The 55,993-nt window shown below is 66.8% G+C and carries 55 protein-coding genes, 1 pseudogene and 1 riboswitch (2 of these 57 only partly in view); of the genes and pseudogenes, 24 read left to right on the forward strand and 32 right to left on the reverse strand.

What is annotated here, in order from left to right:
- Positions 1-56 carry the 3' end of a ribbon-helix-helix domain-containing protein gene (locus tag E3C22_RS10990; protein WP_425364970.1) on the forward strand. The gene continues 202 nt to the left of window position 1, outside the view, so the window shows 56 of its 258 coding nt (coding positions 203-258); its start codon lies off the left edge, out of view; the stop codon is at positions 54-56.
- 96 nt (positions 57-152) lie between these two features.
- Here E3C22_RS10990 and E3C22_RS10995 read toward each other — a convergent pair whose 3' ends face one another.
- Both E3C22_RS10995 and E3C22_RS11000 read right to left on the reverse strand, forming a co-directional pair.
- A complete protein-coding gene (locus E3C22_RS10995) occupies positions 153-4,028 on the reverse strand; it encodes an AsmA family protein (RefSeq protein ID WP_280987701.1) in 3,876 nt (1,291 codons plus the stop codon).
- 215 nt (positions 4,029-4,243) lie between these two features.
- Positions 4,244-5,656 (reverse strand): FAD-binding oxidoreductase, encoded by a 1,413-nt coding sequence (locus tag E3C22_RS11000; protein ID WP_134762071.1) that lies wholly within the window; start codon positions 5,654-5,656, stop codon positions 4,244-4,246.
- 247 nt (positions 5,657-5,903) lie between these two features.
- Between E3C22_RS11000 and E3C22_RS11005 the strand changes: the two genes are divergently transcribed.
- On the forward strand, positions 5,904-6,392 hold the full coding sequence (locus E3C22_RS11005; protein ID WP_134762072.1) for a thioesterase family protein: 489 nt from the start codon (positions 5,904-5,906) through the stop codon (positions 6,390-6,392).
- Positions 6,393-6,430: 38 nt separating this feature from the next.
- Here the strand turns inward: E3C22_RS11005 and E3C22_RS11010 are convergent, their stop codons facing one another.
- The 6 genes from E3C22_RS11010 to E3C22_RS11035 all read right to left on the reverse strand — a co-directional run bounded on the left by E3C22_RS11010 (position 6,431) and on the right by E3C22_RS11035 (position 11,646).
- Positions 6,431-7,156 (reverse strand): amino acid ABC transporter ATP-binding protein, encoded by a 726-nt coding sequence (locus E3C22_RS11010; RefSeq protein WP_134762073.1) that lies wholly within the window; start codon positions 7,154-7,156, stop codon positions 6,431-6,433.
- Positions 7,134-7,793 (reverse strand): amino acid ABC transporter permease, encoded by a 660-nt coding sequence (locus tag E3C22_RS11015; RefSeq protein WP_134762074.1) that lies wholly within the window; start codon positions 7,791-7,793, stop codon positions 7,134-7,136. Before E3C22_RS11015 ends, E3C22_RS11010 begins: the two co-directional genes overlap by 23 nt.
- Positions 7,790-8,461, reverse strand: a complete 672-nt coding sequence (locus tag E3C22_RS11020; RefSeq protein ID WP_134762075.1) for an amino acid ABC transporter permease — start codon at positions 8,459-8,461, stop codon at positions 7,790-7,792. Before E3C22_RS11020 ends, E3C22_RS11015 begins: the two co-directional genes overlap by 4 nt.
- A 73-nt stretch (positions 8,462-8,534) precedes the next feature.
- Positions 8,535-9,332, reverse strand: coding sequence for a transporter substrate-binding domain-containing protein (locus E3C22_RS11025; RefSeq protein WP_206026941.1), 798 nt, complete (start codon positions 9,330-9,332; stop codon positions 8,535-8,537).
- A 216-nt stretch (positions 9,333-9,548) separates the two neighbouring features.
- Entirely contained in the window at positions 9,549-10,469 is a 921-nt protein-coding gene (locus E3C22_RS11030) for a mechanosensitive ion channel family protein (RefSeq protein ID WP_245514921.1), read from the reverse strand.
- 163 nt (positions 10,470-10,632) lie between these two features.
- Entirely contained in the window at positions 10,633-11,646 is a 1,014-nt protein-coding gene (locus E3C22_RS11035; RefSeq protein ID WP_134762077.1) for a M23 family metallopeptidase, read from the reverse strand.
- A 64-nt stretch (positions 11,647-11,710) separates the two neighbouring features.
- On the opposite strand from E3C22_RS11035, the gene leuB reads away from it, so the two are divergent.
- Positions 11,711-12,826, forward strand: coding sequence for a 3-isopropylmalate dehydrogenase (gene leuB / locus E3C22_RS11040; RefSeq protein ID WP_134762078.1), 1,116 nt, complete (start codon positions 11,711-11,713; stop codon positions 12,824-12,826).
- Between the two features lie 214 nt (positions 12,827-13,040).
- Here the strand turns inward: leuB and E3C22_RS11045 are convergent, their stop codons facing one another.
- The 4 genes from E3C22_RS11045 to E3C22_RS11060 form a co-directional block, all read right to left on the reverse strand.
- Positions 13,041-14,717 (reverse strand): BCCT family transporter, encoded by a 1,677-nt coding sequence (locus tag E3C22_RS11045; protein WP_280987632.1) that lies wholly within the window; start codon positions 14,715-14,717, stop codon positions 13,041-13,043.
- A gap of 353 nt (positions 14,718-15,070) precedes the next feature.
- The gene (locus E3C22_RS11050; RefSeq protein WP_134762079.1) at positions 15,071-15,625 is read right to left on the reverse strand and encodes a hypothetical protein; all 555 of its coding nucleotides are present in this window, start codon (positions 15,623-15,625) and stop codon (positions 15,071-15,073) included.
- Between the two features lie 76 nt (positions 15,626-15,701).
- A complete protein-coding gene (locus tag E3C22_RS11055) occupies positions 15,702-16,193 on the reverse strand; it encodes a DUF2214 domain-containing protein (RefSeq protein WP_134762080.1) in 492 nt (163 codons plus the stop codon).
- 21 nt (positions 16,194-16,214) lie between these two features.
- Positions 16,215-16,622, reverse strand: a complete 408-nt coding sequence (locus E3C22_RS11060; protein WP_134762081.1) for a DUF6152 family protein — start codon at positions 16,620-16,622, stop codon at positions 16,215-16,217.
- 383 nt (positions 16,623-17,005) lie between these two features.
- Between E3C22_RS11060 and rpsF the strand changes: the two genes are divergently transcribed.
- The 5 genes from rpsF to E3C22_RS11085 all read left to right on the forward strand — a co-directional run bounded on the left by rpsF (position 17,006) and on the right by E3C22_RS11085 (position 21,177).
- The gene (gene rpsF, locus E3C22_RS11065) at positions 17,006-17,464 is read left to right on the forward strand and encodes a 30S ribosomal protein S6 (protein ID WP_134762082.1); all 459 of its coding nucleotides are present in this window, start codon (positions 17,006-17,008) and stop codon (positions 17,462-17,464) included.
- Positions 17,465-17,470: 6 nt separating this feature from the next.
- Positions 17,471-17,719: a 30S ribosomal protein S18 gene (gene rpsR / locus E3C22_RS11070; RefSeq protein ID WP_134762083.1), complete on the forward strand. Its 249-nt coding sequence runs from the start codon at positions 17,471-17,473 to the stop codon at positions 17,717-17,719.
- 162 nt (positions 17,720-17,881) lie between these two features.
- Positions 17,882-18,856 (forward strand): hypothetical protein, encoded by a 975-nt coding sequence (locus tag E3C22_RS11075; protein WP_134762084.1) that lies wholly within the window; start codon positions 17,882-17,884, stop codon positions 18,854-18,856.
- A 65-nt stretch (positions 18,857-18,921) separates the two neighbouring features.
- On the forward strand, positions 18,922-19,536 hold the full coding sequence (gene rplI / locus E3C22_RS11080) for a 50S ribosomal protein L9 (protein WP_134762085.1): 615 nt from the start codon (positions 18,922-18,924) through the stop codon (positions 19,534-19,536).
- Between the two features lie 357 nt (positions 19,537-19,893).
- Positions 19,894-21,177 (forward strand): cyclopropane fatty acid synthase, encoded by a 1,284-nt coding sequence (locus E3C22_RS11085; RefSeq protein ID WP_134762086.1) that lies wholly within the window; start codon positions 19,894-19,896, stop codon positions 21,175-21,177.
- A 170-nt stretch (positions 21,178-21,347) separates the two neighbouring features.
- Here E3C22_RS11085 and E3C22_RS11090 read toward each other — a convergent pair whose 3' ends face one another.
- The 9 genes from E3C22_RS11090 to E3C22_RS11130 all read right to left on the reverse strand — a co-directional run bounded on the left by E3C22_RS11090 (position 21,348) and on the right by E3C22_RS11130 (position 28,488).
- Positions 21,348-21,695, reverse strand: a complete 348-nt coding sequence (locus E3C22_RS11090; RefSeq protein WP_134762087.1) for a hypothetical protein — start codon at positions 21,693-21,695, stop codon at positions 21,348-21,350.
- 68 nt (positions 21,696-21,763) lie between these two features.
- Positions 21,764-22,303 (reverse strand): chemotaxis protein CheD, encoded by a 540-nt coding sequence (locus E3C22_RS11095; protein ID WP_134762088.1) that lies wholly within the window; start codon positions 22,301-22,303, stop codon positions 21,764-21,766.
- Positions 22,300-22,689, reverse strand: a complete 390-nt coding sequence (locus E3C22_RS11100) for a response regulator (RefSeq protein ID WP_134762089.1) — start codon at positions 22,687-22,689, stop codon at positions 22,300-22,302. Before E3C22_RS11100 ends, E3C22_RS11095 begins: the two co-directional genes overlap by 4 nt.
- Positions 22,690-22,776: 87 nt before the next feature.
- Positions 22,777-23,808 carry a protein-glutamate methylesterase/protein-glutamine glutaminase gene (locus tag E3C22_RS11105; RefSeq protein ID WP_134762090.1) on the reverse strand — a complete coding sequence of 344 codons (1,032 nt, stop codon included), beginning with the start codon at positions 23,806-23,808 and terminating at the stop codon, positions 22,777-22,779.
- A gap of 144 nt (positions 23,809-23,952) precedes the next feature.
- Positions 23,953-24,792 carry a CheR family methyltransferase gene (locus tag E3C22_RS11110; RefSeq protein WP_245514926.1) on the reverse strand — a complete coding sequence of 280 codons (840 nt, stop codon included), beginning with the start codon at positions 24,790-24,792 and terminating at the stop codon, positions 23,953-23,955.
- A 177-nt stretch (positions 24,793-24,969) separates the two neighbouring features.
- Complete coding sequence (locus E3C22_RS11115) at positions 24,970-25,452, reverse strand: chemotaxis protein CheW (protein ID WP_134762092.1); 483 nt, start codon at positions 25,450-25,452, stop codon at positions 24,970-24,972.
- A gap of 5 nt (positions 25,453-25,457) precedes the next feature.
- Positions 25,458-27,725 (reverse strand): chemotaxis protein CheA, encoded by a 2,268-nt coding sequence (locus tag E3C22_RS11120; protein ID WP_134762093.1) that lies wholly within the window; start codon positions 27,723-27,725, stop codon positions 25,458-25,460.
- An 80-nt stretch (positions 27,726-27,805) separates the two neighbouring features.
- Positions 27,806-28,177 (reverse strand): response regulator, encoded by a 372-nt coding sequence (locus E3C22_RS11125; protein WP_134762094.1) that lies wholly within the window; start codon positions 28,175-28,177, stop codon positions 27,806-27,808.
- Positions 28,174-28,488, reverse strand: coding sequence for an STAS domain-containing protein (locus E3C22_RS11130; RefSeq protein WP_134762095.1), 315 nt, complete (start codon positions 28,486-28,488; stop codon positions 28,174-28,176). The genes E3C22_RS11125 and E3C22_RS11130 overlap by 4 nt, the downstream gene beginning before the upstream one ends.
- Positions 28,489-29,141: 653 nt before the next feature.
- Here E3C22_RS11130 and E3C22_RS11135 point away from each other — a divergent pair.
- The 6 genes from E3C22_RS11135 to E3C22_RS11160 are packed head-to-tail and all read left to right on the forward strand — an operon-like array spanning position 29,142 to position 33,753.
- The gene (locus E3C22_RS11135; protein ID WP_134762096.1) at positions 29,142-30,092 is read left to right on the forward strand and encodes a PfkB family carbohydrate kinase; all 951 of its coding nucleotides are present in this window, start codon (positions 29,142-29,144) and stop codon (positions 30,090-30,092) included.
- Positions 30,089-30,496, forward strand: a complete 408-nt coding sequence (locus E3C22_RS11140; RefSeq protein ID WP_134762097.1) for a winged helix-turn-helix domain-containing protein — start codon at positions 30,089-30,091, stop codon at positions 30,494-30,496. The genes E3C22_RS11135 and E3C22_RS11140 overlap by 4 nt, the downstream gene beginning before the upstream one ends.
- A gap of 47 nt (positions 30,497-30,543) precedes the next feature.
- On the forward strand, positions 30,544-31,299 hold the full coding sequence (modA, locus tag E3C22_RS11145) for a molybdate ABC transporter substrate-binding protein (RefSeq protein ID WP_134762098.1): 756 nt from the start codon (positions 30,544-30,546) through the stop codon (positions 31,297-31,299).
- Positions 31,300-31,336: 37 nt separating this feature from the next.
- The gene (modB, locus tag E3C22_RS11150) at positions 31,337-32,011 is read left to right on the forward strand and encodes a molybdate ABC transporter permease subunit (protein ID WP_134762099.1); all 675 of its coding nucleotides are present in this window, start codon (positions 31,337-31,339) and stop codon (positions 32,009-32,011) included.
- Positions 32,008-33,156: a molybdenum ABC transporter ATP-binding protein gene (gene modC, locus E3C22_RS11155; protein ID WP_134762100.1), complete on the forward strand. Its 1,149-nt coding sequence runs from the start codon at positions 32,008-32,010 to the stop codon at positions 33,154-33,156. The genes modB and modC overlap by 4 nt, the downstream gene beginning before the upstream one ends.
- A 54-nt stretch (positions 33,157-33,210) precedes the next feature.
- A complete protein-coding gene (locus E3C22_RS11160) occupies positions 33,211-33,753 on the forward strand; it encodes a cytochrome b (RefSeq protein ID WP_134762101.1) in 543 nt (180 codons plus the stop codon).
- Between the two features lie 348 nt (positions 33,754-34,101).
- On the opposite strand, the gene E3C22_RS11165 is transcribed toward E3C22_RS11160, so the two are convergent.
- Genes E3C22_RS11165 through E3C22_RS11180 form a run of 4 tightly spaced genes read right to left on the reverse strand, consistent with a single transcriptional unit; the run spans position 34,102 to position 37,485 of the window.
- Positions 34,102-34,905, reverse strand: a complete 804-nt coding sequence (locus E3C22_RS11165; protein WP_134762102.1) for a methyltransferase domain-containing protein — start codon at positions 34,903-34,905, stop codon at positions 34,102-34,104.
- On the reverse strand, positions 34,902-36,041 hold the full coding sequence (locus E3C22_RS11170) for a glycosyltransferase family 4 protein (RefSeq protein ID WP_245514928.1): 1,140 nt from the start codon (positions 36,039-36,041) through the stop codon (positions 34,902-34,904). Before E3C22_RS11170 ends, E3C22_RS11165 begins: the two co-directional genes overlap by 4 nt.
- Entirely contained in the window at positions 36,038-36,436 is a 399-nt protein-coding gene (locus E3C22_RS11175) for a 6-pyruvoyl trahydropterin synthase family protein (RefSeq protein WP_134762103.1), read from the reverse strand. Before E3C22_RS11175 ends, E3C22_RS11170 begins: the two co-directional genes overlap by 4 nt.
- Positions 36,437-36,465: 29 nt before the next feature.
- Positions 36,466-37,485: a zinc-dependent alcohol dehydrogenase gene (locus E3C22_RS11180; RefSeq protein ID WP_245514929.1), complete on the reverse strand. Its 1,020-nt coding sequence runs from the start codon at positions 37,483-37,485 to the stop codon at positions 36,466-36,468.
- Positions 37,486-37,809: 324 nt separating this feature from the next.
- Between E3C22_RS11180 and E3C22_RS11185 the strand changes: the two genes are divergently transcribed.
- Positions 37,810-39,342: a YifB family Mg chelatase-like AAA ATPase gene (locus E3C22_RS11185; RefSeq protein ID WP_134762104.1), complete on the forward strand. Its 1,533-nt coding sequence runs from the start codon at positions 37,810-37,812 to the stop codon at positions 39,340-39,342.
- Positions 39,343-39,526: 184 nt separating this feature from the next.
- On the opposite strand, the gene E3C22_RS11190 is transcribed toward E3C22_RS11185, so the two are convergent.
- From E3C22_RS11190 to E3C22_RS11195, 3 genes are all read right to left on the reverse strand, one after another.
- Positions 39,527-39,985, reverse strand: a complete 459-nt coding sequence (locus E3C22_RS11190; protein WP_134762105.1) for a GNAT family N-acetyltransferase — start codon at positions 39,983-39,985, stop codon at positions 39,527-39,529.
- A gap of 134 nt (positions 39,986-40,119) precedes the next feature.
- Positions 40,120-40,257: a hypothetical protein gene (locus tag E3C22_RS24485; RefSeq protein WP_167591736.1), complete on the reverse strand. Its 138-nt coding sequence runs from the start codon at positions 40,255-40,257 to the stop codon at positions 40,120-40,122.
- Positions 40,258-40,465: 208 nt separating this feature from the next.
- Positions 40,466-40,786 (reverse strand): hypothetical protein, encoded by a 321-nt coding sequence (locus E3C22_RS11195; RefSeq protein ID WP_134762106.1) that lies wholly within the window; start codon positions 40,784-40,786, stop codon positions 40,466-40,468.
- A gap of 709 nt (positions 40,787-41,495) precedes the next feature.
- Between E3C22_RS11195 and E3C22_RS11200 the strand changes: the two genes are divergently transcribed.
- Positions 41,496-41,753, forward strand: a complete 258-nt coding sequence (locus E3C22_RS11200; RefSeq protein WP_134762107.1) for a hypothetical protein — start codon at positions 41,496-41,498, stop codon at positions 41,751-41,753.
- A 181-nt stretch (positions 41,754-41,934) separates the two neighbouring features.
- Here E3C22_RS11200 and E3C22_RS11205 read toward each other — a convergent pair whose 3' ends face one another.
- Positions 41,935-42,549, reverse strand: a complete 615-nt coding sequence (locus E3C22_RS11205) for a hypothetical protein (protein WP_134762108.1) — start codon at positions 42,547-42,549, stop codon at positions 41,935-41,937.
- Positions 42,550-43,469: 920 nt separating this feature from the next.
- Here E3C22_RS11205 and E3C22_RS11210 point away from each other — a divergent pair.
- Positions 43,470-44,822: a DUF2252 family protein gene (locus E3C22_RS11210; RefSeq protein ID WP_134762109.1), complete on the forward strand. Its 1,353-nt coding sequence runs from the start codon at positions 43,470-43,472 to the stop codon at positions 44,820-44,822.
- Between the two features lie 114 nt (positions 44,823-44,936).
- Here the strand turns inward: E3C22_RS11210 and E3C22_RS11215 are convergent, their stop codons facing one another.
- The gene (locus tag E3C22_RS11215; protein ID WP_134762110.1) at positions 44,937-45,965 is read right to left on the reverse strand and encodes a glycosyltransferase family 4 protein; all 1,029 of its coding nucleotides are present in this window, start codon (positions 45,963-45,965) and stop codon (positions 44,937-44,939) included.
- On the reverse strand, positions 45,966-46,799 hold the full coding sequence (locus tag E3C22_RS11220; protein ID WP_134762111.1) for a UDP-2,3-diacylglucosamine diphosphatase: 834 nt from the start codon (positions 46,797-46,799) through the stop codon (positions 45,966-45,968).
- Positions 46,800-46,994: 195 nt separating this feature from the next.
- Between E3C22_RS11220 and E3C22_RS11225 the strand changes: the two genes are divergently transcribed.
- Positions 46,995-49,301 (forward strand): NADP-dependent malic enzyme, encoded by a 2,307-nt coding sequence (locus E3C22_RS11225; protein WP_134762112.1) that lies wholly within the window; start codon positions 46,995-46,997, stop codon positions 49,299-49,301.
- Positions 49,302-49,649: 348 nt separating this feature from the next.
- Here E3C22_RS11225 and E3C22_RS11230 read toward each other — a convergent pair whose 3' ends face one another.
- A complete protein-coding gene (locus tag E3C22_RS11230; protein ID WP_134762113.1) occupies positions 49,650-49,961 on the reverse strand; it encodes a GIY-YIG nuclease family protein in 312 nt (103 codons plus the stop codon).
- 431 nt (positions 49,962-50,392) lie between these two features.
- A riboswitch (TPP riboswitch) is annotated at positions 50,393-50,501 on the forward strand.
- 178 nt (positions 50,502-50,679) lie between these two features.
- Here E3C22_RS11230 and thiC point away from each other — a divergent pair.
- The 6 genes and pseudogenes from thiC to thiD form a co-directional block, all read left to right on the forward strand.
- Complete coding sequence (gene thiC / locus E3C22_RS11235; protein WP_134762114.1) at positions 50,680-52,515, forward strand: phosphomethylpyrimidine synthase ThiC; 1,836 nt, start codon at positions 50,680-50,682, stop codon at positions 52,513-52,515.
- 5 nt (positions 52,516-52,520) lie between these two features.
- Complete coding sequence (locus tag E3C22_RS11240; RefSeq protein WP_134762115.1) at positions 52,521-53,498, forward strand: FAD-dependent oxidoreductase; 978 nt, start codon at positions 52,521-52,523, stop codon at positions 53,496-53,498.
- A complete protein-coding gene (thiS, locus tag E3C22_RS11245; RefSeq protein ID WP_134762116.1) occupies positions 53,495-53,692 on the forward strand; it encodes a sulfur carrier protein ThiS in 198 nt (65 codons plus the stop codon). The genes E3C22_RS11240 and thiS overlap by 4 nt, the downstream gene beginning before the upstream one ends.
- Before the next feature lies 1 nt (position 53,693).
- Complete coding sequence (locus E3C22_RS11250) at positions 53,694-54,479, forward strand: thiazole synthase (RefSeq protein ID WP_134762117.1); 786 nt, start codon at positions 53,694-53,696, stop codon at positions 54,477-54,479.
- Positions 54,476-55,069, forward strand: a pseudogene (locus tag E3C22_RS11255) (thiamine phosphate synthase); the annotation flags it as partial. The gene E3C22_RS11250 and the pseudogene E3C22_RS11255, both read left to right, overlap by 4 nt.
- 305 nt (positions 55,070-55,374) lie before the next feature.
- A protein-coding gene (gene thiD / locus E3C22_RS11260; protein ID WP_134762119.1) for a bifunctional hydroxymethylpyrimidine kinase/phosphomethylpyrimidine kinase crosses the window boundary here: on the forward strand, positions 55,375-55,993 show its 5' portion. Its footprint extends 182 nt past the window's final position; the window shows 619 of its 801 coding nt (coding positions 1-619); its start codon is at positions 55,375-55,377; its stop codon lies beyond the right edge, outside the window.

The raw sequence follows: 55,993 nt of genomic DNA on the forward strand, positions 1-55,993 counted from the left end.
TGGCACGCCGTGCCGAAGCGCCGGCTGGCGCGGGCGACACTGACGCCTCGACCTGAACAGCCCTCCGCCCTGCCTTTTTCGCGCTCTTCGTCTCCGTCGAAGTTTCGCAACTCGCGGAGGTCGTCAGTCGGGCCGGAGAACGCCCGACAAGGTCAGAAATCCAGCGGGTTGTTGACGCCGGGCAGCGACTGGAAGCCGGGATCAGGCCTGTCGCCGGCGCTCGGCACCGGCCGGTCGAAGGTGAGCGCCGCGGGTGGCCCGCCGGGTTTTTGGGCCGTCGGCGGCTTCGGCGGCGTCTCGCGCCGCCTGGCGGCTGCCGCCGCGGCGGCATCGCGCCGGGCGGCTTCTTCCTCCGCCGCCTTGTCGCGGGCGGCCTGCGCCTCGGCCGCCTTCTGCCGGGCCTGTTCTTCCTCGATCGCCTTTGCCTGTTCTTCCGCCGCCCGTCGCCGGGCTTCGGCCTCCTCGGCGCGTTTTGCGGCGACGTCCTCGCGCCAGCGATAGAACCGCCCTTCCCGGCGCAGCCTGAGCTTTTCCTCGAGACTTTCCTGCATCGCCTCGACGCGCGCCTGCTCGCGCTCGAGCGCCCGCACCGACAGGTAGTTGGTGAGCGCCGCGGTATCGAGGCCAAGCTTCGGCGCAGCGAGCGTGCCGGAAAGGCCGTAATTCACTGTCGGCTCGGCGCCCTCGACCCGTTCGAGGCCGGGATCGATCGACAGCGTCATGTCGCCGCCGAGGGCGAGATCGGCAAGGTCGAGACTGGCATCGACCGTCAGTGTCGTGTCGCCGCCGGGGATCTCCACCGGCGAGAGCTTCAGCGTCCCGCCGGTGACGGTGAATTCGCTCGTCGCCTTGGCAATGTCGAAGGCGCGGTCGGCGCCGAGCGATGCGAAGGTCGCCGCCGTCTCGGCCTGCGGCTTGAAGTCCGGCTTGTCGGCCGCGGCGAGCAGCGGCGTCAGCACGGCCTCCGGCACGCCGGGGATCCTGGCATTGACGACGGTGATGTCGCCGGCGCCGGAGAGCGCCTGAATCAGCGCCTGATAGGACTGGCCGCTGGCGTCGAGCCGGATCGCGCCGTCGAGCCGCGCCGGCCCTTCGCCGCCGGACAGCGCCGGGAAGAGGGCCGAGAGATCGAGACCCTCGGCAAAGGCGGCCAGCGAAAATCCGGCGAGGCCGTCGGTGTTACGCATCACCAGGCTGCCGGCGATCTCGGCATCGTGGGTCCGTGCCCTGAGATTGGCGAGCGACGCGGAGGTCGGCGACAGGTCGAGACTGGCCGAAGCATCCGACAGTGAAAGGCCTCCGGCAAGATCCAGCCGGTCGGCTTCGAGGGCGATCTTGGCGTTCAGCGGCGGCAGGAGGGCCGGCGTGAAGGCGTCGCGCGACCACGTCACCTCCCCGGCCGGCCCGAGCAGCGGGCGGCCATAGGCAAGATTGGCGAGCCAGGGCAGCGACAGCTGCGACAGCTTCACCTCGCCGCCGAGCGTCTGGCCTGCCGGCTTGTCGAGATCGGCCGCGACGTCGATGCCGGCGATCTTGCCATTGACCCCGGCGATCTGCCAGGCGCCATCCTGAAAGACCACGCCGCCATTGACGGCAACCGGGACGGCGTCGAAGGACTGGCCGAGATCGATGGCGAGGCTGCGCAGCCAAGGGGCGACGTCCTCGCTGTTCACATAGACGGAGAATTCCGCGCCGGTGACGCCTTCGGGCGCCACGTCGACGCTGCCGTCGAGGCTGATCTCGCTGCCAGGGGCGCGCATCGTCGCGCTGGTCACCGCAGGGCCGGTCTCGGCGGTCGAGACCGAGAGCTCGACCTCCAGCGGCGAAGGCGGCGCAAGATCGACCGAGGCGATGCCGAGTTGGCCGAGCAGCACTGTCGGCCGGTCGTTCTCGAGCCGCAGGTCGAGGCCGAACCGACCGCTCTCCGCCGCGGCATAGATGCCGTTCTCGACCGCGGTGCTGAGGTCGATCTTGGTCCCGTCGGCGGTGCCGTCGAGCCGCACCAGAAGCGTCGGCTTCTTGCCGGCCGCGCCCTCGACCGCCTCCACCTCGCCGGAGAGCTTCAGCGGCGCGAGCTTACCCGCGCGCGGCGCGAGCACCTCTATCAGCGGAATGCCAGGACGGACCCGTTCGAGGAAGGCGAAGAAGCGCTGCGGTTCCTTTGAATCGAGCTCGACGTCGAGCTTGCCCTTGGCGTCGCCGCCGGAAAGATCGGTGAGGTTGCCCGAGGCGGTGAGCCGCGCCCCGGCGAGCCCCTCGACGTCGAGATGATCCACCTTCAGGGAATCGCCGTCGAAGCCGAGATCGGCATCGACCTTGCCGGCCGTCGCGCCGGCATAGGTCACCGGTCCGGCCTCAAGCGCGAGGTCAAAGCGCTCGGCATCGGCGATCGAGCGGTCGTGCCCGGTGAACAGCCGCGACAATGCCAGCACGGCGTCGAGATCCACCCGGCCGCCGGTCAGTTTTGCGGTCATGGTGGTGGAGCCGCCCTCCTCCTGCCGGGCGATGCGGCCGGTGATGGTGTCGCCGCCGACATCGACCTCGAGGTCGTCGAACACCTGGCGTGTGGCGGTCAAGGTCGTCTTTGCCGAAAAGCCGGCGCGGGGCAGCGTCCGGACGGCGGGATCGACGCTGCCGGTCAGCCAGTCGGAAAAGCCCGATGGCTGCTGCGAGGCGACGAGGAGATCGCCGGCGAAGGTGAAGCCCTCGTCGACACCGAGATCGCCCGACGCCTCGAGCCGAGTGCGGCCCGGCACTTCGGCGGCGAAACTGTCGAGCTTCCAGCCGGCCGGCCGAGGCTCGGCGACGAAGGCAACGTCGCGGATCGTCGTGTCGCCGGCGGTGACCACCGGCAGGGAGATCTGCAGCTGGCCGTCGATGGTCGGCCGAGGCACTTCGGACAGGACGAGGCGCATGGTCTCGACGCGCCTCGCGAGGCTCTGCTGCGGCGCCTCGGCGTCCTCGTCGCCCGTCTCCTCTTCCGGCGTTGCGGCAGGCTGCCCGGCGGTCTCGCCGCCGCCGAGGGCGTCGACATTCACCTGCTCGCCTTCGAGCTTCAGGGAAAATCGGGTCGCGTCGCCATAGTCGAGATTGCCGCTGCCGGTGAGGACATAGGGCTGCGGGCCGCCGCCTGCCTCGACCCTAAGATCGGTGACGTCGGCCTTTTCCGCCGAAAGGACGATGGCACCGGTCGCCCGGATCGGCGGGACGGCGGGTCCCGCCGGTGCCGCCTGCTTCTCCTCGCCGTCGAGGGTCTCGAAGGGGCTCGCCCCCTCCGCAGTCTCCGCCTGTTTCGGCGCCGGGCGCACGAGGCTGAGGCTGCCGGAAAACTGCGGCACGTCGCCGGTCGCCGTCGCCCGTCCGTCGAGGACGATCTCGCCGTCGAGGTCGCGGTTGCTGGCGGTGACGCGCAGCGGCATCGAGCCGTCATCCTGGGGGATACCGGCCGACAGGTCGAAGTCGACCGCCTTGCCGTCGACATTGAACGAGCCGCTGCCGTCGACCGGGCCGGCGAGCGAGCCGGCCGAAAGGGTGGCGTTGAGGTCGAGGAGGGTCTGGGTGCGGCCGCGCGCCTCGTCCTCGATGATCACCGTGCCGTCGTTGATCGCGACGTTCTGCAGAACGACCCTCGCCCCGGTCGGGATCTTCGGATCGTCGACCACCCAGCGGACGCTGTGGTCCTTGCGCAGCGGCAGCCGGACCGTCGGCCGGTCGAGGGTCATCGAATAGATGTAGATCTCGCCGGAGAGATAGGGCGCGAGTTCCGCGTCCATGCGGAACCGGCCGACGCTCATCAGCGACGAGCCGTCGTCGTCCTCGACCTCGACGTCGTTGAAGGTGACGGAGGGAAACGGCAGGAGCCGCGCCGCGGCGTCGCCCTTGACGATCACCTTGCGGCCGAGAATGTTCGACGCCTCGCGCTCGAAATCGGCGCGATAGGCGGTCCAGTCGATGAAATAAGGCGCCACCAGCGCCGCCAGGAGCGCCAGCACGAGCAGTCCACCGACGAGGACGAACGCTCTGACCAGCTTCTTGTCTCCCTCTACTTCAACGCATCGTCCGGCGAAGCTACGACGGCAATCCCGCTTCGGCCTTGCGGCTCCCCCGAACCGCCGGCCCGATCCGCGACCGGCGGACCGCCACGAAGCCTGCCGCCCGTCACATGACGGTCATCCCGCGGCGGCCCGGCCCCCCTGCAGGATAGGCCAGAACAGACCCGGAATGTCGAGGGGCAAATATTGCATCACAGCACGAAGATCTTGCCGGGGTTGAGGATCCCTTTCGGATCGAGCGCCCGCTTGATGGTGCGCATGAAATCGACGGTGTCGCCGAGTTCCGCCTCGAGATAGCCGCGCTTGCCCTGTCCGACGCCGTGCTCGCCGGTGCAGGTGCCGTCCATCTCGACCGCGCGCCGGGCGAGCCGCGCCATGAAGCCCTCGGCCGCATCGATCTCGCGGGCGTCCTCCATGTCGAGAAGCAGCGTGACGTGGAAGTTGCCGTCGCCGACATGGCCGATGATCGGGCCGATGAGGCCGTTCTCGTCGAGATCGGCCTGGGTCTCGCCGATGCAGTCGGCCAGCCGCGAGACCGGCACGCAGACGTCGGTGGCGATCGCCCGGCAGCCGGGCCTCAGCGCGATCGACGCCCAGTACATGTCGTGGCGGGCCTTCCACAGCCGCGAGCGCTCCTCCGGCCGCGACGAGGTCTCCAGCGGGCCGCCGGCATTTTCCGCGGCGAGCATGCCGAACATCTCGGCCTGTTCGGCGACCGAGGACGGCGAGCCGTGGAACTCGACGAAGAGCGAGGGCTGCGGCTTCATGTCGAGCCCGGCATAGGCGTTGGCCGCCTGCATCGACTGGGCGTCGAGAAGCTCGATCCGCGCGACGGGAATGCCGGTCTGCACCGTCTGGATCACCGTGTTGACGGCATCGCGCACCCTGGCGAAGGGGCAGACGCCGGAGAGCACCGCCTCGGGGATGCCGTAGAGCCTGAGGTTGAGCTTTGTGATGATGCCGAGCGTGCCTTCGGAGCCGACCAGGAGTCGCGTCATGTCGTAGCCGGCGGAGGTCTTCTTCGCCCGGCGGGCGGTGCGGATGATCCGCCCGTCGGCCATCACCGCGGTCAGCGAGACGACGTTGTCGCGCATCGTGCCGTATCGGACCGCATTGGTGCCGGAGGCCCGGGTCGCCGCCATGCCGCCGAGGCTGGCATTGGCGCCGGGGTCGATCGGGAAGAACAGGCCGGTGTCGCGCAGATGGGCGTTCAGCGACTCGCGGGTCACGCCCGGCTCGACGACGCAGTCGAGATCCTCGGCATTGACGGCGAGCACCCTGTCCATGCGCGACAGATCGAGGGAGATGCCGCCCTGGGGCGCGTTGATGTGGCCCTCCAGCGAGGAGCCGACGCCGAAGGGGACGATGGGCGTCCCGGTCTCGCCGCAGATCCCGACGATGCGCTGCACCTCCGCTTCCGATTCGGCGAAGACCACCGCGTCCGGCGCCTGGTTGGGAATGTAGGTGGTCGTGTGGGCATGGGCTCTGCGCACGTCCTCGCCGGTGACGACGCGCTCGCCGAAGGCGTCCTTCAGTCCGGCGACGGCGGCCGGAATGCCGGGCCGGCGCGCCGGGGTCTCGGCCAGAATGTCTCGCAGCGCCATGAAAGCTCTCCTCTTGCCTGTGGCAGCCCGCAGCGACGGCCGCGCCGCCGCCACCATGCCCACCGCCGATCAGGGTAATCAATGCCTTGCCGAGGTGGCCGCGCGGCATCGTTCCTGCCGGTCTGCCACAATGCGCCGGCAAGGAGAAGCCCGGCGGCCCGGCCTCGGCCCGAAAGGGTGAACAGCGCGGTTGACTTTGCCCTCATGCAACGCGAACTGGAGGCCTCGAAGCGACGCAAGGCCCGCCATGACCGAGCCCTTCCCAACGCCGTTCCGCTCACAGGAACTCGCCGTCGAGCCGGCCTGGATCGACTATAACGGCCATCTGAACCTTGCCTATTATCACGTACTCTTCGACCGCGGCATGGACGAGATCTTCGACGCCATCGGCCTTGGCGAGCGCTACCGGGAGCGCACCGGCTTCACCACCTACACGGCGGAGGCCCATGTGCGCTATCTGAGGGAAGTGCCGCCGGGCTCGCGGGTGATCGTCTCCTCGCAGATCGTCGGCCTCGACGAAAAGCGGCTGCATCTCTTCATGGAGATGCATCACACCGAGGGTTGGCTGGCGGCGACGCTGGAGGATCTGACGCTGTCGGTCGACCAGCGCGGCGAGAAGCCGAAGGTCGCGCCCTTCCCGCCGGAGACCTTCGCCAGCGTCCATGCCGCCGCGAAGGCGCATGCGGACATGCCGCGGCCGGCCGATCTCTGCCGGGCGATCCGCCCGCTCGGCTGAGCCGGCCGCCGACCTCCGCGCGCAGTTTGCCCGTAACGTCAGTTCACGCCGAGGAACTGCCGCAGCTCCGGCGTCTTCGGCGCACCGAACACCTCCGCAGGCGGGCCGATCTCGTGCACCCGGCCGAGATGCATGAAGACGACGCGCGAGCAGACCTCGCGGGCGAAGTTCATCTCGTGGGTGACGGTGATCAGCGTCATGCCGTCCTCGGCGAGGCGGCGCACGACCTGCAGCACCTCGGCGACGAGTTCGGGATCGAGCGCCGAGGTGATCTCGTCGCAGAGCAGCGCCGCCGGCTTCATCGCGAGGGCGCGGGCGATGGCGACGCGCTGCTGCTGGCCGCCGGAGAGTTCGTCCGGAAGCGCGTCGAAGCGGTGGGCGAGACCGACCTTGTCGAGCATCTCCTCGGCGATCTTCCGCGCCTCGGCCTTCGGCGTCTTCTTGACCACCGTCTGAGCCAGCATGACGTTCCGACCGGCCGACAGATGCGGAAACAGATTGAACTGCTGGAAGATCATCCCGACCTTCTGGCGAAGGTCCCGCAGCTGCTTTTCCTCGCTCGAGAGCTGGACGCCGCCGACGAGGATCGATCCGGAATCGATCGTCTCAAGCCCGTTGATACAGCGCAGCAGCGTCGATTTGCCCGAGCCGCTCTTGCCAATGATGGCGATCACCTCGCCCTTGGCGATGTCGAGGTCGATGCCTTTCAGCACCTCGTTCTCGCCGAAACGCTTGTGAACGTCAGTAATGGCTATGAGAGACATTCAGCTTTCTTTCGAGGGCCTGGCTGGTCAAGGACAGCGGCCAGCAAAGCGCGAAATAGAACAGCGCGACGAGGCCGTAGACGGTGAAGGGCTGGAAGGTCGCGTTGGTGACGATGGTGCCGGCCTTGGTCAGTTCGACGAAGCCGATGATGGATGTCAGCGCCGTGCCCTTCACCACCTGCACCGAAAAGCCGACGGTGGGCGGCACGGCGATCTTCAGCGCCTGGGGCAGGATGACGTGGCGCATCTGTTCGAACCGGCTCATGCCGAGGCTTGCCGAAGCCTCCCACTGGCCCCTGGCGATCGCCTCGACGCAGCCGCGCCAGATCTCGCCGAGGAACGCCGCCGCCCAGAGGATCAGCGCGATGCCTGCCGCAAGCCACGCCGGCACCGAGACGCCGAACAGGCCGAAGCCGAAAAAGGCGAGAAACAGCTGCATCAGCAGCGGCGTCCCCTGGAAAAGCTCGATATAGAGCTTCGCCGCCACCCGCAGCGCACGAGGCCTGGCGATCCTGGCAAACAGGATCAGGAGGCCGACGAGGCCGCCGCCGACGAAGGAGACCAGCGACAGAAGCACCGTCCAGCGCAAGGCGAGCAGCAGGTTCCGGGCGATGTCCCACAGCGTGAAGTCGGTCATCGCGAGGACCGCCGCGGGAAGATCAGGACGCCGAGGCCGGCCATCGCCTGGCGCAGGACGATCGCCAGAACGAGATAGATCAGCGTCGAGACGAAATAGGCCTCGAAGGCGCGGAAGGTCCGGGACTGGATGAAGTTCGCCGCATAGGTCAGGTCCTCGGCGGCGATCTGCGAGACCACCGCCGAGCCGAGCATGACGATCACCAGCTGCGAGGAGAGCGCCGGCCAGATCCGCTGCAGCGATGGCACCAGCACGACGTGGCGGAAGGTCTCGAGCCTGGTCATGGCGAGGGAAACGCCGGCCTCGAACTGGCCCTTCGGAGTCGCCTGGATGCCGGCGCGGATGATCTCACAGGCATAGGCGCCGAGATTGACCACCATTGCGATGTTGGCCGCCTCGAGTTCCCCCAGCCGGACGCCGAGGGCCGGCAGGCCGAAGAAGATGAAGAACAGCTGGACGAGGAAGGGCGTGTTGCGGATCAGCTCGACATAGGCGCCGACGACGAAGCGCAGCGGCGCCGCGCCGTACAGCTTCACGAAGGCGCAGAGGATGCCGAGGAGAATGCCGACGACGCCGCCGACGAAGGTCAGCTCCAGCGTGATCAGGATGCCCTTGACGATGACCGGCCAGTACTGGGCGATCCAGTCGAAGTTGAAGGTGTAGGTCACGTCCGGGCCAAGGCTCGCTGCGATGGTCGAAGGCGCGGCCGGCGCCCTCTAGCGCCGGCCGCCATTGCGCCGATCAGATGTCTTCCGGCAGCTTCACGCCGAGCCACTTCTCGCTGATTGCGTCGAGCGAGCCGTCCTTTTTGGCCTCGGCGACGATCGCGTTGACCTTCTCCATCAGCTTCGGCTCGTTCTTGGACATGCCGACATAGCAGGGGGAGTTCTTGATCAGGAACAGCGGCTCGGGCTTGCGCGGCGGGTTCTTGGCGAGGATCGCCGCGGCGACGACGTTGCCGGTGGCGACGACGTCGACCTGGTCGGACAGGAAGGCCGAGATGGTGCCGTTGTTGTCCTCGTAGCGCTTCAGCGTCGCGTCGGAGGGAGCGATCTTGCTGAGTTCCAGATCCTCGACCGAGCCGCGCGTCACGCCGACGGTCTTGCCCGACAGGTCCTCGGGCTTCGACACGCCGCTGTCCTTCGGCCCGAAGACGCCGTTGTAGAAGGGCGCATAGGCATCGGAGAAGTCGATGACCGCCTCGCGCTCGGCATTCTTGCCGAGGCTGGAGATGACGAGATCGACCTTGTCGGTCTGGAGATACGGAATGCGGTTGGCGCTCGTCACCGGGACGAGTTCGAGCTTCACGCCGATCTTGTCGGCGATCAGCTTGGCCATGTCGATGTCGTAGCCCTGGGGCGTCATGTCGGTGCCGACGCTGCCGAAGGGCGGGAAATCCTGCGGCACCGCGACCCGCAGCGTGCCGCGCTGTTCCACGGCGTCGAGCCCGGCCGCGGCGGCATGTTGCCCTGCGAGGGCGGTTGCGGCGACGAGTGCGATGCCCGCGAGACGGGCAATGAAGTGGCGGCGGTTCATCATGATCCTTTCAGGCTTCGCGTGGCGCCCGACTGCCGGCGCCGATCGCCCAGCAGCAAACGCCATGCCAGTTGTCCCGAAAGATGCGGCGAGGTCCGTGCAGCCACTGCCGGCGAGCGCTCGCCGGCGCCCGTTCCGGTGCAGAACGGTCAATTCCGCAGCGGATGACCTGCCCGCAATTGCGACAGGATGAGCATTGTTTGCTCACTGCTTCATCGGTCAGGCGGCCTTCGAGGCCTCGCGGCGGTCCTTGCCGGGCGGCGTCTCGCGCAGCTGGCGGGCAAGCTCCGACAGCATCGCCTCGGCAGGGCGCGCCGGCGCCTTCTCGGCGCCGATGCCGAGATCGTCGAGGACCGAACAGACGATCGCCTGTTCGCAGAGCCGGACATCCTTGGCGAGGCAGTAGATCATCACGTGGAACTGCAGCTTGCCGAGGTCGCTGGTCCCGACGCTGACTTCGGTTTCCGGCCCGGCGGTGTCGAAGCCGGCCTTGCGGGCGGCGAACTGGTGGAAGCGGGCGGCAAGCTCCCGGTCCGGCGCCAGCGTCGCCTCGGCGGCGGTCTCGATCGCCTCGATCACCCGGCGCGGCGCCCGCGGCTGTTCAAGCGTGAGGGTGAAGCGGTGCGGCGCGTAGTGGCGCGGCTGCGCCTCGACACGGACGACGCCGGTGAGAAGCACCGAATTCGGCAGCATCACCGTGCGTCCGGTCGCGACCGAGCCGAGGCCGTGGGACGGCAGCTCGACGATGGTCGTCGAGAACAGCCCGTGGTCGATCACCTCGCCATGGATGCCGCAGAGCTCGATGCGGTCGCCCACCTTGAAGAGATGGCCGCCGAAGCGGAGCATCGCGCCGGCTGCGCACATGATCAGCTCCTTGGTCGCGACCACCAGGGCGACGAGGACGGCGGTCAGCGACAGGAGCATGTCCTGGATCTCGGACAGCCAGATGACCAGGAGCCCGACGGCGAGCACGACGTTGCAGATCGCGCGGATCTTGAACTTGTGGCGCCGCGCCGTCAGCGGATCGGCGCGGCGCGCGATCACCGCCTCGCCGATCATCCGGCAGAGAAACAGCGCGGCGATCAGCGCCAGAGTGACGGTAATGTTGTCAGCGATCTTCGAGGGAATGAAGAATGGCAACGGCAAGAGCTCCCGGCTCCGCCGCCGGGCCCGATCAAAGGCGCTTTGCGGCAGACTGGCCTGGCAAGGTCGATCTGAACGTCCCCGCATATGACGCCGACAGGGTTAAGCGGAGCTTTACCGATTGTGGTCATTTCGAGGTGTTTTGGCGGCTTCGACGACGTCAGTCGTCGACGTCGACGCTCGTCTCTCGTGCCGCAACGACCCGGCCGACCCGCATGACCTCGACGCGAAGCCCGTAGGTTCCCGGCAGTGGCGCCCGCTTGCGGCCGGCGAACTGCAGATAGGCCGCCTTCGGCCGGTCCAGCGGGTCGCTGGTGCTGTCGGACAGCAGGCTGCCGTCCGGCGCGGCGATGACGATGCGGATGCGATCGCCCTCGACGAGATTGGCGAACCAGCCCCAGCCGACCGTCGCTCCGTCGCCCGCCGCGAGATCCTTTGGCGGCCCGGCGACCACGAGGCGAGCATAGGTCGGGGGCACGCCGGAGAGGCCGATCGCGAGGATCGGGTCGTCGGCAGCCTTCATCCACCCCTGCGCCGTCTCGCTCCACAAGGGCTCGGCCTTTTCCGCATCGAGCAGGCAGCCCTCCGAGAGGCCGCGGCCGGTCGCCGGATCGATCACGGCGCCGCTTTTGCGCAAGGTCAGATGCACATGCGGGAACTCGGCGTCGCCCGACGCCCCGACCATGCCGACCACATCGCCCTGTTCGACGCTCTCGCCCGGCTTCACCCGCAGCGAGCCATTCTTTAGATGGCAGTACTGCACCTCCAGCCCCGAGGCGAGCGCGAGAACCAGGCCGTTGCCGCATTCCTGGCCGTCCACTGCCTGGCGATCTGCCGGCGTCGTGACCAGACGATCCGCTACGCCGTCACGGGCGCGGAGCACTTCGCCACTGCCGAGCGCGAGCACCGGCAAGCCCCTTTCGACATCGGCCATCGAGAGCGCCCTGATGTCGGTTCCGTCATGGCCGCCATAGGTCTTCGTGCCACAGAACGGATCGGCGGCGCCGGGACCCGGATCGAAATCGGGATATTGCTGGACGAAGCAGGCGACGCCCGCCTCGCAGTCCAGCGGCACGCCGAGACGCATGACGTCGTCGGCTTCGGCGGGAGCGATCCAGAGGCACGGCGCCGCGAGGATCAGCGCTGCCGCCAGCCGGCTTCTCTTCCTTGCCAAGACGTGTCGCAAATTCTATTCCACCGTTCGTCAGTTTCCCGCACTCTATCCGATCGAGACCATCATGGCATCGAAGACGCTCCTGCTCCTTCCCGGCGACGGCATCGGCACCGAAATCATGGTCGAGGTCGAAAAGCAGATCGGCGTCCTCAACGACGTCGCCGGCGCCGGCTTCGAGACGGAGACGGCCCTCGTCGGCGGCACGGCCTATGATGCGGAAGGCGCGCCGATCTCCGATGCGACGATGGCAAAGGCGCAGGCCGCCGACGCGGTGCTGTTCGGTGCCGTGGGCGGGCCGAAATGGAACGGCGTTCCCTATGAGAAGCGGCCGGAGGCGGGGCTTCTCAGGCTGCGCAAGGAGATGGAGCTCTTCGCCAATCTGAGGCCCGCCATCTGCTACCCGGCGCTCGCCGACGCCTCGTCCCTGAAGCGCGAGGTCATCGAGGGCCTCGACATCCTGATCCTGCGCGAGCTCACCGGCGGCGTCTATTTCGGTGAGCCGAAGGAGATCGTCGATCTCGGGAACGGCCAAAAGCGGGCGGTCGACACGCAGGTCTACGAGACCTACGAGATCGAGCGTATCGCACGGGCGGCCTTCGACCTCGCCAAGACCCGCCGGGGCAAGGTCACCTCGATGGAAAAGCGCAACGTCATGAAGTCGGGCCTGTTCTGGAACGAGGTCGTCACCCGGGTGCATCGGGAGGAATATCCAGAGATGACGCTGGAGCACGAACTCGCCGATGCCGGCGGCATGAAGCTCGTCAAGGCGCCGAAGCAGTTCGACGTCATCGTCACCGACAATCTGTTCGGCGACATGCTGTCCGACATTGCGGCGATGCTCACAGGCTCGCTCGGCATGCTGCCGTCGGCCTCGCTCGGCGCGGTGGACGCGAAAACCGGCAAGCGCAAGGCGCTCTACGAACCGGTGCACGGCTCGGCGCCGGACATCGCCGGCACCGGCAAGGCCAACCCGCTGGCGATGATCGCATCGCTCGCCATGGGCCTTCGCTATTCCTTCGAGATGATCCGCGAGGCCGACGCGCTGGAGGCCGCCATCGCCGAGACGCTGGAAGCCGGCATCCGCACCGGCGACGTGATGGCGCCGGGCTGCACGGAAGTCGGCACGACCGGCATGGGCGACGCGGTGGCCGAACGGTTCCGGGCGAAGCTTGCGGGCTGAGGCAAGCCGGGAGCGGCGGCCTGAGGATGTTGGAGCGGCATCGATGAGACATGAAAGGCCCGGCCACCGGATGCGGTGGCCGGGCCTTTTTCTGTGTGACGCCGATCGTCGGACCCGCGCTCGCCGCCGCGACGACCCTGTGCCCTCTGCGGCTCCGGGCGGGGTGAACGCGCCGCCTTTTCTGGCGGGCGCCGCGCTCCTTTCCGGACTGCGCTTATGCCCCGCTGGCGACCTCCGGCGGGCCCTTCAGCGCGTGCTCGTCGCGATAGGGATCCGGCGTGTTGACGTCGGTCTCCCGTTCGGTCTGGTACCACTGGTCGGCGCGGTAGAGGATCAGCTTGTCGCGTCCGAGCCCTCTCAACAGCGAATACATCATCGTCAGAAGCACGAAGGCGAAGGGGAAGCCGGCGACGACGGCGGCCGCCTGCAGCGCCTTCAGCCCGCCGGCGACGAGCAGCATCGCCGCGATCGCGCCCTCGGTGATCGCCCAGAACAGCCGCTGGATCTTCGGCGGATCGGAGTGGCCGCCGGCGGTCAGCATGTCGATGACGAAGCTCGCGCTGTCCGACGAGGTGACGAACCAGACGACGATCATGACGATGATGATCCCGCCGATCAGCGGCGTGCCGGGGAAGAACTCGATCAGCTTGAAGATCGCCTGACCGTAGCTCTCCTTGGTCGCCTCGATGAGGCCGGGATTGCCGTCGAGTTCCAGCTTGATCGCCGTGCCGCCGAAGGCGGTGAACCAGAAGAACAAGAGCGTCGTCGGGATCAGAAGCACGCCCAGCAGGAACTCGCGGATCGTCCTGCCCCGCGAGATGCGGGCGATGAAGACGCCGACGAAGGGCGACCAGGAAATCCACCAGGCCCAGTAGAACAGCGTCCAGTCGACCTGCCAGTCGGTGCCCGAATAGGATTCGACCCAGAAGCTCCAGTGCACCAGGCCGGCGAAATAGTTGCCAACATTCTCGATGAAGCTGTCGAAGATGAACAGCGTCGGCCCGACGATGACGACGAAGGCGAGCAGCGCGAAGCTCAGATAGATGTTGAAGTTCGAGATCCGCTTGATGCCGCCGTCGAGGCCCAGCATCACCGAGACCGTCGCGCAGGCGGTGATCACGGCGATCAGCACCAGCTGGACGAAGATGTTGTTCGGCAGGCCGAGGAAGGTCTCGAGGCCTGAGTTGATCTGCATGACGCCAAGGCCGAGCGAGGTGACGACGCCGAACATCGTGCCGAAGACGGCGAGGATGTCGACGGCGTGCCCCCACGGGCCGTAGATGCGCTCGCCGATCAGCGGGTAGAGCACCGAGCGGATCGACAGCGGCAGGCCCTGGCGATAGTGGAAATAGGCAAGCGACAGCGCGACGATGCAGTAGATGCCCCAGCCATGCAGGCCCCAGTCGAAGAAGGCGAGGACCATCGCCTGCTTGGCGGCCTCGACGCTTTCCGGCTCACCCACCGGCGGCGAAAAGAAGTGGAACAGCGGCTCGGCCACGGCCCAGTAGAGAAGGCCGATGCCGATACCGGCCGAAAACAGCATGGCGATCCAGGAAAACAGCCCGTATTGCGGGGTTTCCGTCTGGGCCCCGAGGCGGATGTCGCCGTAGCGGGAGAAGGCGATATAGACCGTGAGGACGAGTGCGAGGTTGGTGACGATGATGAGGAACCAGCCGAAATAATCGGCGATGGCCCCTTGCGCGCCCTGGAAGACTGTATCCGCGGATTCCGGAAAGCCGGCGCCGAAGACGAGAAAGCCGAGGATCAACGCTGCCGATATCAAGAATACCGGCCGACAGACATGCGGAAAAGGTCCGAGCCTCCCCGTCGCGACGCCTGTGCCTCCTTCCGCCCGGATCCTTCGATCGTCGTCTATCGCAGTACTGGTCAATGTCTCACCATCATCTCTCTTTCAACAAACTGTGTTTGCTAACTGACGCGGGCCATCGGCAGGTCAAGACTTGGCCACATTCCGGCGGCTGCCCGCACTGACCGGCGCTGCGCAACCAGAGGGGCACCAGCGGCGTTATCCCGTCACAAATCGAAACTGACGGAGATGACAATGATCAGGAGCATTCTGAAGGCACTGTTCGTCGGCTGGGTCGCCAAGAAGTTCCTCGAGCGGGACAAGGAGCCCGGCCAGGCACCGGCGCCGCATCAGCCGCGCCGCGCCTGAGCGCCAGCCCCTGCGTGACGGCGAAGAGCCACCCATGACGAGGCGGTCGATCGAGAGGTCGGCCGCTTTCAGTTTGTCGCGACGAAAGGCGACTGCCGAAAAGGTCGCAGATCGACGATCTTGCGGTCGTCGTCCGGGCAGCTCGGTTCCGCCTCCACATACCAGCCGCGCGCGGTCCAGTTGCGGCCGGCGCGGACGTCCTCGGCACTGACGGCGGGTTGCGAGGCGAAGCCGACGGAATAGAAATCGAAGCAGTTCTCGCCGCGCCTTGCGACGAGGAAGCAGCCGCCGTTCAGGCTGCCGCCCGGATAGAAGGTGCAGAAGCGGGCATTGGCGACGCTCCAGTTGCCCGGCCACTGGCCCTCGCGGTCATGATAGGAGAGCGTGCCGTCCATGCCGTAGGCTTCCTGCCAGGCGGTGGCGTCGGAATAGACCCCCTCGAGATTGCGGCCGGAAAAGGCACCGACCAGCGCGGCGTCGTCCATCGTCCCGCGCAGCAGTTCGTCGAGGCCCCCCGCCGCCCGGCCGGTGTCGGCAGAGACGCAGAGAAGAACGAGAGACAGGACGGCTGCCGCCATCCGGCCGGCGAAGGGGCCGGCGGCGCGGCGAGCGGAAATCTTCACGAGCCATCCTCCCACGCTTTCCATGGCGAAGACTTTGCCGAAGAATGCCGCGCGAGGCCAGAGCGGCGCGCCATCGTCAGGCGAGAAATGCGATGAACCGGCCGGCGAGGATCGCCGCGATCCAGACGAGCAGCGAGACCCCTGCGGAGACTGTGACGGAGGCGCTCGCCTTGCCGCTCCGGCGCAGCTCGCGAAAACCTTCTGACCGATGCATCGCCACGGCATGCAGCGTTCCGGCGGAGACCAGCAGGAGCTTGATCCGGAAGGCGGGATTGGCGGCATAGTCGAATGGCTGCACGGAAAACAGCGCCAGGCCGGCGATTGCGGCAACAAGCAGCCCACTCGCGGCTACACGTGGCGCGAACCGCGCGAGGCTTTCGAGAAACGCCGCCTTCGCCCGCAAAAGGATCGCCAGGTCGAACAGCGCGATGGCGCCGAACGACAGGGCGAAGCCGACGATGTGCAGGGCGTTGACGAGCGGATAGACGAGCCGGGAGGATTTCAGCGCCTCGGCCGGCCAGGACGACCCGATCGCGCCAAGAATCGCGCCCAGGATCGAATCGAGCATCGGCGTGCCCCCTCGCCGTCGTCACGCTGCCGGCTTCAGGCTTTTCTCGCGGCGCGGATAGACGTCATAGGTCTTGCCGTTGACGGTGATCGTCTCGGCCTTGAAGCGCTTCTCGCCCGCGTCCTTCGAGCGATGGCCGGTGAAGCTCGCCCGGTCACCGATTTTGGCAACACCCTCGACGAAGCCGGCCCTCTCGCTGGCATAGGGCGGGGCGAGATCCACCTCCCAGACGCCGTCTTCCGCCTCGATTTCCAGATGCGAGTGGGGATTGCCGAAGGAGACCGCCTTGATGACGCCCTCGAGACGGCTTTCCTGATCTTCCGTCCAGCCCCAGCCATGATGGGCAATGGCCGCGGCAGGCATCGCCAGCGCGACGGCGAGGCCGGCAACGAGGGCTGCGGCGGGGCGAAGGTTCTTCAAGCGACGCATGTCTCTCCTCCTCGATGGGTGCCGCAACTCTTTCGCTTGCGGCATCGATAGAGAGAGCTTACGCGCTGAATGCGTCAGACGATCCGTCAAGCCCGCGTGATAGCGCCCGTGATCGGCCGGTCGTGGAGCGGAGCGCGGTCTTGCGTTTTCCCCCCGGCCGTTGTATGCGCCGCATCGTCAAGGCCCGGTTTTCAGCTGGGGGCTGAACGGAAGGCTGTCGGTTCGCCGGCTTCATGGCGCGAAAATGTCGCCTGCTTCCCGTGTCTCCGCTCTCGACCGCTCTCCATGCCGCCTTTCCGAACCGGCCACCCGGCCATCTTGGGAAGTCGCAGAGGCTTAGCCGCTGGATCGGGCTCAACACGAAACGGAAAGGCGTTTGGCGAATGGCTCTCTACGAGCACGTATTCCTGTCGCGCCAGGACATCTCGAACCAGCAAGTCGACCAGCTGGTGGAGACGTTCCGGGGCATTCTGGAAAACAATGGCGGCAAGGTTCTCAAGGTCGAGAACTGGGGTCTGAAGACCCTTGCCTACAGGATCAAGAAGAACCGCAAGGCGTATTACACGCTCCTCAACATCGAGGCGCCGTCGACGGCCGTCGACGAGATGGAGCGCCTGATGCGCTTCAACGAGGACGTCCTGCGCTACATCACCATCCGCGTCGAGGCCCATGAAGAAGGCCCCTCCGCGATGATGCAGAAGCGCGACGACCGTCCCCGCCGCGGCGGTGACCGTGGCGAGCGTGGTGATCGTGGCGACAGGGGTGATCGTGGCGACCGCGGCCCGCGCCGCGACCGCGACGACGACCGCCCCCGCCGCCCCCGCGACCACGATTCGGAGTAAGACCACATGGTCGATATCGCACAGCTTCCCACCCGCCGGCCGTTCCATCGTCGCCGCAAGTCCGACCCGTTCTCCGGTTCGGATTCGCCGAAGATCGACTACAAGGACGTCCGTCTCCTGCAGCGCTACATTTCCGAGCGCGGCAAGATCGTCCCGTCGCGCATCACGGCGGTGTCGCAGAAGAACCAGCGGGCGCTCGCCCGCGCCATCAAGCGCGCGCGCTTCCTCGGCCTTCTGCCCTACCTGATCAAGTAAGACGGCAGGCCGCGTCTCACGCGGCCTCGCATCGCAGCGATCGCCGCGCCCGGCAGACCGGGCGCGGCACCCAGACCACCACGGCCGCCATGTCAGATGGGCGGCCGAGCTGGGGCTCGACGAGCCTCTAACTGCCAGGGCGCAGGACAGCGAACCGGACCGATGACCCCTTCGAAGCTGATCATAGCGGCGGCAGCCGGCGCAGCGAGTGCGCTGCTCTTTGCCGGCCTCGTGCTGCAGTCGGGTTCGGCCGTCACGCTGGCGCTCGCAGCGCCGATCCCGATCTTCATCGCCAGCCTCGGCTGGGGCAGCGTCGCCGGCCTCGTTGCGGCGATCGTCTCGGCCGTCGTCGTCGCGGCGATCTCCGGCATCGTTTCGGGCGGTGTCCTGCTGTTCGTGTCGATGAGCCTGCCTGCGGCGATCGCCGGCCATCTCGTCGGCCTCGCCAGGCCCGACAGCGGACCTGGAGCCGGGCCCGAAAACGCCGCGCCGGCCATCGGACCGGCAAGGGACGCGCCGCCCCGGCTCCTCTGGTTTCCGCTCGAGCGGGTGCTGTTCGCCATCGCGCTGATGGCGGCCGTCGCCTGCATCGGTCTCGGCTGGTATCTCGGCTACGACGTCGCGACGCTGAAACCCGAGATCGTCGAGGCGCTCCGCCAGGGCGGCAATGCCGCCCAGATGAGCGACCAGGAAATGGACGCGGTCGCGAGCCTTCTGTTGTCGCTGGTTCCGCTGGTTCAACCGGCGGTGCTGACGCTGACGCTCTGCGTCAGCCTCTATGTCGCCGCATGGGTCACCCGGATCTCCGACCGGCTGCCACGGCCCAAGGACGACCTGCCGACGGCGCTGCACCTGCCGCCGCTGGCGCTGTTCGTTTTTGTCTCGGGCATGGCGGGCACGTTCCTGCCGGCGCCGGCCGAACATCTCGCCATGGTGATCTGCGGCGCCTTCGGCATGGCGTTCACCTTCGTCGGGCTCGCCCGGATGCATGCCCGCACGCGGGGCCGCAGCAATCGCGGCCTGCTTCTCTTCGTCACCTATGCGGCGATCGTCATTCTCTCCTTCCCGCTGTTCGTCTTCACCTGCATCGGTGTCTACGACACGGTGAAGCGGATGCGCCGCCCTCCTCCGGCATGAGCCGCCGGCTCTGCCACACGCCAACCCCGCATTGACGCAAACCGAAAACCCAAGGAGTTGAAATCATGGAAGTCATTCTTCTCGAGCGCATCGCCAAGCTCGGCCAGATGGGCGAGACCGTAAAGGTCCGCGACGGCTATGCGCGCAACTATCTTCTGCCGACCGGCCGGGCGCTGCGCGCCAACGACGCCAACCGCGCCCGCTTCGAGGCCCAGAAGGCGCAGCTCGTGCAGCGCAATGAAGAGCGCAAGTCCGAGGCGAAGGGCGTCGCCGACACCCTCGAGGGCCGCTCCTTCATCGTCGTGCGCTCGGCCGGCGAAACCGGCCAGCTCTACGGCTCGGTCTCGACCCGCGACATCTCCGAGATCCTCGCCGCCGAGGACTACAAGGTCGGCCGCAACCAGGTCGAGCTCAATAACCCGATCAAGACGATCGGCCTGCACAGCGTCTCCATCAGCCTGCATCCGGAAGTCGTCGTCGGCATCCAGCTGAACATCGCCCGTTCGCCGGACGAGGCCGAGCGCCAGGCGCGCGGTGAGGACCTGACCTCCGCCGATGCGATCTACGGCTCCGACGAGCCGGATTACGCGCAGGAGGACGAGGAGCTTCTCGACGAAGAGAGCGGCGAGGAGACCGAGAAAACCGCCGCTTCGGACGAGGCGGAACAGCCCTCGGCCTGAAAAAGATCGACGAAGTGACGATTTGATGTCGAAAATTTGGGCCCCGTGGCAATGGGGCCCTTTTCTTATGCATCTGGACCCTTAAGATTCCCGATGCAAAGTTGAACGAGCAACCAGTACCCGACGGCAGAGTCCAGCCGCCGCGGTCTCTGGGGCATCGGGCGATCATTTGAACGCAATCCGCGGGGACGTGGGGACGATCGGCAGCGGCGTCGAGAACGAGTTCGGGAGGGGCTCGAGGACCGGCTTCCTGGCGGTGACCTGAGACCTTGGCTTTTGGGGCCGTGCCCGACGGGCTGGCTCGTTGCGTCCACGAACACCCGATGCTCCGACGGCTCATGCCAGGAGATCGGCGCAATGAATCGCATTCTCACATATTTCCTCGACCACCTCCTCCACACAGGCAATCTCACCGTCATCGACGCCAGTGGACATCGCCAGACCTGGGGCGATGGTACCGGCATGCCGGTCGCGATCCGCTTCAACACCAAGGCGGCAGAGCGTGGGGTGGCTCTCAATCCGAGCCTCCGCTTCGGCGAACTCTACATGAACGGCGACATCGATATCGTCGAGGGCACCATGTACGACGCCCTGGCGATCATCTTCCAGAATGCCGGAAACAACGTGACCTCGCGTCCGTGGATGAAGGCGCTCGAAAGGCTGCGGATCGCCGCGCGCCGCATCGTCCAGTACAACACCCCGAAGCGCTCGCGCGCCAATGTCCAGCACCATTACGACCTGTCGGGCGAGCTCTACGACCTCTTCCTCGACGAGGACCGGCAATATTCCTGCGCCTATTTCGAACGCCCCGACGCGACCCTCGAAGAGGCCCAGCTCGCCAAGAAGCGGCACATCGCGGCCAAGCTGAAGTTCGACCGCGACGATCTTCGGGTCCTCGACATCGGCTGCGGCTGGGGTGGCATGGGCCTCTATCTCGCCAAGAACCTCGCCGCCGACGTCGTCGGCGTCACCCTCTCCGACGAGCAGCTGGCGATCGCCCAGCGCCGCGCCGAAGAGGCCGGGCTTTCCGACCGCGCCGAGTTCCGCCTGCAGGACTACCGCAAGACCGAAGGCCCCTTCGACAGGATCGTCTCGGTCGGCATGTTCGAACATGTCGGCGTCGGCTTCTACGACGAGTTCTTCGAGCGCTGCGCCAAGGTGCTGAAGGACGACGGCGTGATGCTCCTGCACACGATCGGCCGATACGATCCGCCTGGCACCACCAACTCCTTCATCGCCAAATACATCTTCCCCGGCGGCTACATCCCGGCGCTATCGGAAGTGATGGCGGCGAGCGAGCGGCAGGGGCTGATCATCACCGACGTCGAGGTGCTGCGCATCCATTATGCCGAGACGCTGAAGCACTGGCGCGAGCGGTTCCTCGCCCATCGCGAGGAGGCCAAGGCGCTTTATGACGAGCGCTTCTGCCGGATGTGGGAGTTCTATCTCGCCGCCTCCGAGACGGCCTTCCGCTGGCAGGATCTCGTGGTCTTCCAGATGCAGTTCACCAAGAGCCTCGACAGCCTGCCGATCACCCGCGGCTACATGGCGGCGGAGGAGGACCGGCTGCGGCGGATCGACGAACGGCCGGCCGGCAATAGCAACGTCACCGACATCCGCGAGTGCGAAGCCGCCGAGTGATCGGCGGCGCCTGCGTCGCTCCGTCGTCGGCATAACAAGACGAAGCACTCTTTGAAACGAGAAGACCCGGCGGGACGCCCGCCGGGTCTTTTTTCGTCGGCCTTTCGGCCACCCTCCGGCAGACCGGACGAGGTCGGGCGGCCCTCGGAAAACCGCCCTTCCCCGACCCTTCAGCCGAACAGTTCGAGATCGCCGCCGTCGTCGCCGGTGGCGAAGGTTTCCGATGCCTCGGTGTGAAGCCTGCGACGCAGTTCCTCCAGGCGCACCGTGTTCAGCGCCGGGCCGATGGTGACATCCCAGCCCTCGGCGGTCTGCTCGCCGATCGCCGCCACGAAGGTCGACAGGTTGTCGAGCAGCTGCGTCGTGTGGTCGATCCGCTGCACCGCGCGCACGTAGTCGCTGTCTCTCGACAGGTGCTCGTGGCAGACGAGGTGATGCATCTCCTCGGCCGTCACCGCGAGAGAGCGCAGTTCCTCCGCCAGGGTGTGCATCAGGTTGGAGAGGGGAAGAGTCGTCATGGTTGCTCTCGGTTTGGTCCGGTCGACCGCTCGGCGCGGATCGGAAGGCGTCGGCGCGAGGGTGGCGATCAGAACAGGTCGACGTCGCCGATCGTCTGCGGGGCCCTCACCGGAGCAGCAACCGGGATCTTCGGCATTGCGGTCTCCTCGAAGAAGATCTGGCGGGCCCGGCCGGAATGCGGCCAGTACTCGATCCTGCGGCCACGGGTGCCGCCGAGCGAGCCGCCGAGATAGCGGATGCCCTCCATCTGCAGGAAGCGCTCGGCAAAGGCGGCGTTCTTGGCGCCGACATCGGACAGGCCGTCGACCGTGCGGGCGCCGCCGAAGAGCTTCGCCTCCAGGTGGCCGCGCCTGGCGCCGCGCTGCAGGAGCCCGTTGATCAGGACCTCCATCAGATAAAGGCCGAAGCTCTCGGAGCGTCCCGCCTCGGGACCGCCGCTGCCCGGCAGGAGGAAGTGGTTCATCCCGCCGACGCCGGCGTCCGGATCCCGGATGCAGGCCGCGACGCAGGAGCCGAGCAGCGTGGTGAGGACAGTCTCCTCGCCGCGCTCGATCTTCGCTTCGCCCTGCATGATGTGGATTCGATTCGGCCGGCCGCCAGTGATCATTGCAAACGTCCCACCACAGCTTCGATTGTCTTCTTCAGGACGGGGACGGTGATCGGCTTGGCGAGAAAGTTGTTCACGCCGAGCTGCGCCGCCTTCATCACGAGTTCACGGTCGCCCTTCGAGGTCAGGATGATGAAGGGCGTCTTCTGGGTCTTCTTGTAGGAGCGGATCGCCTGCAGAAGCTGGATGCCGTCGAGCTTCGGCATGTTGAAGTCGGAGATGATGATGTGACACGGCGTCGCCATCATCGCCTTCAACGCCTCTTCGCCGTCGCAAGCGAAGACGATCTGCTTGATGCCAAGCTGTTCCAGCGCGTCGCGGATCAACATGCGACTCGTTCGATGATCGTCGACGATCAAGACTTTGAGGTGATCTTTGATGCTCATGGCGTTATTCCTTCCGAGGCCGAGTAGACACGAATTTGATGAACGAAGTCTCTCATCCGGTCGCGAATTCGTTGATTTGTAAGAGTTTTACCCCCCACTGAAAATCTGCCTTGCGATCTTTCCCAGTGGCAGCTGGCGCGTCACCGCACCGATTTCGTGTGCAACTCGGGGCATGCCATAGACCAGGGAACTCTCCTCATCCTGGCCGAGTGTGGTTGCTCCGGCCTGTCGCATGCCGAGAAGGCCCTGGGCGCCGTCGCGGCCCATCCCGGTCAGGATCACGCCGCAGGACGAACCGGAGAAGTTCTTGGCGACGGAGGTGAACAGGACGTCGACCGAAGGCCTGTGCCCGGAAACGGTCTCCCCCTCGACCAGCGAGACGCTCGGACGCGCCCCCGGCTTGACCACCATGTGGCGCGCGCCGCCCGGCGCGAGATAGACGTGCCCCGGCAGCAGCGGCTCGCCGCCCTTCGCCTCGCTGACCTTCGCCCGCGACACGCGGTCGAGCCGCGCCGCGAAGGATCCGGTGAAGGCCGCCGGCAGATGCTGCACGATGACCGTCGGCGGGCAGTCGGCCGGAAACTCCGACAGGACCTGCATCAGCGCCTCGACGCCGCCGGTGGACGAGCCGATGGCGATAAGGTCCGGCAGGCGGACGCGGCGATCCTTCGCCGGCTCGTTCGCCGCCGGCCGGGCTGCGGCACCGGCATGGCCGCGCCGGGTCATGCCGGCCTTCGCCTTGGCCGCTTCCTTGATCAGCCCGGGCAGCTCGTTGAACATCGTCTCGCGCGCGCTCGGCTTGGCGACGCAGTCGAACGCCCCGATCTCCAGGGCGGCCAGCGTCGTCGCCGCGCCGGGCGCGGTGAGGTTGGAGACCATGATCACCGGCGTCGGCCGGAGCGTCATGATCTTCTCGAGAAAATCGATGCCGTTCATGTTGGGCATCTCGACGTCGAGGGTGACGACGTCGGGATCGAGCTGCTTCATCATGTTGCGGGCTTCGAACGGGTTCGAGGCCTCGCCCACGACGACGATGTCCGGATCACGGCTGAGCGCATGCTTGATCAGCGCCCGCATGGTGACGGAATCGTCGACGACTAGAACAGATGCTGCACACATCCTCAGGCCCTCCCCTGCCCGGACATCTGACGCGACCGCCGGATGCCGGCACGGACCGGCGCTCCGGACGTCAGGCGCGGACCGGCCGGACTTCGATCCTGGCGGGAAGGTCCGACCATTTCCAGAAACGGTTCAGCCATGGCGTCACCGGATCTTGCGGTAGGAGGTGTTGCCCTGGAACTCGACGGTTTCGAGGGCCGGGCCGGTCACCCGCTCGGAGTGGCCGATGAACAGGACCCCGTGCGGCAGGAGGCGCTCGGTGAAGCGCTTCCACACCCGCTCGCGGGTCGGCTGGTCGAAATAGATCGTCACGTTGCGGCAGAAGATCGCGTCGAACTGGCCGCGCATCGGCCATTCGCCGTTGAGGTTGAGCTCGCGGAAGGCGACGAGATCGCGCAGCGGATCGGCGACCTCGTAGAGCATCTCGGTCGCCGCCAGGCCGCGGCTGCCGCCGTCGGCGCTGGGGCGGAACCACTTGCGGCGAAGATCGGCGGGGACGCTTTCGAGGGCGCCGGCCGCATAGACGCCGGCCCGGCCGGTTGCGACGACGTTCGGATCGATGTCGCTGGCGAGAATCTTGACGTCGTATTCGGCGGCGTTCGGCAGCACCTGCAGGATCGTCATGGCGATCGAATAGGGCTCGTGGCCGATCGAGCAGCCGGCCGACCAGATGCGCACCCGCCCGCCGCGCTTGGCTTCGGCCAAAAGCGGCGGCAGCAATTCCTCGCGCAGATGATCGAAGTGATGCATCTCGCGGAAGAAATGCGTCACGTTGGTCGTCAGCGAGGCGAGCATCGCCATCCGCTCGGTGGTCTGCGAATGATCCTGAACGAGCTCGCAATAGTCCCTGAAGCTCTGCAGTCCGAGGGCCCGAAGCCGTTTCGACAGGCGGGAATAGACGAAGGTCGCCTTGGTGTCGGCGAGATAGATGCCAGCGTCTTCGTAGAGCAACTTCGCGATGGTGGCGAAGTCGTTCTCCGTCATCGGGAATTCGCCGTTTCCGAGCTTCGTGGCGCCAGCGCCCGCTCGTTGGGAAACGTGCGTCATGGACTCACGCGTAGCCGTCACCGACCTGTTCTCCTCGATGGCGGGCAGCCCGGCTGCCGCCCTTGAATGTCTTCGAAGCGCCCGGAAAAAAGGGCCAACTCCTTCGTGTCAGCCTCAGGCGACGTTCTGGTACTGCGGCAGGACGTTGTCCGTCGCGATCAGCGAGATCATGCGGCCCTCGATCGCCATGACGCCGCGCACGAAAGTCTTGGCGAGGTCGGAGGCAAGGTCGGGTGTCGGCTGCAGGAGCTCGTCGGTAATCGTCAGTATATCGGAGACCGCATCCACCAGCAGGCCGAAGAGCTGCTGCTCGACCCGGACGACGATGATGACGCTGCGCGCCGTCGGAACCGTCCTCGGGAAGCCGAGCCGCGCCGCGAGATCGACGATCGGCAGCACCGCGCCGCGCAGGTTGATGACGCCGTTGACGTAGGAGGGAGCGTGCGGCAGGGGCGTTGCCTGGGTCCAGCCGCGGATCTCGCGCACCGACATGATGTCGACGCAGAATTCCTGCTCTCCGATACAGAAGGCGATCAGTTCGCGCGCCGAGCGCGGGTCGGTGCGGTTGTCGTTCTGGGGTGGCGAAAGGGTCGTCATTCTGCTCACTCCGCTGCGTGCTGCATGCTGCTGTTGAAGAAATTGCCTTCCGGCCGTGACGTGGCGACGACGGCGTCGACGTCGAGAATGAGCGCGACACGGCCGTCGCCGAGGATGGTCGCCGCGGCGATGCCGGGGACGCGTCCGTAATTGGCCTCGAGGCTCTTGATCACCACCTGGCGCTGGCCCTGGATGGCATCGACGAGCAGCGCCGAGCGGGCGCCGTTTTCGGCCTCGACCAGGATCGCGACACCGCCGGTGGCGCTCGCCTGTTCGTAGGAGTAGCCGAGCTCGCGGGCGACATCGACGAGCGGCAGGAAGTTGTCGCGAACCTGCACCAGCCGGGCGTCGCCGCCGAAGCTCTTCACTTCGCTGGCCTTCGGCTGCAGCGTCTCGATGATCGCCGTCAGCGGCACCACCACCGTCTGGTCGCCGACCGAGACGATCATGCCGTCGAGCACCGCCAGGGTCAGCGGCAGGCTCATGGTGAAGGTCGAGCCCTTGCCTGGACGCGAGGTGATCGACACGCGGCCGCCCAGCGCCTGGATCGAGCGCTTGACGACGTCCATGCCGACGCCGCGGCCGGAGAGCGAGGAGATCTTCTCCGCCGTCGAGAAGCCCGGCAGGAAGATCAGGTTGTCGATCTCCTCGTCGGAAAGGTTCGCCTCGGCGGGGATCAGCCCCTTCTTGATGGCGATGTCCTTGACGCGCTTGCGGTTGATGCCGGCGCCGTCGTCGGAGATCTCGATGACGATGCGGCCCGAACGGTGCATCGCCGCGACGCGGACGACGCCTTCCTCGGTCTTGCCCGCGGAGAGACGATCCTCCGGCTTTTCGAGGCCGTGGTCGATGGCGTTGCGGATCATGTGGGTGAGCGGGTCGGCCAGCCGTTCGATGACGGTCTTGTCGACCTCGGTCCATTCACCCTCGGTGATCAGCCGGACCTGCTTGCCGGAGATGTCGGCGACCTCGCGCACCAGGCGCGGCAGTCGCTGGAACACCGACTTCACCGGCTGCGCGCGGATCGCCATGACGCTGTCCTGGATCTCGCGGGTCAGCTGCTCGAGCTCGTCGAAGCCGACGGCGACGTCGGAAGCGCGGGCAAGGCCGGCCTGATAGGCGCGCTGCGACAGCATGACCTGATGGATCACCAGTTCGCCGACGAGGTCGATCAGCCGGTCGACGCGTTCGAGATCGACGCGGATGGTCTGGGCCGCACCGCCGCCGCCACCCTTGCCGTCGCCGCCGGCCTCGGCCTTGGCGGCGGCCGGAGCGCTCGGCGCGGCAGCCTTCTCCGGTGCCGGCTTCGGCGCTTCGGCCTTGGCCGGCTCGGCCGCCTTGGCGGGCTCTTCCTCCGGCTCGTCCTTGCCGGAAACGTCGTCGGCACCGCCCTCGTCGTCCGGCGTCGCCTTGATGCGCGCCAGGATGTCGGCGATGTCGGGATCGTCGCTGTCGTCGTCGTCGTCCTCGTCGGGCAGCGCCTCGATCGACAGGTCGGAATCGAACTCGACGAATTCGAAGACTTCGCGAACCTTCTCTTCCGACTCGGCGGTGGAGAGTTCGATGGTGAAGGTGAGATAGGCGCCTTCCGGGTCGATCGCCGTCAGCAGCGGCACCTCGGAGGTGTTGCAGACGACCTTCGCCTCGCCGAGGGCGTAGACGTCGCGCAGAACGCGGTTCGCCTCGTTCGCCTTGGCGTACATCCGCGGCGACGGCTTGAAGACGATCTTGAAGCGGTTGTCGCCGCCGATGCCCATCAGGTCGCTGAGGTCGACCGCGACGGGCGTGAAGTCGAGGTCGCCCATGCCGTCGTCATAGACCGGGCCGTCAGAGGCCGGCGCGGCGGCGCTCTTGCCGGCGGAGGGAGCCGGCGGCTCCTCGCCCTTGGCGAGCGCGACGAGACCCTTCAGCTCGTCGATCAGGGCCGCGTTGCGCTCGGCGTCCGCCGTGCCGCCGTCGCGCGCCACGGTGACGAGATCGGCCAGCGCGTCGGCCGAGCGCAGCATGATCTTGACGACTTTTTCAGACGATTCGAGGCGCCCGGAACGCATCTCGTCCAGCGTCGTCTCGAAGACGTGCGCGAAGTGGACGAGGTCGTCCAGGCTGAAGGCGCCGGCGCCGCCCTTGATCGAATGAACGGCACGAAAGACGGCGTTGACGGTGTCAGAGTCCGCTTCGTCATTTTCGATCGCCAGGAGCCCTGCTTCGAGTTCCGCCAACTGCTCGGCGCATTCTTCGAAGAAGGTTTGCCGGATTTCGGCCATTGCATCCATGGTCTGTCTCTTTCCACCCTCGATCCGGCACATGCGTACCGGAAATTGCCTCGACCTTATGCGCCGTCGTCAGTCCGACCTCAGGCCGCGACGCGGTTGATCGCGTCGACCAGCTTGGTCGGATCGAACGGCTTGACGATCCAGCCCGTGGCGCCGGCCAGCCGCGCACGCTGCTTCTTCTCCTGATCGCTCTCCGTCGTCAGGACGAGGATCGGGATGGCGCGGCGGCTCGGATTGGAGCGGACTTCCTCGATGAACTGGAAGCCGTCCTTGCGGGGCATGTTGATGTCCGTGATGATCACGTCCGGCTCGATATCCATGCCCTGGAGCACCTCGATGCCGTGCTGGCCATCCTCGGCCTGAACGACCGTGAAGCCCGACGAGGCGAGCGTGACCTTCAGCATCTCTCGCATCGTGCGGGAGTCGTCGATGGTGAGAATGGTGCGTTTCATTGTGCAACTTCCTTTTCGAGAATGGCCTGGGGTGTAAGGCCAAGAACCTGAAGACCGGAGATGAAGGAATCCGATGGTTCGGCGATGCTGAACGCGGCCATCTCGTCCTTCCAGGTGGCGGCGGCCGCGATGAGGATCTGGACGCACTGGGTGCCGAGGCGCTCGACCTTCGAGGCGTCGACGACCAGGTTCTGTCCCCTGAGAGACATCAGCTTCTCGGTCAGCGGCGTTGCGGCCTTCAGATCGAGCACTTCGGGAAGCGCGTAGACCGCGTCCTCCGCGGAGCTCGCCTTGGTTGACTTGCGGGGCATCAGACTTCCTCCCAGCTTGCAGCGGAGACATGCGGTTGATCGGCAAATGGCGGTGCGACGGCGGGGCCTGCCGGCCGCACCGGCGCTCTCGGCCCGGCGGCCGCGGCCGGCACGGCAGTGACGGAAATGATGATCATCGGCGGCGCCCCGGTCCGGCGACCCGCCGCACCCTGATGCGACCAGCGATCGCCCCGGTCGGCTTCGCGGCAAAGGTAAGCCCGGGAGACATTAAGGTCAGTTCTGCCGATATTTCGAGATTCGTGAGTTCCATTGTCCGCTATCTGCGTTCTCGGAAATTTCTCTTTCGTTGGTCCGCCGGAAACTTAGCCTCAAGCTCCTAAACAATTCTTTATCGCGTTGCAGAATGTGCGGGGCCGGCGGCCTTCGCGCAGGTCGGGCCAGAACTGGCAGATTTCTATTCTCCAATTCTTGGGTGTATTTCGAAAAGATCACCGATCTATTTACTGCAGCCGGCAACAGCCCGGCTCGCCATGCGAACCGGGAGTTCCCCAGCGACAACAGAAAACCGATCTCTTTGCGCGAGCCTTGCGCCGGCTCTCGGGGCCGAGCTCGCCGCCGGCCCTTGAGTGGCGGCGCCGAATGCGGGAGAAGCCGAGACGCGACCCAGGAACGAACGAAAGCGACGGCAGGCCATGACTGACAGCAATCGGCATCAAGGCACCGTCTTCGTCTTCGGATCGGTGAACATCGACCTCGTCTGCCGGGTGGACGGAATTGCCCGGCCCGGCGAGACCGTCTTGTCGGCCCGCTACGAGCAGCTCTTCGGCGGCAAGGGTGCGAATCAGGCGGTCGCCGCCGCGCGGGCCTCGCGCCGTCCCGTCGCCTTTGCCGGCGCCGTCGGCGACGACGACCTCGGGCGTGCCGCCAGGGAGCAGATGCGCCGGGAAGGGATCGACACTGCCCATCTGGCGACCGGCGCAGAGCGCACCGGCTGCGCCTTCATCGCCATCGACCGGAGCGGCGAAAACGCCATCACCGTTGCCAGCGGCGCCAATCTCGAAGCCAGTGCCGGCGATCTCGACCCATCGCTTTTCAGCGCCGACACCGTTCTCGTCCTGCAGATGGAGATCGCGCTCGCCGAGACCCTTGCGGCGGCCGAGCGGATGAGCGCCGCCCGCGGGCGCGTCGTCGTCAACCTGGCGCCGGTGCCGGCGGATCTTCGCGCGGACGATCTGTCGCGGCTGCTCGCTGCAAGTAACGTTCTCGTCGTCAATGAAGGAGAACTCGCCGCCGCGGCGCGGATCGTCGGCGTCGACGCGGCCGACCCTGCCGCCATGGCGGAGGCGCTCGCCGCCCGCTACGGCATCGAGGTGATCGCGACCCTCGGCGGCGACGGCGCGCTCGTCGCCAGTGCCGACGGCGGCTGCGAGACGATCGCCGCGATGGCCGTCGACGTCGTCGATACCACCGGCGCGGGTGACACCTTCGTCGGCGTTCTTGCCGGCGGTCTGGCGCAAGGGCTGCCGACGCCGGAGGCCGCGCGGCGCGCCTCCGTGGCTGCCTCCCTTGCCTGCCGCAGGCTCGGTGCCCAGACCGCGATGCCCTCGGCCGACGAGATCGACGCGGCGCTGGCCGGCGCATGACGGAGCCGCCTGCCCGCGCCGTCGCGCATCTGCGCCTCAGACTCAGCGACCGCTTCAGCATCGGTCCGGGCAAGGCCCGACTGCTGGAGACGATCGCCGAGACCGGATCGATCGCCGCCGCCGGGCGGCGCCTGAAGATGAGCTACAAGCGGGCCTGGTCGCTGGTCGAGGAAATGAATGCCGGCTTCCGCGAGCCTCTGGTGGCCTCCGCACGCGGCGGCAATGCCGGCGGCGGCGCCAGCCTGACGCCGGCCGGCGAGACCGTGCTTTCGAGCTATCGCAAGGTGGAGGCCGAAGCCGAGGCGGCGGTCGCCGGCGAGATCACCGTCCTGCGGGCGCTGCTCGCGCCAGAGACGGCCGCGGCAGACGATCCGCCCGGGCAAAATCTCAAACGCGGCACTTGACGCGGGCGGGCAAGCGATATGTTCTGCAAAACATATCGGAGAACTCCATGACACGCTTCCTGCCGCTCGCCCCCCTCGCCGCCGCTGCCGCCCTCTTCTGCCTCACCGGTCAGGCCGCGGCGGGCACCACTGCGGTCGCCGTCGCCGCAAACTTCACCGAGCCGGCCAAGGAGATCGCCAAGGCCTTTGCGGCAAAGACCGGCGACACTGCCGAGCTGAGCTTCGGCTCGACGGGGTCGCTCTACGCGCAGATCGGCCAGGGCGCGCCCTTTCAGGTCTTTCTGGCGGCGGACGACGAGCGGCCGCGCCGCGCGATTTCCGACGGGCTTGCCGCCGAGGGCAGCGAATTCACCTATGCGATCGGCACCCTCGCCCTCTACAGCGCCGATCCCGATCTGGTGACGGGGCCGGAAACGCTGAGCAAGGCGACATTCGACAAGGTCGCCATCGCCAATCCGAAGACCGCGCCCTACGGCGCCGCGGCCGTCGAGACGATGAAGAAGCTTGGCGTCTACGACGATCTCGAAGCAAAGCTCGTCGAAGGCAACAGCATCGCCCAGGCCTTTCAGTTCGTCTCGACCGGCAATGCCGAACTCGGCTTCGTCGCGCTCTCGCAGATCGCCGGCAACGAAGCCGGATCGCGGTGGATCGTCCCGGCCGAGGATCATGCGGCGATCCGCCAGGATGCCGTGCTGCTCACCCCCGGCGAAGACAGCGAGACGGCGAAGGCCTTCATCGCCTTCCTGAAGGGCCCGGAAGCGGCGAAGATCATCAAGCGCTACGGCTACGAGAGCGGCCAGTGAGACCCATTGAGAGACGCATCGCGAAACGACGGGCGCGATGAGGCTCGACACCGCCGACATCTTATCGGCGCTGGTGCTGACGCTGGAACTTGCCGGTGTCACCACCCTCGTCCTCCTGGTGCTCGGAACCCCGCTCGCCTGGTGGCTTTCGCGCTCGCGCTCGCTCGTCAGTGACATCGTCGGCACGCTGGTCGCCCTGCCGCTGGTGCTGCCGCCAACGGTGCTCGGCTTCTATCTCTTGATCGCGCTCGGGCCGGACGGTCTCGGCGGCCTTGCCGGCGTGCGCTCGCTGGCCTTTTCCTTTGCCGGCCTCGTCGCTGGCTCGGTCGTCTATTCGCTGCCCTTCGTCGTCCAGCCGATCCGCGGCGCCTTCGAGGCGATGGGCCGGCGCCCGTTGGAGGTCGCCGCCACCCTCAGGGCTTCGCCGCTCGACCGTTTCTTCACCGTCGCCATCCCCCTCGCCCGGCCGGGCTTCCTCACCGGCGCCGTCCTCGGCTTCGCCCATACGGTGGGCGAATTCGGCGTCGTGCTGATGATCGGCGGCAACATCCCCGGCAAGACCCGCGTCCTCTCCATCGCCATGTTCGACTATGTCGAGCAGCTGCGCTACCGCGAGGCGCATCTCGTCGCCGGCGCCATGCTGGTCTTTTCCTTCCTGGTGATCCTCGCCATGTCGCGGATCGGCCGGCGCATCGGCGAGGTCCGGCCATGACGGCTGCGGCCGGCGGCAAGCCGGCGGAACCGCACGGCCTCGACGTCTCGTTGCGCGGCCGGCGCGGCGAGTTCAGCGTCGAGGCGGCCTTCACCATGCCGCGGCGGGGCGTCACCGCGCTGTTCGGCCCGTCGGGCTCCGGCAAGACCTCGATCCTGCGGGCGATCGCCGGCCTCACCCGCCTCGAGGGCCGGGTGCTCGCGGGCGGCGACGTCTGGCAGGACGGGGCACGCTTTCTGCCGACCCATCGCCGCGCGCTCGGCTACGTCTTTCAGGAGGCGAGCCTGTTCGAGCATCTCTCCGTTGCCGGCAATCTCGTCTACGGGGCGAGGCGCAGCCCCGGCGGCATCGACCAGGAGCTGCTTCTCGAAGTCATCGAGCTCCTGGCGCTCGGGCCGCTCCAGGGGCGCGCCGTCGCCGACCTCTCCGGCGGCGAACGCCAGCGGGTGGCGATCGGCCGGGCGATCCTGACGCACCCGCGGTTGATGCTGATGGACGAGCCGCTCTCCGGGCTCGACCGGCGGGCAAAGGACGAGATCCTGCCGTTCCTGGAACGGCTCGCCGGCTCTTTCGCCCTGCCGATCCTCTATGTCAGCCACGACATCGGCGAGATCGAACGCCTCGCCGACGACATCGTCCTCGTCGAACAGGGACGCGTGACGGCCAGCGGACCGCTCAACCAGGCGCTGACCGACATCGGCCTCGGCTTCGTGCGCCACCCGCACGCCGCAGCGGTGCTGCCGGCGCGGGTCACCGGCTTCGACGAGGCGGACGGCCTTGCCGAACTCGACCTTTGCGGCCAGACCGTCTTCGTCGATGGCAGCGGGCCGGGTGAGATCGGCCTCGAACGGCGGCTGCGCATCGAGGCGAGCGACGTCAGTCTCGCCAGGGAGCCGCTCACCCACTCGACCATCCTCAACACCTTGTCCGTCGAGATCGTCGCCATCGAGCCGGCCGGTCGCGCCAACCTCGCCGTGCTCCTGGCGCTCGATGGCCCGGGCCGCCTCACCTTCATGGCCAAGGTGACCCGGCGCTCGGCGGCGCGGCTGGAGCTCGCCCCCGGCGACCGGCTTTTCGCGCAGATCAAATCGGTGTCGCTGGCGACCTCGCCGACGCCCGGCCGGCAAATTGCGTCTTCTACCTGACGAAAATCCGGGTTATCCGAAAATGGTGTCCCGCGTAACGAAAGGTCGACCGACATGACCATTGCCGGCGAAAGCCTCGGCGCCCCCGCCATCTCCTACCACCCGGCGGCGCGCATCCTGCACTGGATCGTCGCGGTCCTCGTCCTCGTCGTCTGGCCGGCCGGCTTCGTCATCGAATTCATCAAGGACGATGCCAAGACCGCCTTCTATCTCGTCCACGAATCCTTCGGGTTCCTGATCCTCTGGCTGATGCTTGCCCGCTTCGCCTTCCGGCTGGTCGTCCCGCCGCCGCCGGAGCCGGCAATGCCGCTGTGGCAGAAGCGGCTTGCCGAAACGGTCCACTGGCTGCTCTACGCGGCGCTGATCCTGCAGCCGATCTTCGGCTTTCTCGCCACCAACGCCTTCGGCTTTCCGCTCGACTGGTTCGGCGCCCTCACCGTCTGGAGCCCGATCGGAAAATCCGATCTCGCGCCGACGCTGATGAGTGTCCATGTCTTCCTCGGCTGGTCGATCCTCGTCCTCTTGTGCCTCCATATCGGCGGCGTCCTGCACCATCACGTCCTGTTGCGGGACCAGACCCTGCACCGGATGATCTGAGCCGGCGCGGACGTTCCGGGCCTGTCGACCGCGTCCTTATCCGCGCGACGACTTGAGCCAAGGCTTCGATCGGTCGCGGCAAGCCGAAACTTCAGATCGGGTCGTGAGCCGCGGCTCCTTTGCGGAGCTCGCGCCGGCGTTCCGGATGAGTGTCTGAACCGCGATCGCAGGGCGACCTTCCTGACCAGCACCCGCCCTGCTGGAAATGGACAGCGCGCCCTCATTTCGGCGAAAGGGGATGTTGTCGCCCGCCCGCAAGCTAATACTGATCGCCGGGATTTCTGGCTGCGGGCCCGCCCAAGTCTTGGGGCAGTCACGCCGCGAGCCGCAAAAGCTCCCGACGTCTCTTCAGTCAGGAAGCGCCAGAATGTCGAGATGGCCGACGATCGTGCGGCCCCCGGCCGCGCTATCGATTCGCATTTGCCGCCACGCCTCGAGTTCCTCGGCGTCGATGACGTCGAGCTCGCCGACGGCATCTGCCATGCCTTCGACATGCGCCCTTGCGAGCGCCGCATCCTCGCTCGCAAGCCGCCAGGGGCTTTCGGCAATCGTGACGGCGTAGCCGCGCGCTTCGAGGGCCCGCGCCAGAGCGCGGGCGGCGGCGGGCCCGAGCGAGGCCCCGCTGCCGAGACCCTTCGGCCGCAACTGATGCCTGTTGAAACCGGCAAGGACGATGCCGTCCAGCGGGTGCGACGGCGAAAACACCGTCGAGCCGTCATAGTTGAGCGCGGCGTAAAGGCCGACACTCGCGGCCGTGAGACGCTCGGCAATCGCTTCGATGAAATCCCGCGAGGCGAGATCGAACAATGCCGAGGCCGTTGCCAGGCGCACCCCTTCGAGCGGGATCGCCGCCACGTCGGAAAGGTCCGCCAGACGGGTTTCGGCTTCCGCACCGAGCTGTTCCGCTCGCTCCATGGCAAAGGCCAGCAGCACCGGGTCGTCGTCGAGCAGCCGCCAGACTGTCGACGCTGAAGCCAACAGCGGCTGCAGGGCTGCCAGCGTCGAGCCGCTGCCGCAGCCAAGATCGAGGACGGTGGCTCTGCCCCCGCCCTCCGTCAGCCAGTCGGCCGCGCGGCGCAACAGCGAGGCATCGCGTGCCTGCCGGTCGGCCGGCTCGCGCAGAGCCAGCCACTCGGCGGCAAAGCCGCTCATCGGACCGTCTCCGCCGGCGAGTGAGCCGCCAACTCCGGCCCCGCCTTCGCCACATCGGCGAGGACCGCGGCGACGATCTGTGCCGTCTCCTCCCAGCGAGGCAACGCCATACCCGCCGCAGACGCAGCCTGGCCGGCCGCCTTCAGCGCGGACTGGTCGGTTAGGAATTCGCGCAGCGCGGCACCGAGCGCATCGGCATCGCCGGGCGGAAATCGCCGTCCCGCCGCAGCGGGGATCAGGTCGCGCGGCGCGCCTTCGGCGCAGAAGACGATCGGCAGGCCGTTCGCCATCGCCTCGGCAAACACCATGCCATAGCCCTCGTAGCGGCTGGCGAGGACGAAGAGATCGGCCTTTTCGTATTCTTCCGAGACATCCGGCATCGCCCCGGCAAGGGTGATCCTGTCCGCCAGACCGCTTTCCTGGACCTGCTGCTCCAGCGCCGCCGCCGTCTGCGGATCGGCGGCCGGGGAACCGACGATCCGGCACCGCCAGTCGAGATCCGCAATCCTCGCGAGACCATCGACCAAGGTCGCGTGATCCTTGCGGGGGATCAGCGTCCCGATGGACAGGATCAGCGGCAAAGTCTCGCCCTCGTCCCGCTCGACCGCGCGCAGCGCGTCACTTCCCCGCCCGTCGCGGTCGGTCCGCCACGGGCGATCCGTGCCCGGCGGCGCCACGGTCAGCCGCTCCGCCGGGACGGCGAAATCGTCCGTCAGCGTCTTCGCCGTCGCATCACTCGTCGCCACGACGGCGCGTGCGAAGCCGAGCGCCGCCCGCTCGCTCTCGGCAAGGCGCGACTGCCCAGCGGCATCGAGTCCGGTCTCAAGGCTGAGCGGATGATGGACGAGGGCGACCAGTCGGAGTCGCCTCGCCTGTCTTGCGGCGATCTCCGGCATCGCTCCGAAGGCGAGGCCATCCACCAGCACCAGCGTATCGTCCTCGACGGCAGCCAGGGCCCCCTCCGCGGCGTTCAGTTCCGCCGCTGTAGGAACCGGAAAGCCAGGGGGCAACATCAGATGCTCGACGCGCCAGCCGCGCCGTTCCAGCTCCACCATCAGCCGCCGGTCATAGGCATAGCCGCCGCTTGGCGTCGCAATGTCGCCCGGGATCGCGAAGACGACCCGGCCTGCGCTCACAGCTCCCCCTCGTACCAGGCACGGGCGACGTGGGATTCCTCAAGCGAAACCTTCAGCCGCCGGATGCGGCCGCCGCCCTCGCCGAGCGCCCCGCCGGCGATCCGCTCCGCCAGCCGGTCGAACAGATGCCGCGCCAGGAACTCCGTCGTCGTGACCTTCCCCTGAAAGGCCTCGACCGCGTCGAGATTCTGGTAGTTCAGGGGCTCAAGCACCGACTTCAGCAGCTGGATGGCGAGGCCGATATCGACCGCCAGCCCGTCGGCGTCGAGATCGTTGGTGAAGAAGGCAGCATCGACGACATAGGTCGCTCCGTGCATTCCCTGCGCCGGCCCGAAGACCGGCCGCGGCAGGCTGTGAGCGATCATCATGTGGTCGCGGACCTCGACGGCATACATCGGCACCCTCTCCTCTCGTCGACGATTCGTCAGTCGTAGCGGATGCGATGGCAGAGGGTGGCCGGGTCTGCAAGAATCTCCCCGTAACATGCGGCAAGCTCGGCAAATCGCGTTTCGCCGGAAAACAACGCGTCGAGCCGCTGGTCGGCAAGGAGCCCGAGCGCCGTCTCCAGCCGCCGTCGATTGCTCCAGCGTGGCGCCCGCGCTGCAGGGACGCGGCCGACCTGTGAGCCGATGATCGACAGCCGCCGGCTGTGAAAGGCGCCCCCGAGCGGCACCGACGGCGTACGCTCGCCATACCAGCTCGCTTCGACGACCCTCGCGCCGACCCCCGCCGCATCGATCGCGCTCGCCAGCCCCGCCTCGCTCGCCGAGGCGTGAACGACCACGTCGCAGTCCCGCGGCAACTCGCCCGGACCGACAAAACCGACGCCGAGTGCGCCGGCCACCTTTGCCCGCGCCGAGTTCACGTCGACGACCACCGTCTGCGTCGCCGGGATCCGCGCGGCGAGGAACCCGACCAGAAGTCCCACCACGCCACCGCCGATCACCGCCACCCGGTCACCTGGCAAGATGCCGCCATCCCAGACGACGTTCAGCGCCGTCTCCATGTTCGCCGCAAGGACTGCACGCTCGGGCGCGACTGCGCGTGGCACCGGAACCGCCGCCTCGCCCGGCACGACAAAACGGTCCTGGTGCGGATAAAGGCAAAAGACCCACTCGCCCGACCGGTCTTCGTCGCCTCCGACGACCCGGCCCACCGTGCCGTAGCCGTATTTCACCGGAAACGGGAACGCGCCCTCCTGGAACGGCGCCCGCATCCGCTGCCATTCGCTTTCAGGTACCGAACCCGCGGCGACCAGCGCCTCCGTGCCCCGACTGATCGCACCGTATGCACTTTCGACAGTGACCTCGCCGCGGTTGGGACGCTCTATTGCACAACGTCGCAACGCGGCGCGATTTCGCTCGACGATCCAAAGCGCCGTCGCTTCCGGCTCCGCCTCCTCCGCCATCAGGGACGAGTGCTCACAAGGCGCGGCTTCAGCCACCCGGAATTCCCACGCAATCGACGGCCCTCTTACTCGGCGCAACCCGACCTCGACCTGGCAAGGCGTTTCACCGTGAACCGCCCCTCGAAAGGGTGATCACAGGCGGCGCACTGCCTCGCGGAAAAACTACCGCGCCGGCCGCCAGACCGGGCCGGCTGAACTCTGCTACATTCCCGATATCATCAGGCTGCCAGAACATACGCCGCATTGCAAGCGCATTTTGTTCGATAAAAGTTCTTGTTTCATTCTGAATGATATGCTTGGATGCATTTCCGATGGAAACAACCCTTAAACGTGTCGATCCGACAAGGAGGAGAGCGGCCGATGGTGTCGCGCGTCAAGACGGTGGCGTTTCACGGCATCGAGGCCGTTCCGGTCGACGTCCAGGTGATGGTGGCGCCCGGCAAGGTCGGCATTCAAATCGTCGGCCTTCCTGACAAAGCCGTTGCCGAGAGCCGCGAGCGCGTGCAGGCAGCACTGCACGCGTCGGGGCTTTCGATGCCGCCGAAGAAGGTGACGGTCAATCTGGCGCCGGCCGACCTGCCGAAGGAAGGCAGCCACTACGACCTTCCGATCGCCCTCGGCCTGATGGTTGCCCTCGGGGCGGTTCCCTCGGACACGCTTGCCGGCTTCTGCGTTCTCGGTGAGTTGTCCCTCGACGGGATGATCACGCCGGTGGCAGGGGTTCTTCCGGCCGCGATGCGCGCCAACGCTCTTGAAATGGGCCTGATCTGCCCGGCCGAATGCGGTCCGGAGGCCGCCTGGGCGAGCGGCGACATGCCGATCGTCGCGGCGCGCAGCCTGATCCAGATCGCCAATCACTTTCGCGGCACGCAGGTGATCGCCCGGCCCGAGCCGGCGATCCGTTCGGCGCCGGCCAACCTGCCGGACCTTTCCGAGATCAAGGGCCAGATCGTCGCCAAGCGGGCGCTGGAGGTGGCTGCGGCCGGCGGGCACAATCTCCTGATGGTCGGGCCGCCGGGCTCCGGCAAATCGATGCTCGCCCAGCGCCTGCCGGCGATCCTGCCGCCGCTGGCGCCGCGCGAGCTGCTGGAGGTCTCGATGATCGCCTCGATCGCCGGCGAATTGACCGGCGGCAAGCTTTCCGATCGCCGGCCGTTCCGCAGCCCGCACCATTCCGCGACGATGGCGGCAATGGTCGGTGGCGGGCTGCGGGCGAGACCCGGCGAGGTTTCGCTCGCTCATCGCGGCGTGCTGTTCCTCGACGAACTGCCGGAGTTTTCGCCGGTCGTCCTCGATTCGCTGCGTCAGCCACTCGAAGGCGGCGAGAGCGTCATCGCGCGGGCCAACCACCGCGTCTCGTATCCGGCGAAGTTTCAGTTGATTGCGGCGATGAATCCGTGCCGGTGCGGCATGGCCGGTGAGCCGGGACATCGCTGCCCGCGCGGGACGCGCTGCACCAGCGAATATCAGGCGCGGATTTCCGGTCCGCTGCTCGACCGGATCGACCTCAAGGTCGAAGTCCCGGCCGTTTCCGCCTCGGATATGATCAGGCCGGCAACCGCCGAGGCGTCCGAAACGGTGCTTGCCCGCGTCCGTGCGGCGCGGCGGGCCCAGGCGGAACGTTACGCCGCGCTCGGCCTTCCCGCGGAGACCCTGAACGCCCATTGCTCGGCGAGCATGATCGAGGACATTGCGATGGTCGACCGTCCAGGCACTCAGCTGTTGCACGATGCCGCCGAACAGATGAAATTTTCGGCGCGGGCCTATCACCGGATTCTCAAGGTGGCGCGGACCCTCGCCGATCTCGAGCAGACCGAGACGGTGCAGCGCATCCATCTCGCCGAGGCGATCTCCTATCGCGTCGCCGGCGAGCGACTGGCGGCGGCCGCATGACGATCCGGCTTACGATTGCCGCCGTCGCTCGCGAGATCAGGGCCATGCGCGCCCGGCGGCTTCGGCTCGACGACGCTTGCGCCCTGCCGCGACCGGCGAAACCGAGGGGTGGATGGGGTGCGCCGCATGCGGCGGCTCCGGTCACATTGTCCGACCGGTCGCTGCGACTCGACCGGCCGCATCCTCAGGCGAAGTCGAGGCGCATCGTCGCCATGCCGTTGGAGCGCCCGAGTTCCTCATAGCCCGCCGCCTGATAGACCGCCAGGGCCGGCTCGTTGTCGAGTTCGACTTTCAGGGTGACGGAAATCGCGCCGAGGTGGCGCGCTGCCGCTTCGGCGTGAGCGGCGAGTTCCTTGCCGGTACCGCCGCGAGCGGCTTCCTCGACGAAGACATAGACGAGATGGCGCACTTCCGGGCCAATCCCGATGCGCAGCGCGAAGAAGCCGATTTCGCGGCCACTCGCATCGACCAGATAATAGGATGCGTCATCCGGCTCGTTCAGCCATTTATCCTGCCATTCGAGCGGATCGAACGGATGCTTGGCACTCGGATTGACGAGAGAAAGGTCTGCTTCGTCGGCGAGCAGGCGCTGGAGAGGAACAAGATCGAACGGCGCGTTGGGGCGCAGGGTGAATTCGGACATGGGGGGCGTTTCCATGAGACGGTGGGAAATCATGCTCATGGTCGCTCCGTCTCGCACAGCCTGACGTCGCAGTGCAACCGCAGGCGCTCGCCGCCTGACGTGGACGGATGGTCAGAAAGGCGGCCGGGCGGGCGCTACCGGAACAGCGAATTGTCGACCATCTCGGCCTGTTTCGCCCATTTGCCGCCCGGATCGTTCACCGGCTTCGATGCGCAGGCGGCCATGGTGCCTGCGACGATCACGATGGCGAGGAGGAAGGGAAGTCGGGGCAAATGGGGAGCCTTTCAGAGAGATGCGACAGAGTGGTGCAGAAATCAGCGAAGTCGGGCGGAAGCGAGGCCCGGCGGCGGTTTTGTCGCAACCGCCGGGCCGGATCGAGCCGGAATTGTCGCCGATCCATGGACCTCGCATGACGGCCGCCATATGGTTCTCAGGATGGCGCGTTCCGGATCGCAGGCGATCACGCTATCGGTCGCCTGGTCAGCGCTGCTCCTGCCCCGGCACCAGTCCGCCGGAAGCCGTCGACTTCAGAACCGATGGTGTCGCACCTTTCACCACCGGCAGGCCCGACGCCTTTCCATAGACGTCGCCGATGCCGTAGAGCCAGGGAATACCCCCGCTACCGGCCCGTTCGGCGACGCGGCCGCCTGGCAGTCGCACCGGATAGGCGGCTCGGCGCTCCCGCTCGGAGAGGATGACGCCCGGATTGCGGGCGGCCGGGCGATAGTCCTGAGCCAGGGCCGGAAGCGGCAATGCCACGGTGATAGCGAGCGCTGCGAAAACAACGTTCCTGGGAGTCATCGACGGTACCTTTCCATATCTGCGGATTGGGCCGAGCACTTGGGCCGGAGAGGCTCTGCCGGCCTGTCAGCGCGGAATCTGTCCGGGGACGAGACCACCGGCCGGTGCAGTGGCGCTCAGCCGATAGCTCGCGCTGTTGTGATCTCGCTGCTGTACCGGGCCGGTCGTGCAGCCGGCGAGCGCCAGAGCGGTGCAGATCAAAATTACTCGGACCATGGTCATGCCTTGCCTTATCTCGTTTCAACTAAGGATCTGAGCCGGGGTTGCAACGGGCCCGCGTGAGCCCCTCAAGGCTTCGTGACGATTGACGTCGAAGCGACGATGGATGGCACCGAGCGCCATTGGCCTTCGACGGGTTTGTTCGCGTCCGGTCTCCTGCGGGCAGCCGGCCCGTCATCGATCGGTTCTGGCCGGCGTGCACCGCGAAGAGCATTGTCCGACGGGCCGGCGATGTCCCGCTGTGACGGACGTCACGCAGGTCGCGCGGTAGGTGCCGCCCGCGAGGCCGGGTTGTTATTTTTGTGAGTTGGAAGCGTCGCCGCATGGATGATTTTCGAGCGACCGGTTGGGCCTCGAAGATCACCGGACAAGTCGCCCGTCACGCGTGGGCGAACCGCCTCTCACGCCTGCGTGGGACGCGAGCGGCGCCCCGCAATGCTCAGGTTTGCGCTCTGCCGGCCGCTTGCCGTCGGGGAGGATGGCTTTCTCGGTGGCGATCGCCTGCCAGTGTGCCGTCGTCGATCGTCCCGGCAGCGTGACCATCGTCCATCCCGTCGGCGCCCCGCTGCCGGGACAGAATGGCACGTGGGCCGTGCAGCGCGCCAGCGACAGTATCGGCCCGAAAATCGGAAGCGATGTTTGGAAAGCACGATGCGGTGATTCAATAACTGAGAACACCCTGTGTGCGTCCATTCTGGCGCAGGGCGCTCTTCATGACGCCGGAAACAATCGCGATTTTGAGCGATGATCCGCTCGGCAGCCTGTTCGCCGTGGCAGGCTGACCATACGGGTTTGCCGTGGCAGGCTGACCGTCCCGGCCCCGCCGAAGGGCACGGCGAAGAGCGCCAGCTGCACCCCGACCGGGGATTTGACACCCAAAATGGCCGGCGACCGCCCATGTGATCAGCAAGTTTCAGCCGGGCGACGCTTCATTCATTTGCCGGTGCCGTGTCCTTGCCGCGCAGATAGCTGAGAAGGCTTTCGACCGCAGGGGCGGCCGCGCGGTGCGTCGAGCCGGTCTCGGGCGCGACGCAGGCGGTGATCCGCAGCCGCCCCTTGACGCTCCAGAGATAGACCGAGAGGTCGAAGCTCCGGCGCTTGGCGGCGATCTCGTAGCGCCGCGTGACGAATTCGCTTCCGGCGATCTCGACCGCCTCCGGCGCGGTCTGCGATGCGAAGCGGTCGCTTCTGACCAGCGGATCGTCGGCAAGTTCCGGCCGGAGCGCCTTGGCCTTGGCAACCAGCCAGGCCTCGAAGTCGCTCCAAGGCATGCGCTTTTCGTCGAGCATGAAGCCGGTGTCGATCGGCCAGGAGCCCGGCGGGCGCGGCGGTCCGAGGGCGTAGATGCAGGAAAGGTCCGGCGGGCAGCCTTCGCCGGAACAGTCGAAGCGCTGGCCGATCTCGATGACGGCGTCCGCCTCCGGCCCGGCCAGCCAGCCATCCGGCGCAGCGGCTGCGGCCGGTGCGATCATCTGAAGCGCGGCGGCGACGAGGCCCAGCGCCAGCATCAGGCGCGTCGTCGTCTTGCGCAGAATGTCCGTCATCTTCTTACCCCGTCGCGCAGGGCCGGATCGACGTCCCGCCCGGCCACCGGCATAGGCCGACCGACCTGGCCCGGTCTCTCGCCCATCCGATCAGACCCGCAGCTGCATTGACCCGGCCTCGTCGCGAGGCTGCGGCCCGGATCCTTCCCCGATGTCCGCGCCGTCGTAATCCGGACGCGGCCCGCAGCGCAATCTCGCAGCGAACGCTTGAGACGGGCTGACCAGCATGCCGAGACCGTCGCCGCGAGGCAGGGCGGCGCATATCGCAACACGGCCCGCGTCCGATCGCTAGTGGTTCGATTCGGGCATTTTCGTCCCTCTTGTATCAGGCTCGCGGCAAATGTCGGACTCAATGAACCACTCGGTAAATCTCTGTTTCTAGTGGAGCTTTCGAATCCGACATTTGATGCAAAGCCGACATCGATCGAGACTCAAATGTCGGATTCGCTCGACTAGCTCGGGCTGCTTCACGCTGAAAGGTGCTGCCGGCTCCTCCCGGCGAGCTTCGATCATTGCGCCAGCGGGAGGTTCGGTCTGCCACTCAGTCGATGGATTCCAGAAACTTGACGCGGCCGGAAGGGCTCGATCCATGCCGCAGTCTGTATTGCTGCGGATGACGCCACACGCACCCACAGGCCGTGGCGCGTTCCGAGCCGGCCCTGCAAAAAAACGGACGACTCGCCGATTGCATGGCGCCGTCGAACCTCACCGGCTGCGCGGCACCTCGCCGCGGGGTTGCTGCCCTCGCGGAGACGTCGAACGCTCCTTCCCGGTCCTCGCTGAGGGCGGCACCGGGGCCGTTCGTGCCGCGGCGCCCCTTTCCGGGCCTTTCCGCTTGAGCCTACGCGGCACGGCGAAGCCGGGAGAGGCAAAGGCGGGCGACCCTTGCCTGACGCGGCGCGGCGTTTAGCTCTCGCCCCATGAACAACGACAAAGACCAGGCCCGCGCGAGGTTGATCGCCGACGAACTCGAGCGGGTGGACGGTACGCGGCCGGGCCGCGACGAGCCCGGGCGCAAGCACCGCAAGATGGCCTCCAACCCGTTCCATTTCTATCGCGGTTCGGCCCAGCTCTTCTACACCGACCTGAAGGAAGGGGTGCTCTGCCTGCCCAAGGGCATCACCGAATGGGTGAAGCCGACGGCGATCGTCGGCGACTGCCACATGGCGAATTTCGGCTTCGTCACCGAAAAGGGCTCCCATGGCGATCTGGTGGTCTTCGTCCCCAATGATTTCGACGATGCCTGCATCGGCCATGCCGCCTTCGATCTCGCGCGCTTCCTGACGAGCATCTTTCTGTCCTGCCATTTCGCCCATGGCATTCTCGACGGTGCCTTCGAGACCGACGAGTTCGACGACCTGTCGGGCCTGAGCGCCCCCGGCGAAAAGCATCAGGCAAAGGCCGCCCGGGCGTTTCTGAAGGCCTATCGCCGCACCGCCGAGGCGATCGCCGAGAATCCGGCGACGCGGCGCGCGGTGAAGTCCGGCTTTCCCGACGGCCATCTTCTCCACCGGGGCCTGAAGAAGGCGCGCAAGCGCTCGATCGGCGGCAAGAAGTTCTACACCAAGAGCAGCCTCGGCAAGGCGGTGCATCTTTCGGCCGAGGGGCTGCGGTTCCGCGACCGGCCCGGCCGCTATCGCCGCCTCGACGCGGCGAGCGCCGCGACCATCCAGTCGGCCTTCCGGCCCTATGTCGACGACGACATCCTCGACATCGTCGAGCGGCTCGGCGCCGGCACCGGCTCGGTCAACGTCGAGCGCTACTATCTTCTGGTCGGGCCGCCCGGCGCCTCGACCCATGCCGAACTGCCGATGTGCCATGTGGTCGAGGTGAAGCAGCAGCGGCCGGCCGCGCCGCTCGCCCATTTCGCCGACATCGATCCGCGCAACCGGCTGTCGCCGGCCCATCTCACCGTCGACCTGCAGCGGCTGATGCAGCGCGAGCCGGATCTTCTGCTCGACGAGGTCGCCTGGAACGGCGCGCAATGGCTGGTGCGTTCGCGCCATCACGCCCGCTACAGCCTCGATCCGGAAGAGGTCTGCCTGGCGAAGAAGCCCGGCAAGAACCTGAAGCACTATGTCGAGGCCTGCGGCGAGGCGCTGGCGCTGGCGCATGGGCGCACCGATCACCGCTCGACGGCCTTCGAAACGGCGATCGCCGCGCGGGTTGCCGATTCCGGCGAGGCGCTGATCGAGACCGCGCGGGCCTATTCGGAGCGGGTCATCGCCGACCACGCCCTGCTGCGCTCGCTGCTCGAAAGCCGCAATTCATGAGGCGCGGGCGAGAGCGGCCTTCGGCGTGAGGCGCTCGGGGGCGAAACCAATGAGCCGTCCCCCCTCGGGCGGGCGGAGCGGCATTGCGGTTGCAATGAGCTGACTATACGGCGCTCAGGCAGCGATGCGCTCGCCGCCGGCGCCATGGCGTCCGAAGGCATGGTCGAGGAAGATCTCGGCGCAGGCTTCCCAATTATAGGCCCGCGACCGCGCAAAGGCGGTCTCCCTGTCGATCGCGAGGGCCTTGAGACACGCCTCGCGCAGATCCTCGGAGATGATCCCGGCGCCGGAATCGGCGATCACGTCGAGCGGGCCGGGCTCCGGGAAGGCGGCAAGCGGCACGCCGCAGGCCAGCGCCTCGATGAGGACGTTGCCGAACGTGTCGGTCTTCGATGGAAACACGAAGACGTCGGCGGAGGAATAATAGCGCGCCAGCGCCTCGCCAGTCTGCAACCCGGCGAAATGGGCGTTGGGATAGCGCGAGACCAGCGCCGCCATCGACGGGCCGTCGCCGACCACCAGCTTGGAGCCCGGCAGGTCGAGGTCGAGGAAGCCCTCGATGTTCTTTTCCGGCGCCAGCCGCGAGACGGTCAGGAAGATCGGCCGCGGCAGGTTCAGCGGGATCGGCTCGCTCTGGCGGAAGATGTGCCGGTCGATGCCGCGGGTCCAGGTGACGAGATTGCTGAAGCCGAGCGGCTCCAGATGCCGGCGCATCGACTCGGTCGGCACGAGACAGGCGGTCGCGGCGTTGTGGAACCAGCGCAGCACGTTGTAGGTCAGCCGCTCGGGGATCGGCGCGCGCTTGCGCAGATATTCGGGAAAGCGGGTGTGGAGGCTGGTGGTAAAGCCCATGCCGCGCTTCAGGCAGGCGCGGCGCGCGGCAAAGCCGAGCGGGCCTTCGGTGGCGATGTGGACGGCGTCCGGGCGAAAGGCGTCGATCACGTTCAGCATGCCGTCGGCGCCGGTCAGCGCCAAGCGGATTTCCGGATAGGTCGGACAGGGGATGGTGCGGAAATCCTGCGGCCCGACGACCTTGACCTCAAAACCCCGGTCCGAGAGCTCGACGGCAAGGCTCGCAAGCGTTCGCACGACGCCATTGACCTGGGGATGCCAGGCGTCGGTGACGATCAGGATGCGCTGCATTCAAGCTGCCTCCGTCGGACGCACGATCGGCTGTTCCGAAACGATCCGCGGTTGAGCCGACTTCGCCCTGGCGCGCGCCCTGACGACCTCGCTCCAGCGAATGAGCTCGAAGGAACCGTCGTGACGCTCGGCGACCGCGGTGCAGCTCTCGACCCAGTCACCCGTATTCACATAGGCGATATTGGAATATTCGGCCAGCTGGGCATGGTGGATATGGCCGCAGATGACGCCGTCGCAGCCCATCTTGTGAGCCTCTTCAGCCAGCGCGGATTCGAAGGCGCCGATGAAATTGACGGCGTTCTTCACCTTCAGCTTCGCCCAGGACGAGAACGACCAGTAGGGAAAGCCGAGCCGCCGGCGGATCTTGTTGAAGACGAGATTGATGGCGATCGCCGCGTCATAGGCCCAGTCGCCGAGATAGGCGATGACCCGCGCATTGCGCACCACCACGTCGAACTCGTCGCCATGCATGACCAGAAACCGCCGGCCGTCGGCGGTGACGTGGACGTCGTTGAGCTTCACCTCGACGCCGCCGAAATGCCGGCCGGTGAAATCCCGCAGGAATTCGTCGTGATTGCCCGGGACGTAGATGACGGTGGCGCCCTTGCGGGCCTTGCGCAGGAGTTTCTGCACCACGTCATTGTGGCTCTGCGGCCAGTTCCACGAGCGTTTCAGGCGCCAGCCGTCGACGATGTCGCCGACGAGATAGATCTTCTCGGCATCGTGGAAGCGCAGGAAGTCGATCAGCATGTCGGCCTGCGCGGCCTTCGCGCCGAGATGGATGTCGGAGATGAAAAGCGTCCTGAAATGACGCGTTGCCGCCTCGTCGGTCATGATTGCAGCCTCGCGCTGTCATTGGCCACCTACCGGCCTTGGGAGCAAATGACTGATTCGCATTGCAGTCGTGTGACGCGGCGGTGCAAAACCCGGGCCAACCGGGCTTCGACACCGGCAAGAATGCGGTTTGCCGATGCATCGCCAGAGGGTAAGAGGACGAACGGTACGTCGCCGAAGCATGCGGAGGAAAGAATGAGCACCAACCAATCGCCGGAAACCGGCTCCAAGGCGAGCGATCTCGACGAACAGGCGCTGTTCTTCCACCGCTACCCGAAGCCCGGCAAGCTCGCCATCCAGGCGACCAAGCCGCTCGGCAACCAGCGCGACCTGGCGCTGGCCTATTCCCCCGGCGTCGCAGCACCCTGCCTTGCCATCGCCCGCGATCCGGGCCTTGCCGCCGACTATACCAGCCGCGCCAACCTCGTCGCCGTGATCTCCAACGGCACGGCCGTCCTCGGCCTCGGCAATATCGGGCCGCTCGCCTCGAAGCCTGTGATGGAAGGCAAGGCGGTCCTGTTCAAGAAGTTCGCCGACATCGACGTCTTCGACATCGAGGTGAACGCCCTCGAGATCGACCATTTCTGCGAGGTCGTCGCGGCGCTGGAGCCGACCTTCGGCGGCATCAATCTCGAGGACATCAAGTCGCCGGAGTGCTTCGAGATCGAGGCGCGGCTGCGCGAGGAGATGGCGATCCCTGTCTTCCACGACGACCAGCACGGCACGGCGATCATCGCCGCCGCCGCGGTGCGCAATGCGCTTCGCCTCGGGGGCAAGAAGCTCGAAGAGGTGAAGATCGTCGCTTCGGGCGCGGGCGCGGCGGCGCTCGCCTGCCTGAACCTTCTCGTCTCGCTGGGAGCGAAGCTCGAAAACATCTTCGTCACCGACAAGGACGGCATGGTCTACAAGGGCCGCGAAGTCGCCATGGACCGGTGGAAGGACGTCTATGCCCGCGACACCGAGATGCGGACGCTGGAAGAGGCGCTCGACGGCGCCGACATCTTCCTCGGCCTGTCGGCAGCGGGTGTCCTGAAGCCCGATTATTTGAAGAAGATGGCCGACAAGCCGCTGATCCTGGCGCTCGCCAACCCTGTGCCGGAGATCATGCCAGATCTTGCAAGGGAAGTGCGACCGGACGCGATGATCTGCACCGGCCGTTCGGACTTTCCCAATCAGGTCAACAACGTCCTCTGCTTTCCCTTCATCTTCCGCGGCGCGCTCGATTGCGGCGCGACGGGCATCACCGAGGGCATGAAGCAGGCTGCGACTGACGCCATCGCCGAGCTCGCCCGCGAGGAGGTCTCGGAAGTCGCCGCCAAGGCCTATGGTTCGGAAACGCCGGTCTTCGGGCCGGACTATCTGATCCCCTCCCCCTTCGACCCGCGGCTGATCCTGAAGATCGCCCCCGCTGTCGCGAAGGCCGCCGAGAAGGACGGCGTCGCCTCCCGGCCGATCACCGACATGCCGGCCTATGTCGAAAAGCTGAACCGCTTCGTCTTCCGCTCCGGCATGATCATGAAGCCGATCTTCCAGATCGCCGCGAATGCCGGCAAGCGCGTCATCTTCTCCGACGGCGAGGATGAAAGGGTGTTGAGAGCCGCGCAGGTTCTTATGGAGGACAAGGTTTGCGTGCCAATCCTCATTGGCCGGCCTTCCGTTCTCGAAAGCCGGCTCGAGCGCTACGGCCTGAAGATCCGTCCCGGCAAGGACTTCGAGGTGATCAACCCGGAGGACGACCCGCGCTACCGCGACTATGTCGACCATTATTTCGGCAAGGTCGGGCGCAAGGGCGTCAGCCCCGACACCGCCCGCACCGTGGTGCGCACCAATACAACCGTCATCGGCGCCATCGCCGTCGGCCGCGGCGAGGCCGACAGCCTGATCTGCGGGCTGGAGGGGCGCTTTCCCCACCATGTGCGCGACATCAGCCAGGTCATCGGCATGCGCAAGGGCGTCAAGAAGCTCGCCGCCATGAGCCTGTTGATCACCCAGGGGACGACGAAGTTCTTCCTCGACACCTATGTCCAGCGAGATCCGAACGCCGAGGAGCTCGCCGAGATGACGCAGCTCGCGGCGGCCGAGCTCCATCGCTTCGGCATCGCGCCGAAGGCCGCCTTCGTGTCGCATTCGAATTTCGGCACCGACGACACCGAGGATACGGTGAAGCTGAGGAAGGCGCTGAAGCTGGTGCACGCCGAGATGCCGGATCTCGAGATCGACGGCGAGATGCACGGCGACTCGGCGCTGTCGGAGGCGATGCGCAAGCGCGCCATGCCGGACTCGACCCTCACCGGCGAAGCCAACCTCCTGATCTTCCCGACGCTGGACGCGGCGAACATCACCCTCAACGTCGTCAAGCAGATGACCGACGCCCTGCATGTCGGCCCGATCCTCCTCGGCGCCGCCTCGCCGGCCCACGTGCTGACGCCGTCGGTGACCTCGCGCGGGGTGGTCAACATGGCGGCCATCGCGACGGCTCAGGCGATCGGGCTGGAGGGGTAGGAGGTCAATCCTCCAGATCTCTCGAGGGAATTCGCAAGGCGGCCATTCGCCCGCCCCCTCGCCCTTCGAGGCTCGCTTCGCTCGCACCTCAGGATGAGGGGGCTGAATGCGTCAAGGCAGCGGCAAGTTGTAGTCTGGACCTTGCGGATTTTGCGAGATCTTAGATGGAGGCTCAAAAGGCCGAACCAACGACGCCTCGATATGGCGCGAGTCACGGAATCCGGTTCCGGTCGTTCCTACGGTCGATCGAAGCCTCGGCGGGTCCCCATTCCCTCATCCTGAGGTGCGAGGCCGACCGGAGGGAGGTCGAGCCTCGAAGGGCGAGGGAATGGCATCCTTGCTTTCATCTCATCGATCGGAGCGCTTCCCTATCAAATGTGCGCGTCGCGACAGGTCAGGCAACCCGAGATAGTCGGTCGCGATCAGCCTCTCCTTCTTACGGCGCGACCAGCCCTTGATCTGCTTTTCGCGGGCGATGGCGTCGAGCAGCCGATCGTAGGTCTCGGTGAATACCAGCGTGACGGGGCGCCGTGTGAAGGTGAAACTCTTCGGGTTGGGGTCGTTGTTGTGCTCCCAGACCCGTGCCTCGATCTCCTGTTTGGTCAGACCGGTATAAAAGCTTCCGTCCGCACAGCGCAGGATATAGACGGTCACTTCCATCTGACATCTCTCCAGACAAACACAGATTGCATCTTGGGGAGAACGTTTGAGAGGGACAAGAGCGGAGAAAACGAGCGCGCTGTCCCCTCGCCCTTCGAGGCTCCTCCTCGCTCCGCTCGTTGTCGCACCTCAGGATGAGGGGACTGAGATACGCCGCGGCAGCTTCTTCGCAGCATCGGCCTCTGATCGAAGCGGACGAGCGAGTGGCAGGTATGGTCACGTCGCGAAGCGGAGGGCCACGATAGAATCTCGCAGGTGGCAAGCCGGCGTCTCAGCTGCTGCACAGAAACGCGGCGGTTCCTCCATTTCCTCATCCTGAGGTGCGAGCGGAGCGAGCCTCGAAGGGCGAGGGAATGGCACACCGCATTAAGGCGCGTTTCCCCCTCACCTCCCGGATCACCTTGACGCCGCCCTCCCCTCTGCTACCCTTCGACACGTCCACGGGGAGTTCCGCCAAGGAACTGAGAGGCCGCTAGCGCGCGGCGACCCGTCGAACCTGATCCAGTTCATACTGGCGTAGGGATGGAAGAAGGCCGTGAAGGGCCGCCGACGGGTTTCGATTTCTCCAAGGCGGCGCGCATTCGAAGACGGGATGTCGGGACACCGGCAGACGAAACGGTCCCCAGGGCCGACGTTTTCGAGGCATCCGATCAGCGGCACCTTTTCGATCACCGATCGACCGAACTGGATCTCCAACGCTCGTCGAAGGAGTTCCATCGTGAATGTCATTTCCAAGATCGCCACCCCGACCGTGACCACCGGCCCGCTGCCGGCCTCGCGAAAAGTCTATCTCGCCGGCACGGCGCATCCCGCCATCCGTGTGCCACTGCGCCAGATCGCCGTGCATCCCACCGCCGGTGAGCCGCCCGTCACCGTCTATGACGCCTCAGGCCCCTACACCGATCCGGATGCCGCCATCGACATCGCCAGGGGCTTGCCGCGCCACCGCACGGACTGGGCGCTCGCGAGCGGCGACGTCGAGGAATACGACGGCCGCCTCGTGAAGCCCGAGGACAACGGCAACCTGCCGGCCGACAAACTCACCCCCGCCTTTCCCGTCGCCCACCGGCCGCTGCGTGCCAAGGCCGGAAAGGCGGTCACCCAGCTTGCCTATGCCCGCGCCGGCATCGTCACGCCGGAAATGGAGTTCGTCGCGGTTCGTGAGAATCTCGGACGCGCCGCCGAGCAAGATAATCGCACACGAGACGGCGATCCCTTCGAGGCGGAAATCCCGGATTTCATCACCGGCGAATGGGTGCGCGAGGAGATCGCGTCGGGCCGGGCGATCATGCCCGCCAACATCAACCATCCCGAACTCGAGCCGATGGCGATCGGCCGCAACTTCCTCACCAAGATCAACGCCAATATCGGCAATTCCGCCGTCACCTCTTCCATGGCCGAGGAGGTGGAAAAGATGGTCTGGGCGATCCGTTGGGGCGCCGACACGGTGATGGATCTCTCCACCGGCCGCAACATCCACAACATCCGCGACTGGATCATCCGCAACGCCCCCGTGCCGATCGGCACCGTGCCGATCTACCAGGCGCTGGAGAAGGTCGACGGCATCGCCGAAAACCTCACCTGGGAGGTCTATCGCGACACGCTGATCGAACAGGCCGAACAGGGCGTCGACTATTTCACCATCCATGCCGGCGTGCGGCTGCAGCACATTCCGCTGACCGTCGACCGGGTGACCGGCATCGTCAGCCGAGGCGGTTCGATCATGGCCAAGTGGTGCCTGCATCACCATCGCGAGTCGTTTCTCTACGAGCATTTCGACGAGATCTGCGACATCTGCCGTGCCTATGACGTATCGTTTTCACTCGGCGATGGCCTGCGCCCCGGTTCGATCGCCGATGCCAACGACCGCGCCCAGTTCGCCGAGCTGGAAACCCTCGGTGAACTGACGAAGATTGCCCGGGCGAAGGACTGCCAGGTGATGATCGAGGGGCCCGGCCATGTGCCGATGCACAAGATCCGGGTGAACGTCACCAAGCAGCAGCAGCTCTGCGGCGATGCGCCCTTCTATACGCTGGGGCCACTCGTGACCGACATCGCGCCCGGCTACGACCACATCACCAGCGGAATCGGCGCGGCGATGATCGGCTGGTTCGGCACGGCGATGCTCTGCTACGTGACGCCCAAGGAGCATCTCGGGCTGCCCGACCGCGACGACGTCAAGGTCGGTGTCATCACCTACAAGATCGCCGCCCATGCCGCGGATCTCGCCAAGGGCCACCCGGCGGCGCAGGTTCGGGACGACGCCCTCTCTAGGGCCCGCTTCGAGTTCCGCTGGGAGGACCAGTTCAACCTCTCCCTCGATCCCGAAACGGCGCAGCTTTATCACGACGAGACCCTGCCGAAGGAGGCGCACAAAGTGGCGCATTTCTGCTCCATGTGCGGGCCGAAATTCTGCTCGATGAAGATCAGCCACGACATCAGAGCCGAAGCCCAGAAGGAGGGCATGGCGGCCATGGCGGAGAGATATCGCGCTGGCGGCGACCTCTACATGACGCCAGAAGAGATCGCCGCGAAAGCCGAGCCGGCGGAGTAGGATCGATGGAGATCACCGTCATCGGGGCCGGCGTCGCCGGCCTCGTCACCGCCGTGACCCTGGCCGAAAGGGGGGCGGCGGTGACGCTGCATGAACGCTCCGGAAACCTCGGAGATAACGCTGCATCCTGGCTCGCCGGCGGCATGCTCGCGCCTTACTGCGAGGCGGAGAGCGCCGATCCGGGAGTTGTCGCGCCCGGCCTTGCCGCCATCGACTGGTGGGCGGAACGGGTTCCGGGGGTCACACGCAAGGGGACGCTGGTGGTCGCATCCGGTCGCGATGTCGGCGAGGTTTCCCGCTTCGCCAGGCGCTCCGGAGGCGGCCTGCCGCTCGACGGGGCGGGGATCGCGGCGCTGGAGCCGAATCTTGCCGGCCGCTTTCACCGAGGTCTGCACTTTGCCGCCGAGGCGCATCTCGATCCGCGCATCGCCCTCGCCGCGCTTGTCCATCGTCTGGAGGGCCTCGGCGGGAAGATCCGCTTCGGCTCGGCGCTGGATCCCGAAACTGCCCCCGGCGACACGGTGATCGACTGCCGCGGCATCGCCAGCGACGCCCCTGGGCTTCGCAGCGTTCGCGGCGAAATGCTGATCCTTCGGACCGGCGACATCCGCCTGTCGCGGCCGATCCGGCTGCTGCATCCGCGCATGCCGGTCTACATCGTCCCGCGCGGCGAAGGGCTCTTCATGATCGGAGCGACGATGATCGAGAGCAGCGACGCGGGGGGCGTGCGCCTGCGTTCCGCCGTCGAGCTGATGAATGCCGCATATGCTCTCCATCCCGCCTTCGCAGAGGCGGAGGTCGTGGAGATGAAGGCCGGGCGCCGGCCGGCCCTTGCCGACAACCTGCCGAAGGTGACGCGCCGCGGCCGGATCGTCTCGGTGAGCGGGCTCTACCGCCACGGTTTCCTGCTTTCGCCGGACTGCGCGGCAAAGGCCGCGAACATCATCCTTGGCAACACCAAACGAGAGGAGATCGCCGCATGAAGATCACCCTCAATGGCGACCCGGCGGAGGTCGACGCCGTAACGCTCGCCGCCGCGCTCGCCGAACTCGGCTATGGCGAGGGCCCCTTCGCCACCGCCCTCAATCGCGACTTCGTGCCCGCCTGCGAGCGGGCCGAAACGCCACTCTCGGACAATGACGCGATCGAGGTGATCGCGCCGATGCAGGGAGGCTGAGATGCAAATCTATGGCGAAACCTTCGACAGCCGGCTGATGCTCGGCACCGCCCGCTATCCGTCGCCGGACATCCTGCGCCAGGCGATCGCCGCATCCGGCGCCAAGATCGTCACCGTGTCGCTGCGCCGCGAGGCCGCCGGCGAGCGGGCCGGCCAGGCGTTCTGGGACATCATCCGCGAGGCGGGCGTTTCGGTGCTGCCAAACACCGCCGGCTGCCACTCGGTGCGCGAGGCGGTGACGACGGCCGAGATGGCCCGCGAGGTGTTCGGCACCACACTCATCAAGCTCGAGGTCATCGGCGATGCCGACACGCTGCAGCCCGACCTCTTCGGCCTCGTCGAGGCGACGCAGATTCTTTCGTCCGAAGGCTTTCAGGTCCTCGCCTATACGACCGAGGATCTCGTCGCCGCCGACCGGCTGGTCGAGGCGGGCTGCCGGGTTCTGATGCCCTGGGGCTCGCCCATCGGCTCGGCGCGCGGCCTGAACAACGTCTATGGCTTGCGGGCGATGCGGGCGCGGTTTCCGGATCTGACCCTGATCGTCGATGCCGGCATCGGCGTGCCCTCCCATGCCAGCCAGGCCATGGAGCTCGGCTATGACGGCGTGCTCCTGTCCTCGGCGGTGGCGCTCGCCGGCGATCCGGTGAAGATGGCCGAAGCCTTTCGTCTTGCGGTCGCGGCCGGCCGGCTCGGCTACGAAGCAGATCCGCTTTTGCCCCGCGACATGGCCGAGCCCTCGACGCCGGTGCTGGGACAGGCTTTGCTGGGTGGGGCGGTGCTTTCATGACGCGGCTCGACCCGTTCTACCTCATCGTCGACAGTGCCGACTGGATCGACCGGCTGGTGCCGATCGGCGTCAACCTGGTGCAGCTGCGCGTCAAGGATACGCCGGAGTACGAGCTACGCTGCGAGATTCGCCGGGCGCGTGAGACCTGCCGGCGCAATGGCTGCCGGCTGGTCGTCAACGACTACTGGCGACTGGCGATCGAGGAGGGCTGCGACTTCGTCCATCTCGGTCAGGAGGATCTCGTGGAAGCCGACGTCCCGGCGATCCGCCGCGCCGGACTTTCGCTTGGCGTCTCCACCCATGACGAGAGCGAGCTCGAAGCGGCGCTCGCCGCAAAGCCGGACTATGTCGCGCTCGGCCCTGTCTGGCCGACGATCCTGAAACAGATGAAATGGGCGCCGCAGACACCGGCCCGCATCGCCACCTGGAAGCGGGCGGTCGGCGACCTGCCGCTGGTCGCCATCGGCGGCGTGACGGTCGAGCGGCTGCCGGAAGTGTTCGCGAATGGCGCCGATATTGCCGCCGTCGTCACCGACATCACCCGCAACGCCGATCCCGAAGCCCGCACGCGGGAGTGGATCGCCGCAACGCGGGGGTATGTCGGGACGGCGACGCGAGGGACGCCCGCATCCATCGTTGGCGCCGCTACCCCCCTCTGCCTGCCGGCATCTCCCCCTCAAGGGGGGAGATCGGCGGCTTCGGCGGGAGCGCCTCCCGCTCCGACGAATGAGAGGGGCTGACGCATGGGACCGAAGGGGCAGCTGTCCGCGCCAGATCGATCTTCCCCCTTGAGGGGGAGATGCCCGCCCTTCGACTTCTGCCCAGGAGGGCAGAGGGGGGTGTCTGGCGCTGCGGCTGACGATTGCGTTTGTCGGATCTCCGCGACAGAACCGCAATGAACCGCCACACCATCCTCGTCATCGGCGGCACGGACTCCTCCGGCGGGGCGGGGCTGGCGGCCGACATCCGCGCCGCGGCGGCCCATGGCGTCGATGCGAGGCTCGCAGTGACAGCGGTGACCGCCCAGAACGAAGGCAGGGTCGGCAGCGTCGCCATCATGTCCCCTGCCCTCGTCGCCGAGCAGATCGCCATGGCGCTTCAGGACGGTCAGGTTGTGGCGGTGAAGATCGGCATGCTCGGCGACGAGAGCGTCGTGCAAGCGGTCGCAGGGGCGCTTGCCGACTTCGAAGGGCCGATCGTCCTCGATCCGGTGATCGCGGCAAGCTCCGGCGGGCTGCTTCTCAGCAAGGCCGGCATCGCCAGCCTGATCGAGCGGCTGCTGCCGATGGCCGCGCTGGTGACGCCGAATCTGCCGGAACTCGCCATCTTGGCGGATCGCCTCGGCATGCCGGCTCTTCCGGATCACCTCGGTGTACCGGTCTTCACCTCTCGGCGCGCCGGAGAACCGGTCGAGGGCCGGGCGCTCATCGAAGCCGGCGCACGGGCCGTGCTGGTCAAAGGCGGCCATGGCGAGGGGACCGAGGCCGTCGACTTGCTTTACTGCGGAAGCGACG

The sequence above is a fragment of the Jiella endophytica genome (genome assembly GCF_004519335.1).
Classification (GTDB): domain Bacteria; phylum Pseudomonadota; class Alphaproteobacteria; order Rhizobiales; family Rhizobiaceae; genus Jiella; species Jiella endophytica.

Excerpts from the sequence above, each read along its gene's own strand:
- E3C22_RS11135 (WP_134762096.1), top strand. The coding sequence starts at position 29,142 with ATGACTGACAGCAATCGGCATCAAGGCACCGTCTTCGTCTTCGGATCG.
- E3C22_RS11220 (WP_134762111.1), bottom strand. The coding sequence starts at position 46,799 with ATGACCGACGAGGCGGCAACGCGTCATTTCAGGACGCTTTTCATCTCC.
- rplI (WP_134762085.1), top strand. The coding sequence starts at position 18,922 with ATGGAAGTCATTCTTCTCGAGCGCATCGCCAAGCTCGGCCAGATGGGC.
- E3C22_RS11000 (WP_134762071.1), bottom strand. The coding sequence starts at position 5,656 with ATGGCGCTGCGAGACATTCTGGCCGAGACCCCGGCGCGCCGGCCCGGC.
- E3C22_RS11165 (WP_134762102.1), bottom strand. The coding sequence starts at position 34,905 with ATGAGCGGCTTTGCCGCCGAGTGGCTGGCTCTGCGCGAGCCGGCCGAC.
- E3C22_RS11125 (WP_134762094.1), bottom strand. The coding sequence starts at position 28,177 with ATGAAACGCACCATTCTCACCATCGACGACTCCCGCACGATGCGAGAG.
- E3C22_RS11060 (WP_134762081.1), bottom strand. The coding sequence starts at position 16,622 with ATGCGTCGCTTGAAGAACCTTCGCCCCGCCGCAGCCCTCGTTGCCGGC.
- E3C22_RS11195 (WP_134762106.1), bottom strand. The coding sequence starts at position 40,786 with ATGACTCCCAGGAACGTTGTTTTCGCAGCGCTCGCTATCACCGTGGCA.
- E3C22_RS11105 (WP_134762090.1), bottom strand. The coding sequence starts at position 23,808 with ATGTGTGCAGCATCTGTTCTAGTCGTCGACGATTCCGTCACCATGCGG.
- modC (WP_134762100.1), top strand. The coding sequence starts at position 32,008 with ATGACGGCTGCGGCCGGCGGCAAGCCGGCGGAACCGCACGGCCTCGAC.
- E3C22_RS11010 (WP_134762073.1), bottom strand. The coding sequence starts at position 7,156 with ATGTCTCTCATAGCCATTACTGACGTTCACAAGCGTTTCGGCGAGAAC.
- E3C22_RS11240 (WP_134762115.1), top strand. The coding sequence starts at position 52,521 with ATGGAGATCACCGTCATCGGGGCCGGCGTCGCCGGCCTCGTCACCGCC.
- E3C22_RS11100 (WP_134762089.1), bottom strand. The coding sequence starts at position 22,689 with ATGAGCATCAAAGATCACCTCAAAGTCTTGATCGTCGACGATCATCGA.
- leuB (WP_134762078.1), top strand. The coding sequence starts at position 11,711 with ATGGCATCGAAGACGCTCCTGCTCCTTCCCGGCGACGGCATCGGCACC.
- E3C22_RS11225 (WP_134762112.1), top strand. The coding sequence starts at position 46,995 with ATGAGCACCAACCAATCGCCGGAAACCGGCTCCAAGGCGAGCGATCTC.
- E3C22_RS11160 (WP_134762101.1), top strand. The coding sequence starts at position 33,211 with ATGACCATTGCCGGCGAAAGCCTCGGCGCCCCCGCCATCTCCTACCAC.
- E3C22_RS11110 (WP_245514926.1), bottom strand. The coding sequence starts at position 24,792 with ATGACGGAGAACGACTTCGCCACCATCGCGAAGTTGCTCTACGAAGAC.
- E3C22_RS11055 (WP_134762080.1), bottom strand. The coding sequence starts at position 16,193 with ATGCTCGATTCGATCCTGGGCGCGATTCTTGGCGCGATCGGGTCGTCC.
- E3C22_RS11095 (WP_134762088.1), bottom strand. The coding sequence starts at position 22,303 with ATGATCACTGGCGGCCGGCCGAATCGAATCCACATCATGCAGGGCGAA.
- E3C22_RS11210 (WP_134762109.1), top strand. The coding sequence starts at position 43,470 with ATGAACAACGACAAAGACCAGGCCCGCGCGAGGTTGATCGCCGACGAA.
- E3C22_RS11250 (WP_134762117.1), top strand. The coding sequence starts at position 53,694 with ATGCAAATCTATGGCGAAACCTTCGACAGCCGGCTGATGCTCGGCACC.
- E3C22_RS11120 (WP_134762093.1), bottom strand. The coding sequence starts at position 27,725 with ATGGATGCAATGGCCGAAATCCGGCAAACCTTCTTCGAAGAATGCGCC.
- E3C22_RS11140 (WP_134762097.1), top strand. The coding sequence starts at position 30,089 with ATGACGGAGCCGCCTGCCCGCGCCGTCGCGCATCTGCGCCTCAGACTC.
- E3C22_RS11015 (WP_134762074.1), bottom strand. The coding sequence starts at position 7,793 with ATGACCGACTTCACGCTGTGGGACATCGCCCGGAACCTGCTGCTCGCC.
- E3C22_RS11130 (WP_134762095.1), bottom strand. The coding sequence starts at position 28,488 with ATGCCCCGCAAGTCAACCAAGGCGAGCTCCGCGGAGGACGCGGTCTAC.
- E3C22_RS11075 (WP_134762084.1), top strand. The coding sequence starts at position 17,882 with ATGACCCCTTCGAAGCTGATCATAGCGGCGGCAGCCGGCGCAGCGAGT.
- E3C22_RS11115 (WP_134762092.1), bottom strand. The coding sequence starts at position 25,452 with ATGACGACCCTTTCGCCACCCCAGAACGACAACCGCACCGACCCGCGC.
- modB (WP_134762099.1), top strand. The coding sequence starts at position 31,337 with ATGAGGCTCGACACCGCCGACATCTTATCGGCGCTGGTGCTGACGCTG.
- E3C22_RS11230 (WP_134762113.1), bottom strand. The coding sequence starts at position 49,961 with ATGGAAGTGACCGTCTATATCCTGCGCTGTGCGGACGGAAGCTTTTAT.
- E3C22_RS11205 (WP_134762108.1), bottom strand. The coding sequence starts at position 42,549 with ATGACGGACATTCTGCGCAAGACGACGACGCGCCTGATGCTGGCGCTG.
- E3C22_RS11085 (WP_134762086.1), top strand. The coding sequence starts at position 19,894 with ATGAATCGCATTCTCACATATTTCCTCGACCACCTCCTCCACACAGGC.
- thiS (WP_134762116.1), top strand. The coding sequence starts at position 53,495 with ATGAAGATCACCCTCAATGGCGACCCGGCGGAGGTCGACGCCGTAACG.
- rpsR (WP_134762083.1), top strand. The coding sequence starts at position 17,471 with ATGGTCGATATCGCACAGCTTCCCACCCGCCGGCCGTTCCATCGTCGC.
- E3C22_RS11005 (WP_134762072.1), top strand. The coding sequence starts at position 5,904 with ATGACCGAGCCCTTCCCAACGCCGTTCCGCTCACAGGAACTCGCCGTC.
- E3C22_RS11025 (WP_206026941.1), bottom strand. The coding sequence starts at position 9,332 with ATGATGAACCGCCGCCACTTCATTGCCCGTCTCGCGGGCATCGCACTC.
- E3C22_RS11190 (WP_134762105.1), bottom strand. The coding sequence starts at position 39,985 with ATGTCCGAATTCACCCTGCGCCCCAACGCGCCGTTCGATCTTGTTCCT.
- E3C22_RS11090 (WP_134762087.1), bottom strand. The coding sequence starts at position 21,695 with ATGACGACTCTTCCCCTCTCCAACCTGATGCACACCCTGGCGGAGGAA.
- E3C22_RS11185 (WP_134762104.1), top strand. The coding sequence starts at position 37,810 with ATGGTGTCGCGCGTCAAGACGGTGGCGTTTCACGGCATCGAGGCCGTT.
- E3C22_RS11175 (WP_134762103.1), bottom strand. The coding sequence starts at position 36,436 with ATGTATGCCGTCGAGGTCCGCGACCACATGATGATCGCTCACAGCCTG.
- E3C22_RS11215 (WP_134762110.1), bottom strand. The coding sequence starts at position 45,965 with ATGCAGCGCATCCTGATCGTCACCGACGCCTGGCATCCCCAGGTCAAT.
- modA (WP_134762098.1), top strand. The coding sequence starts at position 30,544 with ATGACACGCTTCCTGCCGCTCGCCCCCCTCGCCGCCGCTGCCGCCCTC.
- rpsF (WP_134762082.1), top strand. The coding sequence starts at position 17,006 with ATGGCTCTCTACGAGCACGTATTCCTGTCGCGCCAGGACATCTCGAAC.